The 57,157-nt window shown below is 64.5% G+C and carries 52 protein-coding genes, 1 other RNA gene and 1 pseudogene (1 of these 54 cut by a window edge); 41 read left to right on the top strand and 13 right to left on the bottom strand.

Going from position 1 to position 57,157, the window contains the following annotated elements:
- Nucleotides 1-1,253, bottom strand: the start of a protein-coding gene (locus LB525_RS12440) for a hydantoinase B/oxoprolinase family protein (RefSeq protein ID WP_224544838.1). The gene continues 2,380 nt to the left of window position 1, outside the view; only the first 1,253 of its 3,633 coding nucleotides appear in the window; it begins with the start codon at nucleotides 1,251-1,253; its stop codon lies off the left edge, out of view.
- Between the two features lie 175 nt (nucleotides 1,254-1,428).
- On the opposite strand from LB525_RS12440, the gene LB525_RS12435 reads away from it, so the two are divergent.
- From LB525_RS12435 to LB525_RS12405, 7 genes are all read left to right on the top strand, one after another.
- Nucleotides 1,429-1,641, top strand: coding sequence for a hypothetical protein (locus LB525_RS12435; RefSeq protein WP_095768981.1), 213 nt, complete (start codon nucleotides 1,429-1,431; stop codon nucleotides 1,639-1,641).
- Between the two features lie 135 nt (nucleotides 1,642-1,776).
- On the top strand, nucleotides 1,777-2,496 hold the full coding sequence (locus LB525_RS12430; RefSeq protein WP_140839681.1) for a J domain-containing protein: 720 nt from the start codon (nucleotides 1,777-1,779) through the stop codon (nucleotides 2,494-2,496).
- On the top strand, nucleotides 2,493-3,260 hold the full coding sequence (locus LB525_RS12425; RefSeq protein WP_224544837.1) for an N-acetylmuramoyl-L-alanine amidase: 768 nt from the start codon (nucleotides 2,493-2,495) through the stop codon (nucleotides 3,258-3,260). The genes LB525_RS12430 and LB525_RS12425 overlap by 4 nt, the downstream gene beginning before the upstream one ends.
- A gap of 184 nt (nucleotides 3,261-3,444) precedes the next feature.
- A complete protein-coding gene (locus tag LB525_RS12420; protein ID WP_224544836.1) occupies nucleotides 3,445-4,146 on the top strand; it encodes a lytic transglycosylase domain-containing protein in 702 nt (233 codons plus the stop codon).
- 137 nt (nucleotides 4,147-4,283) lie between these two features.
- Nucleotides 4,284-4,680: RNase P RNA component class A (rnpB, locus tag LB525_RS12415), an RNA gene on the top strand.
- Between the two features lie 156 nt (nucleotides 4,681-4,836).
- Nucleotides 4,837-5,121 (top strand): type II toxin-antitoxin system ParD family antitoxin, encoded by a 285-nt coding sequence (locus LB525_RS12410; protein ID WP_140839687.1) that lies wholly within the window; start codon nucleotides 4,837-4,839, stop codon nucleotides 5,119-5,121.
- Entirely contained in the window at nucleotides 5,118-5,408 is a 291-nt protein-coding gene (locus LB525_RS12405; RefSeq protein WP_140839689.1) for a type II toxin-antitoxin system RelE/ParE family toxin, read from the top strand. The genes LB525_RS12410 and LB525_RS12405 overlap by 4 nt, the downstream gene beginning before the upstream one ends.
- A gap of 5 nt (nucleotides 5,409-5,413) precedes the next feature.
- Here LB525_RS12405 and LB525_RS12400 read toward each other — a convergent pair whose 3' ends face one another.
- On the bottom strand, nucleotides 5,414-6,529 hold the full coding sequence (locus LB525_RS12400) for a cystathionine gamma-lyase (RefSeq protein ID WP_224544835.1): 1,116 nt from the start codon (nucleotides 6,527-6,529) through the stop codon (nucleotides 5,414-5,416).
- A gap of 389 nt (nucleotides 6,530-6,918) precedes the next feature.
- Between LB525_RS12400 and mraZ the strand changes: the two genes are divergently transcribed.
- The 21 genes from mraZ to LB525_RS12295 all read left to right on the top strand — a co-directional run bounded on the left by mraZ (nucleotide 6,919) and on the right by LB525_RS12295 (nucleotide 32,911).
- Complete coding sequence (mraZ, locus tag LB525_RS12395; RefSeq protein ID WP_224544834.1) at nucleotides 6,919-7,377, top strand: division/cell wall cluster transcriptional repressor MraZ; 459 nt, start codon at nucleotides 6,919-6,921, stop codon at nucleotides 7,375-7,377.
- Nucleotides 7,374-8,390 carry a 16S rRNA (cytosine(1402)-N(4))-methyltransferase RsmH gene (gene rsmH, locus LB525_RS12390; RefSeq protein WP_224544833.1) on the top strand — a complete coding sequence of 339 codons (1,017 nt, stop codon included), beginning with the start codon at nucleotides 7,374-7,376 and terminating at the stop codon, nucleotides 8,388-8,390. The genes mraZ and rsmH overlap by 4 nt, the downstream gene beginning before the upstream one ends.
- A gap of 4 nt (nucleotides 8,391-8,394) precedes the next feature.
- Nucleotides 8,395-8,790 (top strand): hypothetical protein, encoded by a 396-nt coding sequence (locus LB525_RS12385; protein ID WP_224544832.1) that lies wholly within the window; start codon nucleotides 8,395-8,397, stop codon nucleotides 8,788-8,790.
- A complete protein-coding gene (locus LB525_RS12380; RefSeq protein ID WP_224544831.1) occupies nucleotides 8,787-10,508 on the top strand; it encodes a peptidoglycan D,D-transpeptidase FtsI family protein in 1,722 nt (573 codons plus the stop codon). The genes LB525_RS12385 and LB525_RS12380 overlap by 4 nt, the downstream gene beginning before the upstream one ends.
- A 54-nt stretch (nucleotides 10,509-10,562) precedes the next feature.
- Entirely contained in the window at nucleotides 10,563-12,017 is a 1,455-nt protein-coding gene (locus LB525_RS12375) for a UDP-N-acetylmuramoyl-L-alanyl-D-glutamate--2,6-diaminopimelate ligase (protein WP_224544830.1), read from the top strand.
- A complete protein-coding gene (locus LB525_RS12370) occupies nucleotides 12,014-13,447 on the top strand; it encodes a UDP-N-acetylmuramoylalanyl-D-glutamyl-2,6-diaminopimelate--D-alanyl-D-alanine ligase (RefSeq protein ID WP_224544829.1) in 1,434 nt (477 codons plus the stop codon). The genes LB525_RS12375 and LB525_RS12370 overlap by 4 nt, the downstream gene beginning before the upstream one ends.
- Nucleotides 13,448-13,473: 26 nt before the next feature.
- Nucleotides 13,474-14,556 carry a phospho-N-acetylmuramoyl-pentapeptide-transferase gene (mraY, locus tag LB525_RS12365; protein ID WP_224544828.1) on the top strand — a complete coding sequence of 361 codons (1,083 nt, stop codon included), beginning with the start codon at nucleotides 13,474-13,476 and terminating at the stop codon, nucleotides 14,554-14,556.
- 10 nt (nucleotides 14,557-14,566) lie between these two features.
- Complete coding sequence (gene murD / locus LB525_RS12360) at nucleotides 14,567-15,967, top strand: UDP-N-acetylmuramoyl-L-alanine--D-glutamate ligase (RefSeq protein WP_224544827.1); 1,401 nt, start codon at nucleotides 14,567-14,569, stop codon at nucleotides 15,965-15,967.
- Nucleotides 15,967-17,118 (top strand): putative lipid II flippase FtsW, encoded by a 1,152-nt coding sequence (gene ftsW, locus LB525_RS12355; RefSeq protein ID WP_224544826.1) that lies wholly within the window; start codon nucleotides 15,967-15,969, stop codon nucleotides 17,116-17,118. Before murD ends, ftsW begins: the two co-directional genes overlap by 1 nt.
- Before the next feature lie 6 nt (nucleotides 17,119-17,124).
- Nucleotides 17,125-18,249, top strand: coding sequence for an undecaprenyldiphospho-muramoylpentapeptide beta-N-acetylglucosaminyltransferase (gene murG / locus LB525_RS12350; protein ID WP_224544825.1), 1,125 nt, complete (start codon nucleotides 17,125-17,127; stop codon nucleotides 18,247-18,249).
- Nucleotides 18,246-19,652 (top strand): UDP-N-acetylmuramate--L-alanine ligase, encoded by a 1,407-nt coding sequence (gene murC / locus LB525_RS12345; RefSeq protein ID WP_140839709.1) that lies wholly within the window; start codon nucleotides 18,246-18,248, stop codon nucleotides 19,650-19,652. Before murG ends, murC begins: the two co-directional genes overlap by 4 nt.
- Nucleotides 19,649-20,614, top strand: coding sequence for a UDP-N-acetylmuramate dehydrogenase (gene murB, locus LB525_RS12340; protein ID WP_224544824.1), 966 nt, complete (start codon nucleotides 19,649-19,651; stop codon nucleotides 20,612-20,614). Before murC ends, murB begins: the two co-directional genes overlap by 4 nt.
- Before the next feature lie 311 nt (nucleotides 20,615-20,925).
- Nucleotides 20,926-21,852, top strand: coding sequence for a D-alanine--D-alanine ligase (locus LB525_RS12335; RefSeq protein ID WP_224544823.1), 927 nt, complete (start codon nucleotides 20,926-20,928; stop codon nucleotides 21,850-21,852).
- Nucleotides 21,840-22,784: a cell division protein FtsQ/DivIB gene (locus LB525_RS12330; RefSeq protein ID WP_224544822.1), complete on the top strand. Its 945-nt coding sequence runs from the start codon at nucleotides 21,840-21,842 to the stop codon at nucleotides 22,782-22,784. Before LB525_RS12335 ends, LB525_RS12330 begins: the two co-directional genes overlap by 13 nt.
- Nucleotides 22,781-24,088 carry a cell division protein FtsA gene (ftsA, locus tag LB525_RS12325; protein ID WP_224544821.1) on the top strand — a complete coding sequence of 436 codons (1,308 nt, stop codon included), beginning with the start codon at nucleotides 22,781-22,783 and terminating at the stop codon, nucleotides 24,086-24,088. Before LB525_RS12330 ends, ftsA begins: the two co-directional genes overlap by 4 nt.
- 67 nt (nucleotides 24,089-24,155) lie before the next feature.
- Nucleotides 24,156-25,817, top strand: coding sequence for a cell division protein FtsZ (ftsZ, locus tag LB525_RS12320; RefSeq protein ID WP_224544820.1), 1,662 nt, complete (start codon nucleotides 24,156-24,158; stop codon nucleotides 25,815-25,817).
- 356 nt (nucleotides 25,818-26,173) lie between these two features.
- Nucleotides 26,174-27,121 (top strand): UDP-3-O-acyl-N-acetylglucosamine deacetylase, encoded by a 948-nt coding sequence (lpxC, locus tag LB525_RS12315; protein ID WP_224544819.1) that lies wholly within the window; start codon nucleotides 26,174-26,176, stop codon nucleotides 27,119-27,121.
- A 201-nt stretch (nucleotides 27,122-27,322) separates the two neighbouring features.
- Nucleotides 27,323-28,192, top strand: coding sequence for an outer membrane protein assembly factor BamD (locus tag LB525_RS12310; RefSeq protein WP_140839719.1), 870 nt, complete (start codon nucleotides 27,323-27,325; stop codon nucleotides 28,190-28,192).
- Nucleotides 28,193-28,200: 8 nt separating this feature from the next.
- Nucleotides 28,201-29,874, top strand: coding sequence for a DNA repair protein RecN (gene recN, locus LB525_RS12305; RefSeq protein WP_140726825.1), 1,674 nt, complete (start codon nucleotides 28,201-28,203; stop codon nucleotides 29,872-29,874).
- A gap of 137 nt (nucleotides 29,875-30,011) precedes the next feature.
- Complete coding sequence (gene ligA / locus LB525_RS12300; protein WP_224522860.1) at nucleotides 30,012-32,219, top strand: NAD-dependent DNA ligase LigA; 2,208 nt, start codon at nucleotides 30,012-30,014, stop codon at nucleotides 32,217-32,219.
- Nucleotides 32,219-32,911, top strand: a complete 693-nt coding sequence (locus tag LB525_RS12295) for a DUF2461 domain-containing protein (RefSeq protein WP_140839724.1) — start codon at nucleotides 32,219-32,221, stop codon at nucleotides 32,909-32,911. Before ligA ends, LB525_RS12295 begins: the two co-directional genes overlap by 1 nt.
- 24 nt (nucleotides 32,912-32,935) lie before the next feature.
- Here the strand turns inward: LB525_RS12295 and LB525_RS12290 are convergent, their stop codons facing one another.
- On the bottom strand, nucleotides 32,936-33,694 hold the full coding sequence (locus LB525_RS12290; protein ID WP_224522859.1) for an SDR family NAD(P)-dependent oxidoreductase: 759 nt from the start codon (nucleotides 33,692-33,694) through the stop codon (nucleotides 32,936-32,938).
- 178 nt (nucleotides 33,695-33,872) lie between these two features.
- Between LB525_RS12290 and LB525_RS12285 the strand changes: the two genes are divergently transcribed.
- From LB525_RS12285 to LB525_RS12235, 11 genes and pseudogenes are all read left to right on the top strand, one after another.
- Entirely contained in the window at nucleotides 33,873-35,282 is a 1,410-nt protein-coding gene (locus tag LB525_RS12285; RefSeq protein WP_224544818.1) for an aldehyde dehydrogenase family protein, read from the top strand.
- The gene (locus tag LB525_RS12280) at nucleotides 35,260-36,099 is read left to right on the top strand and encodes an N-formylglutamate amidohydrolase (RefSeq protein WP_224522857.1); all 840 of its coding nucleotides are present in this window, start codon (nucleotides 35,260-35,262) and stop codon (nucleotides 36,097-36,099) included. The genes LB525_RS12285 and LB525_RS12280 overlap by 23 nt, the downstream gene beginning before the upstream one ends.
- 71 nt (nucleotides 36,100-36,170) lie before the next feature.
- On the top strand, nucleotides 36,171-36,755 hold the full coding sequence (locus LB525_RS12275; RefSeq protein ID WP_095769008.1) for a helix-turn-helix domain-containing protein: 585 nt from the start codon (nucleotides 36,171-36,173) through the stop codon (nucleotides 36,753-36,755).
- A gap of 199 nt (nucleotides 36,756-36,954) precedes the next feature.
- A pseudogene (locus LB525_RS12270) lies at nucleotides 36,955-37,620 on the top strand (ABC transporter ATP-binding protein); the annotation flags it as partial.
- Nucleotides 37,621-37,662: 42 nt separating this feature from the next.
- Complete coding sequence (locus LB525_RS12265) at nucleotides 37,663-38,817, top strand: ABC transporter substrate-binding protein (protein ID WP_224522855.1); 1,155 nt, start codon at nucleotides 37,663-37,665, stop codon at nucleotides 38,815-38,817.
- Between the two features lie 16 nt (nucleotides 38,818-38,833).
- Nucleotides 38,834-39,538 (top strand): ABC transporter ATP-binding protein, encoded by a 705-nt coding sequence (locus LB525_RS12260; RefSeq protein ID WP_224522854.1) that lies wholly within the window; start codon nucleotides 38,834-38,836, stop codon nucleotides 39,536-39,538.
- Nucleotides 39,539-39,544: 6 nt separating this feature from the next.
- On the top strand, nucleotides 39,545-40,444 hold the full coding sequence (locus LB525_RS12255; RefSeq protein WP_224544817.1) for a branched-chain amino acid ABC transporter permease: 900 nt from the start codon (nucleotides 39,545-39,547) through the stop codon (nucleotides 40,442-40,444).
- Nucleotides 40,445-40,459: 15 nt separating this feature from the next.
- Nucleotides 40,460-41,557: a branched-chain amino acid ABC transporter permease gene (locus LB525_RS12250; protein WP_224544816.1), complete on the top strand. Its 1,098-nt coding sequence runs from the start codon at nucleotides 40,460-40,462 to the stop codon at nucleotides 41,555-41,557.
- A 22-nt stretch (nucleotides 41,558-41,579) separates the two neighbouring features.
- Nucleotides 41,580-42,974 (top strand): glutamine synthetase family protein, encoded by a 1,395-nt coding sequence (locus LB525_RS12245; RefSeq protein WP_224544815.1) that lies wholly within the window; start codon nucleotides 41,580-41,582, stop codon nucleotides 42,972-42,974.
- Nucleotides 42,975-43,198: 224 nt separating this feature from the next.
- On the top strand, nucleotides 43,199-43,927 hold the full coding sequence (locus LB525_RS12240; protein ID WP_224544814.1) for an AzlC family ABC transporter permease: 729 nt from the start codon (nucleotides 43,199-43,201) through the stop codon (nucleotides 43,925-43,927).
- Nucleotides 43,924-44,220: an AzlD family protein gene (locus LB525_RS12235; RefSeq protein WP_224544813.1), complete on the top strand. Its 297-nt coding sequence runs from the start codon at nucleotides 43,924-43,926 to the stop codon at nucleotides 44,218-44,220. The genes LB525_RS12240 and LB525_RS12235 overlap by 4 nt, the downstream gene beginning before the upstream one ends.
- A 439-nt stretch (nucleotides 44,221-44,659) precedes the next feature.
- Here the strand turns inward: LB525_RS12235 and LB525_RS12230 are convergent, their stop codons facing one another.
- The 9 genes from LB525_RS12230 to LB525_RS12190 all read right to left on the bottom strand — a co-directional run bounded on the left by LB525_RS12230 (nucleotide 44,660) and on the right by LB525_RS12190 (nucleotide 54,832).
- Entirely contained in the window at nucleotides 44,660-46,246 is a 1,587-nt protein-coding gene (locus LB525_RS12230; RefSeq protein ID WP_224544812.1) for an FGGY-family carbohydrate kinase, read from the bottom strand.
- Entirely contained in the window at nucleotides 46,243-46,926 is a 684-nt protein-coding gene (locus LB525_RS12225) for an HAD family hydrolase (RefSeq protein WP_224544811.1), read from the bottom strand. The genes LB525_RS12230 and LB525_RS12225 overlap by 4 nt, the downstream gene beginning before the upstream one ends.
- Before the next feature lie 20 nt (nucleotides 46,927-46,946).
- Entirely contained in the window at nucleotides 46,947-48,425 is a 1,479-nt protein-coding gene (locus tag LB525_RS12220) for a mannitol dehydrogenase family protein (protein ID WP_224544810.1), read from the bottom strand.
- Nucleotides 48,426-48,573: 148 nt separating this feature from the next.
- Nucleotides 48,574-49,344 (bottom strand): L-iditol 2-dehydrogenase, encoded by a 771-nt coding sequence (locus LB525_RS12215; protein ID WP_140846392.1) that lies wholly within the window; start codon nucleotides 49,342-49,344, stop codon nucleotides 48,574-48,576.
- A complete protein-coding gene (locus LB525_RS12210) occupies nucleotides 49,341-50,345 on the bottom strand; it encodes an ABC transporter ATP-binding protein (RefSeq protein ID WP_224544809.1) in 1,005 nt (334 codons plus the stop codon). Before LB525_RS12210 ends, LB525_RS12215 begins: the two co-directional genes overlap by 4 nt.
- A 46-nt stretch (nucleotides 50,346-50,391) precedes the next feature.
- Entirely contained in the window at nucleotides 50,392-51,216 is an 825-nt protein-coding gene (locus LB525_RS12205) for a carbohydrate ABC transporter permease (RefSeq protein WP_224544808.1), read from the bottom strand.
- A gap of 206 nt (nucleotides 51,217-51,422) precedes the next feature.
- Nucleotides 51,423-52,295 carry a carbohydrate ABC transporter permease gene (locus LB525_RS12200; RefSeq protein WP_095768103.1) on the bottom strand — a complete coding sequence of 291 codons (873 nt, stop codon included), beginning with the start codon at nucleotides 52,293-52,295 and terminating at the stop codon, nucleotides 51,423-51,425.
- A 143-nt stretch (nucleotides 52,296-52,438) separates the two neighbouring features.
- Nucleotides 52,439-53,749: an ABC transporter substrate-binding protein gene (locus tag LB525_RS12195; protein WP_095768216.1), complete on the bottom strand. Its 1,311-nt coding sequence runs from the start codon at nucleotides 53,747-53,749 to the stop codon at nucleotides 52,439-52,441.
- A 174-nt stretch (nucleotides 53,750-53,923) separates the two neighbouring features.
- Complete coding sequence (locus LB525_RS12190) at nucleotides 53,924-54,832, bottom strand: LysR substrate-binding domain-containing protein (protein WP_224544807.1); 909 nt, start codon at nucleotides 54,830-54,832, stop codon at nucleotides 53,924-53,926.
- A 109-nt stretch (nucleotides 54,833-54,941) separates the two neighbouring features.
- Here LB525_RS12190 and LB525_RS12185 point away from each other — a divergent pair, with 109 nt between their 5' ends.
- Entirely contained in the window at nucleotides 54,942-55,127 is a 186-nt protein-coding gene (locus LB525_RS12185) for a hypothetical protein (RefSeq protein ID WP_095768101.1), read from the top strand.
- A 21-nt stretch (nucleotides 55,128-55,148) separates the two neighbouring features.
- Here the strand turns inward: LB525_RS12185 and LB525_RS12180 are convergent, their stop codons facing one another.
- Nucleotides 55,149-56,105 (bottom strand): sugar-binding transcriptional regulator, encoded by a 957-nt coding sequence (locus LB525_RS12180; RefSeq protein ID WP_095768100.1) that lies wholly within the window; start codon nucleotides 56,103-56,105, stop codon nucleotides 55,149-55,151.
- A 207-nt stretch (nucleotides 56,106-56,312) separates the two neighbouring features.
- On the opposite strand from LB525_RS12180, the gene LB525_RS12175 reads away from it, so the two are divergent.
- A complete protein-coding gene (locus LB525_RS12175) occupies nucleotides 56,313-56,945 on the top strand; it encodes an HAD family hydrolase (protein ID WP_224544806.1) in 633 nt (210 codons plus the stop codon).
- Nucleotides 56,946-57,157: the final 212 nt, after the last annotated feature.

Raw genomic sequence — 57,157 nt, 5'->3', positions numbered from 1 at the left:
ACCGCCTCGGGCGTCCGGCCGTCGCCGATTTCGGCGGCAAGCGCGGCGAATTTTTCGCCAACCGTGCCGATGTCGAGCGCTTGGTCTTGGCCCGCGCCGAAAATCGCCGGAAAGAAATCGGGCTGCAATTTGCCGAGCATGACATTGGCATCGGTGACGGCGAGCGGGCCGCCGCGCCGGTAGGCGGCAGGCCCGGGATTGGCACCGGCAGAATCCGGGCCAACGCGGAAGCGGCCCGCCTCATAGTGCAGGATCGAGCCGCCGCCGGCGGCGACGGTGTGGATGCGCATCATCGGCGCGCGGATGCGAACGCCGGCGACCTCGGTGTCGAAAGCGCGCTCATATTCGCCGTCATAGTGGGCGACATCGGTCGACGTGCCGCCCATGTCGAAGCCGATGACCTTGTCGAAGCCGGCGAGCTTCGCCGTCTCGACCATGCCGACGACGCCACCCGCCGGTCCCGAAAGCAGCGCGTCCTTGCCCTGGAACATGTCGGCGGCGGTAAGGCCGCCCGACGACATCATGAACATCAGGCGCGGTCCGGCGCCCAGTTCGCCGGCCACCCGCTGCACATAGCGCGACAGGATCGGCGACAGATAGGCGTCGACCACGGTGGTGTCGCCGCGGCCGACCAGCTTGATGAGCGGAGAGGCCTCGTGAGACACCGAGATCTGGCTGAAGCCGATCTTGCGGCAGACTTTCGCCACGGCCTTTTCGTGGTCCGGGTATTTCCAGGCGTGCATGAAGACGATGGCGACCGCATCGATGCCGTCGGCCTTCGCCTGCTCGATCGCCGGGCGGCAGGCCGCGATGTCGAGCAGGCGCTCGACGCAGCCGTCGGCGCGCACGCGTTCATTGATCTCGATCACCCGCTCGTAGAGCTGCTCCGGCAGGATGATCTCCTTGGCGAAGATATCCGGCCTTGCCTGATAGGCGATGCGCAAAGCGTCGCGGAACCCCTTGGTGATGAGCAGCAGCACACGGTCGCCCTTGCGCTCGAGCAGCGCATTGGTGGCAACGGTCGTGCCCATTTTGACGTCGCCGATCGCGTCGGCGGAAATGGCGACGCCGGCTTTCAAACCCAACAGGTCGCGGATGCCTTGGATAGCGGCGTCCGCATACGCCTCGGGATTTTCGGACAGGAGTTTTCGGGGGTGCAGCCGGCCCCGCGGATCACGGCCGATGATGTCGGTAAAGGTGCCGCCGCGGTCGATCCAGAAGTTCCATTTTCCAGTTCCCACGGCTGCCGGCATTCTGCTTATCCATAATCTCTTTGGGCGTATGTTGTGTTAGTTCGGGATTTCGGCGCCAGCAATCGCAAGTTGATGTTACACGTGGAAATGCAACGTTACGAAACCGGCAGCTGGCTGATGCATTTCCCCTGCGACCGCTCACCGAAATGTGAGCGTCTGTCGAAGGAGAGATAGCATGAAGAAGCTCATTCTGGCGTCGGTCTCGGCGCTCGCCCTGCTGGGGGTCGCGGCTTGTAGCGACAGTGGCACCGGCACTGACAATACCACCACCCAGAGCACCAATCCGCCGGCCAACGAACAGCCGATGAAACCGGCTTCGCCCGACGCTTCGAAGCCTGCTGAACCGGCTCCGGCAACAAAACCGGCTCCTACCGCGCCTGCGCAGTAAGGGCCGTCCCACAATACCGAAGAAGGCCGGCACTGCCGGCCTTCTTTTTTTGCGCTATCGATCCCGCGCATCGCCAGTCAACTGCGGCATCGTCCCGGCTTGATAGAACCGCCCGGTTCGCTCTATGAAGCCGACATGTCGATTTGGGACCGCCTTGGCGACTTCATCGCTCGTGTTTCGTCATCGGCGTCCTCGGGCGTCGCGGATGTCGTTGAAGCTGTGCGCACCGTGTTTTCCGGCGATCCGGACTTGCGCCGGCGCGTTGCGTTCTCGGTGGCGATGATCGCGCTCTCGGCCAAGATGGCCAAGGCCGACGGCATCGTCACCCAGGACGAGGTGCGCGCCTTCCAGGACATCTTCGAGGTGCCGCCGAGCGAGACGCGCAACGTGGCGCGGCTTTACGACATCGCCAAGCAGGACGTCGCCGGGTTCGAGACCTACGCGCGGCGCATGGCGCAACTCTGCGGTTCCGGCCATGCCAACTGCATGATGCTCGAAGACATACTCGACGGCCTATTCCATATCGCCAAGGCTGACGGCCTGATCCATGAGCGGGAAGGGCAGTTCCTGCATCGGATCGCGGAGATTTTCCGGATCGATGAGGCGCATTACGAGACGATCCTGTCCAGGCACGTCAATCTCGGCGCCGCCGATCCTTACGTCGTATTGGGCATCGAGCGCGGCAAGCCGTTCGAGGAAATCAGAAAACGCTACCGCAAGTTGATCTCGGACAATCATCCCGACAGGTTGATCGCACGCGGCTTGCCGCAGGAATTCATCAAGATCGCCACGACCAGGGTCGCGGCGATCAATGCCGCTTATGAAATGATCGAGCGGGGCCTCAGGCACGCATGAGCGGTTTCCTGCCCGACCAGCCAGGTGCCGAGGTCCGGGTGTCGCCGAATTTCGGTCCGCGCCGCGAGACGCTCCGGCCCGACATGATCGTGCTGCATTATACCGGCATGGCAACCGGCGCCGGCGCCGAGGCGTGGCTGTGCGATCCAGCAAGTGAAGTGTCCTCGCATTATCTTGTCCACGAGGATGGCCGCATTATCCAGATGGTGCGCGAGAGCGATCGCGCCTGGCATGCCGGCAAGAGCTCCTGGCTCGGGCGCACCGACATCAATTCCTGTTCGGTCGGTATCGAGATCGTCAATCCCGGGCATTCACTCGGCTACAAAGCCTTCCCGAGGCGGCAGATCGATGCCGTGATCGGTTTGTGCGCGGGCATCGTGGGCCGTTATTCCATCCCAGCGACAAGGGTGCTTGCCCATTCCGACGTGGCGCCGGGCCGCAAGGTCGACCCGGGCGAAAAATTTCCGTGGAAGGCGCTGTTCGCGGCCGGTATCGGCCACCTCGTACCGGCGGCGCCGATAAAACCGGGCGCCGCGTTGAAGGCCGGCGACACCGGTTCCGGTGTCGAGGCGCTGCAGTCGATGCTGGCGCTCTATGGCTATGGTATTGAGATATCGGGTATTTACGACCGGCAGACGGAAGTCGCGGTGGCGGCGTTCCAGCGGCATTTCCGGCGGCGGCTGGTGGATGGCGTGGCCGACAATTCGACGATCCGCACGCTGCAGAGGCTCCTGACTTCCGTCGCGGCAGCCTCTGCCAAATAGTCGCGATAAGGTATTAAATTACAACCTGTTATTTAAAGTGAATTGCGCCGCCTTCATTGCCGCCAATTCCACCGCCAAATGCCTCTCCCGCAAGTTGTTGGACGTCTAGCCTCCCTGATGCTCCGATGTTGAATTGACACCACTGCGCGAAGTTCTTCGCGCGGTTCTAACAGAACAGGATTACATGCAGAAATTGACCGTTGTAGCGGCAGCCGTTGCTGCCGGAGTAATAAGCATTGCCTTCAGCCCGGCAAACAGCGCCCCCTTAAGCCTTAGGGCAGACAATGGCCTTGCCGTCGCCCCGACGACCAAGGCTCCCCCAGCGAGCAAAGCGCCAAAGATCAAGAGAGCTCCGGCTAAGCTGCAGAAGGCCGCCGCGACCAGGGCGGCGAAATCGACGGCCAAGCGCGCCAAGCGCGGCAGAAAGGCGATCGATCTCACCACGACAGCCTCGATCCCCACGGGCAAGATCGCTCTGGCGACACCTGCCGCGCTCGGCGGCGGCCAGTATTCGTCGATCATTGCCCGCTATGCCGCGAGCTACGGCGTGCCGGTGTCCCTGGCCAGCGCCGTCATCAAGATCGAAAGCAACTACCGGCCGAATCTGGTCGGCAGCGCCGGGGAGATCGGCCTGATGCAGATCAAGCCGGCCACGGCGCGCATGATGGGTTACACCGGTTCGGCCAAGGGGCTGTTCGATCCCGACACCAATATCAAATACGGCATGAAGTACCTCGCCATGGCGCAGGGTCTCGGCGGTGGCACCACCTGCGGCACGATCCTGAAATACAATGCCGGTCACGGCGCGACGCGGATGAATCCGATTTCGGCCGCCTATTGCAGCAAGGTGAAGGTGCAGATGGCAGCGCTGGGTTCGCCGGCCTAAGCTCGTCCGCCGAAGTGGATTTGGGCGACGCGTGTCTGTTTTCAAGCGCGTCGTTGTCCCAAACCGCTGCGCATTTGAGCGACGGCAACAGCTTTTTCGTTTGCGTTTTCAGGCGGGAATCCCTTTATACGCCCTTGTCAGCTGGCCGGGCGGCCGCGCCCGCGCGTGCCGAAAGGTTGCGGGTGAGGAAAGTCCGGGCTCCATGGAGACACGGTGCCGGCTAACGGCCGGCGGGGGCGACCCCAGGGAAAGTGCCACAGAAAGCAAACCGCCGCGGCTTTGGCCACGGCAAGGGTGAAAGGGTGGGGTAAGAGCCCACCGCGCGACTGGCAACAGAAGCGGCAGGGCAAACCCCACCGGGAGCAAAACCGAATAGGGGCGGTGCGAAGGGAAACCTTCGAGGGCTGTTTCCGGCCCACCGTCCGGGTAGGTTGCGTGAGGCGCATGGCAACATGCGCCCAAGATGAATGGCCGCCACGTTCTCGCCGCGAGGCGAGGGCCATACAGAACCCGGCTTACAGGCCAGCTGGCATTTTTCTCGTAGCGATAGCCGAACGGGATCAGGAGGTTACGCCGACAGGCGTATCTTCCGATTCAAGCATTCTGCAAGACAGCCTCCGCGGCCTGGTCGAACGTATCCTTGAAGCTGGTGCGATTAAATCGTACCTTGGGGAAGAGCAGGAGTGTATCATGGGCCAGGTCGACAAACGCAGTATCACGCTTTCGCCGGAACTGGCGGCTGCGGTCGACAATGTCGTCGCTGCTGGCGAATACGCCTCGGCCAGTGAAGTCATCCGCGATGCACTCAGGCAATGGAAGGAGCGGCGCGACCTGCTCGGCTATACCGTCGAGGAATTGCGGGAACTGGTGCAGGAAGGCATCGACAGCGGGCCTGCGCTGGACGGCCCCCCCTTAATGGAGCGATTGCGCGCCAAATATGCGAAGATGGCGGAAGCCAAAGGCGCTGACGAGTGAAGTACTGCCTGCTTCCACAGGCATTGGTGGACCTCGAAACTATCGGCGACTACATCGCTGCCCGCAACCCAAACGCCGCAGTCCGTTTTGTGGAAGCTCTTCAGAGGCGATGGGATTTGCTGACCCTTCATCCCCAATCAGGCGCGCCGCGCGATGATATCTTGCCGGGCATCCGCCACCTCGTTGTCGGGGAGTATCTTACGTTTTATCGGATTGGCAACGACGCGATCGAAATTCTTCGCGTCCTGCATGGCCGACGCAAAATCGAGGCTGACGACCTGATATAGCGGGACTAGGCGCCGAGCTTGTCCAGCGACGCCTCGATTGCCTTCCAGAGTTCCTCGACAGGTTCGCAACCGATCGCGAGACGAACGAAGCCCGGCGGAACGGCGTCGCCGCGTTTCGAACGCCGCTCGGCCGATGTGTGCACGCCGCCGAAGGAGGTTGCCGATTCGATCAGCGCGCAACCGTCGATGAATGCCTCTGCCTGTTCTTCGGAAGCCAGCTCGAACGAAATCAGGAAGCCGAAGCGCTCCATCTGAGCGCGCGCCAGATTGTGCGAGGCATCGCCCTCGAGCCCGGGAAAGCGCAGGCCGCTGACGGCGCGATGACCCTTCAGCCGCCGCGCGATGGTTTCAGCCGACGAACACATCCGATCGAAGCGCACTTCCAGCGTTTCGAGGCCGCGATGCACCAGCCATGCTTCGAACGGACCGGGAATGCCGCCGGCCGTCTCGCGCCAATCCTTCACCCTGGCGACAATGTCGGGATCGCGGCTGGCGACATGGCCAAAGAGAACGTCCGAATGGCCATTGATCGCCTTGGTGTCGGCCGAGACCACGATGTCGGCGCCAAGATCGAGCGGGCGCTGGCCGAAGGGCGTCATCGTCGTGTTGTCGACGATCAGGGTTCCGCCTTGCGCATGGACTGCCCTGGCGACGGCGGCGATGTCGCAAATGTCCAGTCGCGGGTTCGACGGACTTTCAACGAAAACCGCCCGGTAGCCGGCGAAGCCGCCATCGAGCATGCTTGCCGTCGGCCTCACGTCATAAGCGACGTCGAGTGGTTTCAGAAAACGTTCGGCCAAGGCCCGCGTCGTGTGATAACCGTCCGACGGCAAGAGGATGCGGTCGCCCGATCTGACGAGCGCGAAGAAAGCCGCGGAAATCGCTGCCATTCCCGACGGAAAAATAATGCATTGCGCCCCTTCCAGATGGCCGAGCGCATGCTCGACCGCATGCCACGTCGGATTACTGAAGCGGCCATATTGATCGAAACCCGTCGCGTCGCCCGGTGCGTGGAAGATCGAGGCCATGGTCAGCGGCAAGGGAATGGGATCACCCTTGGCGAAATCGGCGCTGCGCAAATGGGCAAGTGTTGCGGCGCGTGATTTCGCAGTGTCGGACATCGGCTCGATCCTTTGGGCAGAAAACTTCAACCGACGCTATGCGCGCCGGCTGTGTGCGGCAAGCTGGGTCTTTTTGGGCCAGAGGGCTCTAAACGCTTCGTTAGGCTTAATGGACGATAAAGACGAGACGTGTCTTCAGCCTGCGCTTTCTGGTTGTGGCGCGTTTGTTTGTGATGCCTGTTCCCGTTGACGCCCATAGTGCCCCATGATATCCCATTCAGATCAAGCTTTCGTTCCGCGTCAGGGTGAAGCGTACGCCAATCGGGCAGCCGCGGCGGCTGCGCGTTTGTCGGTTTTCGCCCCGGTGAATGAAGCGATTTGCCGCAAATGCGGCAGGGGCGCGGAGAACAACATGAGGGGTGCAGCGGCAACAGCAGCTGTAGCGTTTATTGGACCGGTTTCTGTCAAACACGGTGAGCAAGATCGATGCGAAGGGGCGGGTGTCCGTTCCGGCGCATTTTCGCGCCGTGGTGCAAAAACGCGGCTATTCGGAACTCTACGCGCTACGCTGCCTGGATCTGCCGGCCATGGATGTCGGCGGGCTCGACCTGCTCGACCGTTACGAGCAGCGGATCGCGCTGGAGGATCCCTTTCTGCAGACGGCGAACGACATGTCGTTCTTTTGCCATGGCGACGGGACATTTCTGAAGCTCGACCAGGACGGCCGCATCACCATGACCGATTTCATCCGCGAGCATACGGGCATCTCGAACGACGTGGCCTTTGTCGGCCGCGGCAATTTCTTTCAAGTCTGGGAGCCCGGACGGCTTGCCGCCTATGGGGCGCAGGCGCGGGCCAGGCTTTTGCAGCTTCGGCAGGGGACGAAGCCCGGGGAGCGATCGGAATGATGGCTGGCCACGGCGATGACCCTCACGCCGTTGGCGGACCGGCCCGTCACATTCCGGTCCTCCTTGCCGAGGTGCTCGACGCGCTTGCGCCGAAGGCCGGCGAGACGATCGTCGACGGGACATTCGGCGCCGGCGGCTACACCAGCGCCATCCTCGATCGCGGCGCCTCCGTCGTCGCCATCGACCGCGACCCGGACGCAATCGGGGCGGGCAGGGCGCTCGAACGACAGTCCGGCGGCAGGCTGAGGCTTGTCCAGGCGCCATTCTCGACGCTGGACGAGCATGTCGAGGGCGCCGACGGCGTGGTGCTTGACATCGGTGTTTCCTCGATGCAGCTCGACCAGGCGGAGCGGGGCTTTTCCTTTCGCGCCGACGGGCCGCTCGACATGCGCATGGCGCAGGCGGGTCTCTCCGCCGCCGACGTCGTCAACACCTTCAAGGCGGGCGACCTTGCCCGCATCTTCGGCTTTCTCGGCGAGGAGCGCCATGCCGGCCGCATCGCGCGCATGATCGAGAGCCGTCGCGAGAAGAAGCCCTTTGAACGCACGCTCGATCTCGCCGACGCCATCGAAACCCATATCGGACGCGGGCCGAAGGACAAGATCCATCCGGCCACGCGTGTCTTCCAGGCGCTGCGCATATTCGTCAATGACGAGCTTGGCGAGCTCGCAAGGGCGCTGCTGGCTGCCGAGCGGGCGCTGAAACCCGGCGGACGGCTAGCCGTGGTGACGTTCCATTCGCTGGAAGACCGCATCGTCAAGCGCTTCATCGCCGACCGCTCCGAGGCGGCCAGCGGCTCGCGGCACATGCCTGACGCGCCCGTGCGCATTGCCACCTTCCGCAAAGCCGGGGGCGGCGTGACGGCGGGAGAGGCCGAGCTGGACGCCAACCCGCGGGCGCGCTCGGCCAGGCTGCGCGCCGCGATCCGCACCGAGGCGCCGGCGCGCGCCGGCGATTTTTCGATTTTCGGCCTTCCAAAGCTTCCCGCCGTCGAGCGGCCGGGGGAGAGGTGAGCACGTGTTTCGTACCAGCGACATAGTCCTGATCGCCGTCATGGTCTCGGCCGCGGCGCTGACCTACAAAACGAAGCGCGAAGCCGAAGAGCAACAGGCGGCGGTGCAGAAGATCCAGGCGCAGATCCACTACGAGGAAGAGACCATCGATCTCCTCAAGGCGGATTGGAGCCTGCTCACTCAGCCGTCGCGACTGCAGAAGCTTGCCGACGTCTATAAGAGCCAGCTCGGGCTCGAACCGGTCAACGCGCACCAGATCGGCGGGCTCGACGACATTCCCGTGAAACCCGTGACCATCGAAGACCTCTCCTCGCAGCAGCTTGGCGGCATGGCCGACAATTCGGGCAAGGGGCCCTCGGACGGCAAGGATCCGGTGGTCACCGGGAGCACCGTTCAATGATCGGCCTTCCAAGGATCGGCGGGCTGCTGACGCGCCGGAAGAAGCAGGCTGAGGACGGCTCGATCGTCGTCGACGCCGCCCGCAAGGCGACTGGCGGCAAGGCCAAGACGCGCATCGTCATGACCATGGCGGTGTTCTTCACCATCTATTCAACCATTGCCGGCCGGCTCGTCTATCTCGGGCTGCAGAATCCCGATCTTTCGGGCGGCCCGGAGAACCGCGTCACTGCATCGCGTCCGGATATCGTCGACCGCAATGGCGAGGTGCTGGCGACCGACATCAAGACGGCGTCGCTGTTTGCCGAGCCGCGCCGCATTGTAGACGCCGACGAAGCGATCGAGAGATTGTCGACCGTGCTGCCGGAGATCGACTACGAGCAGACCTATCGCAAGCTCAAGAGCGGCGCCGGCTTCGTCTGGTTGCAGCGCCAGCTGACGCCGAAGCAGCAGGCCGACATCCTGGCGCTGGGCGTTCCCGGCCTCGGCTTCCGCACCGAAAAGCGCCGCTTCTATCCGAGCGGCGAGACCTCGTCCTATATCGTCGGCCTCACCAACATCGACAACCAGGGCATCTCCGGCATGGAGAAGTATATCGACGAGCAGGGGCTGAGCGACCTGCAGGCGTCGGGGCTCGCCGTGGCCAAGGATCTCAAGCCGGTCAAGCTTTCGATCGATCTGCGCGTCCAGCATGTGGTGCGCGACGAGATCGCCGCCGGCCTGGAGCGCTATCGCGCTATCGGCGCCGGCGCCGTCGTGCTGAACATCAAGACCGGCGAAGTGATCGCCATGGCCTCGGTGCCGGATTTCGACCCGAACAATCCTTACAACGCCCAAGAGAAAGACCGGCTGAACCGCATGTCGGCGGGTCTCTACGAGATGGGCTCGACCTTCAAGAGCTTCACCTCGGCCATGGCGCTGGATTCCGGCAAGGCGACAATGAACAGCCGCTTCGACGCGTCGCATCCGATCCGGGTCGGCCATCAGGCCATCCACGATTTCCACGGCAAGAACCGCGTGCTGTCGCTGCCGGAAGTGTTTCTCTTTTCGTCCAACATCGGGTCGGCCAGGGAGGCCGAGCTGGTCGGCATCGAGGGGCATCGCGAATTCCTGCACCGCCTTGGGATTCTGGACCGGATGCAGACCGAACTGCCGGAAGTCGCCCGCCCGACCGAACCCAAGGTCTGGAAACAGGTCAACTCGTTCACCATCGCCTTCGGCCACGGCGTGTCGACGACGCCTCTGCAGGCCGCCGTCGGCTGCGCGGCGCTGATGCAGGGCTATCTGATCGAGCCGACATTCCTGGTCCGCAGCGAGGAGGAGGCCATGGCGGTGGCCAAGAGAGTGGTCAGCGACAAGACGGTCGAAGGCATGCGCTACCTCTATACGCTCAACGCCGAGAAGGGCTCGGCCAGAAACGCCAGGGCCCCCGGCTACCGGGTCGGTGGAAAGACAGGAACGGCCGAGAAGGTCATCAACGGCCGCTACTCCAAGGAGTTGAACTTCAACACCTTCGTCGCCGCCTTCCCGATGGACGATCCGCAATTTCTGGTGTTCACGATCGCCGACGCTCCTCATCCGGAAAAGCCCGGGATGACCGACGTCGCTGCCAACAATGCGGGAGTTATGGCTGGCAATATCATCAGGCGTTCTGCGGCCATGCTTGGCGTGAAGCCAGATTTCAGCCATGAAAATGGTGCAACGCTGGTTTCCTATCAGTGATTCTTGGGGCGCGCCGGCAACTGCGCGCTATTTTGTTGCGGTGAACGGGACTCAATGCATCTAAAAGATCTAGCCGGTATCCTGCCTGTCGAGGGAACAGCTTTCCCCGATCTGGAGGTGACCGGACTTTCCTCCGATTCCCGCGCGGTCAAGTCCGGCGTCGTCTTCTTCGCGCTTGCCGGCAGTAAGGCCAACGGCTCGGCCTATGCGGCCGACGCCGCGGCCTGCGGCGCAGCGGCGATCGTCACCGGCAAGGGCGCGAGCGTCTCCAGCCTGTCGATCCCGGTCCTTGCCGTCGATGATCCGCGCCTGGCGCTGGCGCTCAGCGCGGCGCGCTTCTTCGGACGCCAGCCGCAGACCATGGTCGCCGTCACCGGCACCGCCGGCAAGACATCCGTCGCCGCCTTCACCCGCCAGATCTGGGAGCAGGCGGGTTTTGCCGCCGCCTCGATCGGCACGACCGGCGTCGTAGCGCCCGGCCGCAACGAATATGGCTCGCTGACGACGCCCGACCCGGTGGCGCTGCACCGATTGCTCAAGGAACTGGCGGATGCGGGCGTCACCCACGCCTCGATGGAAGCCTCAAGCCACGGTCTCGACCAGCGCCGCCTCGACGGCGTGAAGCTCGCGGCCGGCGCTTTCACCAATCTCGGCCGCGACCACATGGATTACCATCCGACAGTGGAGGATTATCACCGCGCCAAGCTGCGCCTGTTCGACACGCTGCTGCCGAAGGGCGCGCCCGCCATCGTCTTTGCCGACGATCCGTGGTCGGAGCCGACCATCGAAGCCGCGAAAGCGGCGGGGCTGGAAGTGCTGACCGTCGGCCGCCATGGCGATTTCCTGACGCTGAAGCGGGTCGAGCATGAGCGGCATCGCCAGCGCGCCGAAATCGTGGCCGACGGCGTGCTGCACGAGGTCGACCTGCCTTTGGCCGGCGATTTCCAGATCGCCAACGCGCTGGTCTCGGCCGGGCTTGTTATCGCGACTGGAACACCCGCGGGCAAGGCCTTGGCGGCATTGGAGAAATTGAAGGGTGCGCCGGGCCGGCTCGACCTCGTCGGTGCCACCGCGGCCGGCGCTCCCGTTTATGTCGACTACGCCCACAAGCCCGATGCGCTGGAGAATGTGCTGACCTCGGTCCGGCCTTTCACCACGGGGCGCGTCGTCGTGGTGTTCGGCTGCGGCGGCGACCGCGACCGGGGAAAAAGGCCGATCATGGGCGAGATCGCGACCCGGCTCGCCGATGTCGTCATCGTCACCGACGACAACCCGCGTACGGAAGTGCCCGAGACCATCCGCGCCGCGATCCTTGCTGCCGCGCCCGGCGCCATCGAGATCGGCGACCGCCGCAAGGCGATCCACGAGGCGGTGGCGATGCTTCGCGCCGGCGACACGCTCATCGTCGCCGGCAAGGGACATGAGGAAGGCCAGACCGTCGGCACCGAAACCTTTCACTTCTCCGACCATGAGGAAGTGCGTGAGGCGCTCAAGGAGCGCGCCGCATGAACCTGCTGTGGACGTCGGAAGCGCTCGTTGAAGCCATGGGCGGCAGGCCGATCGGCTCGCTGCCGGAGGGCATCACCGGCATCTCGATCGACAGCCGCAGCCTGGAGCCCGGAGACGCCTTCTTCGCCATCAAGGGCGAGGCGATGGACGGCCATGATTTCGCGACAGCGGCGGTCAAGGCCGGAGCGGCCGTGCTGGTCGTCGCCGAGGGCAAGCTGCCCTCGCTCGGCCGGCTGACAGCGCCGATGGTCGTCGTGCAGGATGTGCTAGCGGCCCTCGAGAAGCTCGGCGTGGCTGCCCGTGCCCGCTCGAAGGCCAGGATCATCGCGGTCACGGGCTCGGCCGGCAAGACGACCACCAAGGAAGCGCTGCGCCATGTGCTGTCGGCGGTCGGCAAGGTGCACGCCTCGGCGCAGTCGTTCAACAACCATTGGGGTGTGCCGCTGACGCTGGCGCGCATGCCGCAGGACTGCGACTACGCGGTCTTCGAGATCGGCATGAACCATCCGGGCGAGATCAGGCCGCTGGTCAAGATGGTTAGGCCGCATGTCGCCATCGTGACGATCATTGCCGCCGCCCATCTCGGCTTCTTCAAGAACCTCGACGAGATCGCCATGGCCAAGGCCGAGATTTTCGAGGGGGTCGAGCCTGGTGGCGCCGCGCTGCTCAACCGCGACGATCCACGCTGGAAGCTGCTCGGGAAAATGGCGAAAGAGGCAGGCGTCGAGCATGTCTTCGGCTTCGGCGAAAATATCCGCTCGGCCTTCCGCCTTGTCGGATGCGAGCTTCATGCCGACCATTCCGACATCGCCGTCAAGATCGGCAAGAAGGACGTTCCGGCTCGTGTCGGGGCGCCCGGCCGCCACGTCGTGCAGAATGTTCTGGCCGTGCTTGGCGCCGCGCAACTGGTCGGCGCCGATGTCGATAAGGCCGCGGCCGCGCTTGCAGACCTTTCGGCCGAGCGCGGGCGCGGCCGGCGCCACGTCCTGCATCATCCAAACGGGCCGATCACGCTGATCGACGAGAGCTACAACGCCAATCCGGCGTCGATGGCGGCGGCGATGGCGCTGCTCAACGCCACGCCTGTCTCCGGCGAGGGCCGGCGCATCGCGGTGCTCGGCGACATGCTGGAGCTCGGCAGCCATTCGGCCAAGCTCCACGCGGCGCTCGCCGAACTGATCGTCGGCACGGGCACGCGCAACGTCTTTCTCGGCGGGCCGGAAATGCGGGCGCTGGCCGAGGTTTTGCCGGCCGATATCCAGACGGAATATCGGGCGGGAGCCGAAGAGCTGAAGCCGATCGTGATCTCCGCGCTCAGGCCCGGCGACGTGGTGATGGTCAAATCGTCGAAAGGCATCGGGTTTTCAAAGCTGGTCGAGGCATTGCTCGGCAAATTTCCGGCGGAAGCCACAAACATTAAGCCGGCCTAGGTCGGGTTCCGGGGGACGGAAGGACCATGTTCACACTGCTCGTCGATTTCGCGGACAAGATCTCGTTCTTTAACGTCTTCCGCTACATCACTTTTCGCACCGGTGGCGCGCTGATCACCTCGGCGCTGATCGTCTTCATCTTCGGGCCGACGATCATCAATTCGCTGCGTCTGCGGCAAGGCAAGGGCCAGCCGATCCGCGCCGACGGCCCGCAGACGCATTTCAAGAAAGCGGGAACGCCGACCATGGGCGGGCTGATGATCCTGTCCGGCATCATCGGTTCGTCGCTCTTATGGGCAAACCTGTCCAGTATCTATGTCTGGGTCGTGTTGCTGGTCACCGTCGGCTTCGGCTCGATCGGCTTCTACGACGACTATCTCAAGGTCACCAAGCAGTCGCATCTGGGCTTCTCCGGTAAGGCCCGCCTGGCGATCGAGTTCGTCATCGCCGCCATCGCGGCCTGGGTGATTATGCATAACGGCCAGGCGCCGTTCTCGTCGTCGCTGACCTTTCCCTTCGCCAAGGAATTCCTGATCAACCTCGGCTGGTTCTTCGTGCCGTTCTCCTGCTTCGTGATCGTCGGCGCCGGCAATGCGGTGAACCTGACCGACGGCCTCGACGGCCTGGCGATCGTGCCGATCATGATCGCGGCGGCGTCCTTCGGCATCATCGCCTATCTTTCGGGCAACGCGGTGTTCGCCGAATATCTGCAGATCCATTTCGTTCCCGGCACCGGTGAGCTCGCCGTCGTGCTCGGCGCGGTGATCGGCGCGGGCCTCGGCTTCCTTTGGTTCAACGCGCCGCCGGCCGCGATCTTCATGGGCGACACCGGCTCGCTGGCGATGGGCGGGCTGATCGGCACCATCGCGGTCGCTACCAAGCACGAGATCGTGCTGGTGATCGTCGGCGGCCTGTTCGTGGTCGAGATCCTGTCGGTCATCATCCAGGTCGGCTATTTCAAGATGACCGGCAAGCGCGTCTTCCTGATGGCGCCGATCCATCACCATTTTGAAAAGCTCGGCTGGACCGAAAGCCAGGTGGTGATACGCTTCTGGATCATTGCCGTCATCCTGGCGCTGGTCGGCCTGTCCACCCTCAAGCTCAGATAGGACTCGCTGCTTGATCCCCGCCGCTTCCTTTTCAGGCAAACGCATTTCGCTCTTCGGGCTTGGCGGCTCGGGGATCGCCACGGCGCATGCGCTGATCGCCGGCGGCGCCGAGGTGCTGGCCTGGGACGACAATCCGGACAGCGTCGCCAAGGCAGCGGCCGCGGGGATTACGACCGGAGATCTGCGCGCGGCCGACTGGCCGCATTTCGCCGCCTTCGTGCTGTCGCCGGGGGTGCCGCTGACGCATCCGAAGCCGCATTGGACGGTGGAGCTGGCGCGCGGCGCCGGTGTCGAGGTGATCGGCGATATCGAGCTGTTCTGCCGCGAACGCAACAGCCACGCGCCGGCAGCACCCTTCATCGCGATTACCGGCACCAACGGCAAGTCGACGACGACGGCGCTGACGGCGCATATCCTAAAGTCGGCAGGCCGCGACACGCAGATGGGCGGCAATATCGGCCGTGCCGTCATGACGCTCGATCCGCCCGAGCCGACGCGGCACTATGTCGTAGAGTGCTCGTCCTACCAGATCGACCTCGCGCCCTCGATCAACCCGACGGCCGGCATCCTGCTCAACCTGACGCCAGACCATCTCGACCGGCACGGCACGATGGCGCACTACGCCTCGATCAAGGAAAGGCTGGTCGCCGGCAGCGACACCGCGATCGTCGGCGTCGACGATTCCTGGTGCGCCCAGATCGCCGACCGGCTGGAGCGCGCCGGCCGGCAGGTCATCCGCATTTCCAAGCGCCTGCCTTTGACGGACGGCTATTTCGCCGACGGCACCAATCTGATGGAAGCCGTGCACGGCCGCTACAGCCGCGTCGCCTTCCTCGAAGGCATCGGGTCGCTGCGCGGCCAGCACAACGCGCAGAACGCGCTGGCCGCCGTCGCCGCGTGCCTGAGGATCGGGCTCGATCTCGGCGAGATCCAGGCCGGGCTCGAAAGCTTCCCTGGACTGGCGCATCGCATGGAGCAGGTCGGCCGCAAGGACCATGTGCTGTTCGTCAACGATTCCAAGGCGACCAATGCCGATGCGGCCGCACCCGCGCTGTCGAGCTTCAACCGCGTCTACTGGATCGCCGGCGGCCTGCCCAAGGAAGGCGGCATCGAGCCGCTGCGCGGCTTCTTCCCGCGCATCGCCAAGGCCTATCTGATCGGCGAGGCGGCGCCAGCCTTCTCGGCGACGCTCGGCGAGGCGGTACCCTACGAAATATCCGGAACGCTGGCGGCGGCGGTCGAGCATGCCGCCAACGACGCGGCAAAGGACACCGGCGGCGAGGCCGTGGTGCTGCTTTCGCCGGCTTGCGCCAGTTTCGACCAGTTCAAGAATTTCGAAGTTCGCGGCGAAGCCTTCAGGCAAGCTGCGACTGCTATTGATGGGGTGAAATCCATCGGAGGGCCACGTTGATGCAAAGCCGTCTCGACAAAAGTCCTGTCGCCACCTGGTGGTGGACGATCGATCGCTGGTTCCTGGCGGCATTCCTGTCGCTGATGGGACTGGGCATCGTGCTGTCTTTCGCCGCAAGCCCGGCGGTGGCCGAGCGCATCGGCCTCGACAGCTTCCACTTCGCCACACGCCAGATCATCTTCACGATCCCGGCGCTTATCGTGATGCTGGCAGTCTCTTTCCTGGAGGCGCGGCAGATAAGGCGCATGTCGCTGGTGATGATCTGCATCATGCTGGTGCTGATGGTGGCGGTGCTCTACATCGGCGTCGAGGTGAAGGGGGCGCGTCGCTGGGTATCGTTCGCCGGTCTTTCCATCCAGCCGTCCGAGTTCCTGAAACCGGCCTTCGTCGTCATCTGCGCCTGGCTGTTTGCGGAGCACAGGCGCCAGCCCGACATTCCCGGCAATCTGTTCGCCATGCTTTTGCTGGCGCTGGTCATCTCGCTTCTGGTGGCTCAGCCCGATCTCGGCCAGACCATGCTGGTGCTGGGCACGTGGGGCGTGATGTTCTTCATGGCCGGCCTGCCCTGGTTCTGGATCGTCGCGCTGGGGGCTGCCGGGGTCGGCGGCGTGTTCGCGGCCTATACGGTGTTTCCGCACGTCGCCGCGCGCATCGACAAGTTCATGACCGGCGAAGGCGACACCTTCCAGGTCGATATGGGCCGCGAGGCGCTGATCAATGGCGGCTGGTTCGGCGTCGGCCCGGGCGAGGGCACGGTGAAGCGGGTCATCCCCGACAGCCACGCCGACTTCGTCTTCTCGGTCGCCGGCGAGGAGTTCGGCCTCATAATGTGCTTCTTCATCATGTCGATCTTCGCCTTCATCGTGCTGCGCGGCCTGAGCATCGCGCTCAAGGAGCAGGACGATTTCACCCGCTATGCGGTGGGCGGCCTCGTCACCGTCTTCGGCCTGCAATCGGCCATCAACATGTGCGTGAACCTGCAGCTGATGCCGGCCAAGGGCATGACGCTGCCCTTCATCTCCTATGGCGGCTCCTCGCAGATCGCCATCGCCGTCTCGATGGGCATGGTTCTCGCCTTGACCCGCAAGCGTCCGGAAAAGCGCAAGCAGATGGGCTTCGCCCTTTCGCAGCGCGCAATGCCGGCGGAATGAGGCAGGATGGCGAAGGGTGTCATCTTGCTTGCGGCCGGCGGAACGGGCGGACATCTGTTTCCGGCCGAGGCGCTGGCGCATGAGCTGATCGAGCGCGGCTGGAAGGTGCATCTTGCCACCGACAATCGCGCCGAGCGCTATTCCCGCCATTTCCCGGCAGCCGACATTCACACCATCCCCTCGGCCACGCTGGGTTCGAAGAACCCGGTCGCCATGCTCTCGGCCTTCTGGAAGATCTGGCAGGGCGTGCGGGAGGCCGGCCGTGTAATCGCCAGGATCAAGCCGGAGGCTGTCGTCGGCTTCGGCGGCTATCCGACGCTGCCGCCGCTCTATGCCGCGACAAGGCGAAAAGTGCCGACGCTGATCCATGAGCAGAACGCCGTCATGGGCCGCGCCAACAAGGCGCTTGCCGGCCGCGTGGATGCGATTGCCGGCGGTTTCCTGCCGGAGGGCGCCAGCGCTGACGGCGCAAAGACGGTGACCACCGGTAATCCGGTCAGGCCGCAGGTCCTCGATGCGGCGAAAATGCCTTACGTGGTTTCGAACGAGGGCGAGCCGTTCCGCTTCCTGGTGTTCGGCGGCAGTCAGGGCGCGCAGTTCTTTTCCGATGCCGTGCCGGCGGCGATCGCGCTGCTGCCGCAAGACCTGCGCAAGCGGCTGGTCATCACCCAGCAGGCGCGCGCCGAGGATGTGGCGCGGGTGAAGGCCGCCTATGCCGATCTCGGAGTCGACATGCAGGTCTCGCCCTTCTTCACCGACATGGCGGCGCGCATGGCGGCGGCGCATCTGGTGATGTCGCGCTCCGGCGCCTCCACGGTTTCGGAAATCGCCGTCATCGGCCGGCCGGCGCTGCTGGTGCCTTATCCGCATGCGCTCGATCACGACCAGGCGGCGAATGCCGCGGCCCTTGCCGCTGCCGGCGGCGCGGAGCTTCATCCGCAGTCGACGCTGTCGGCGGAGCGGATCGCCGAGCTGGTCGGCGGGCTGATGAAGGACCCGAACCGGCTGGCGACCATGGTCGCCGCCGCCCGCTCGGCCGGGAAACCGAACGCGGCGCGGTTGCTCGCCGATCTGACAGAGGCTATTGCGTCCGGCAAAACGGTTTCGGACTACAGGAGGACGCGCCCATGAAGATGCCGCAGACGATCGGCCTTGTGCATTTCATCGGCATCGGCGGCATCGGCATGAGTGGCATCGCCGAGGTGCTGCACAATCTGGGCTACAAGGTGCAAGGGTCCGACCAGGCCGACGGCGCCAATGTGCAGCGGTTGCGCGACAAGGGCATCGAATGCTTCGTCGGCCACAAGGCCGAGAATGTCGGCGATGCCGAAGTCGTGGTTGTTTCGACCGCGATCAAGAAATCCAACCCTGAGCTCAAGGCCGCGCGCGAGAAGCTTTTGCCGATCGTGCGCCGGGCCGAGATGCTGGCCGAACTGATGCGTTTCCGCCAGGCGGTCGCCATCGGCGGCACGCATGGCAAGACGACGACCACCTCGATGGTGGCGACGCTGCTCGAGGCCGGCGGGCTCGACCCGACCGTCATCAATGGCGGCATCATCAACGCCTACGGCACCAATGCCCGCATGGGCGACGGCGAGTGGATGGTGGTCGAAGCCGACGAGAGCGACGGCACCTTCCTGAAACTGCCGGCCGACATCGCCGTCGTCACCAACATCGATCCCGAGCATCTCGACCACTATGGCAGCTTCGACAAGGTGCGCGAGGCGTTCCGCCAGTTCGTCGAGAACGTGCCGTTCTACGGTTTCGGCGTGATGTGCACCGACCATCCGGAAGTGCAGGCGCTGGTCGGCCGCATCGAGGATCGGCGCGTCATCACCTATGGCGAGAACGCGCAGGCCGACGTGCGCTTCACCAATCATCGCATGCAAGGCGCGATTTCCGAATTCGATATCGTCATCCGCGATCGCAAGGGGCGGGGCACGACGTCGATAAATGACCTGCGCCTGCCGATGCCCGGCCGGCACAACGTCTCCAACGCGACGGCGGCGATCGCGGTGGCGCATGAGCTTGGCCTCTCGGCCGAGGCGATCAAGAAGGGCCTTTCGTCCTTCGCGGGCGTCAAGCGGCGCTTCACCCGTACCGGCTCGTGGAACGGTGTCGAGGTGTTCGACGATTACGGCCACCACCCGGTCGAGATCGCGGCGGTGCTGAAGGCCGCGCGCAGCGCGACCAAGGGGCGTGTCATCGCCATCGCGCAGCCGCATCGCTTCACCCGGCTGCACGATCTCTTCGAGGAATTCTCGGTCTGCTTCAACGACGCCGACACGGTCATGGTGGCGCCGGTCTACGCGGCCGGCGAGGAACCCATCGAAGGCGTGACTTCCGACGCGTTGGTGTCGCGCATCCGCTCCGGCGGCCACCGCGACGCACGCTATATCGATGGTCAGGCAGCAATCGCGCCCGCCATTCGCGAGCTTGCCAAGCCCGGCGATTTCGTCGTCTTCCTCGGCGCCGGCAACATCACGCAATGGGCTTACGCGCTGCCCAAGGAACTTGGTGGGACGCCCTCATGATGCGCGGCCAGGACCTGATCGATAAACTCGGCGACAAGCTTGCCGGCCTGCGTGGCCGTATCACGCCGAACGCCGAGATGGACAAGATCACCTGGTTCCGGGCCGGTGGCCTCGCCGAGGCGTTGTTCCAGCCGGCCGACGAGGAGGACCTCGCGGCCTTCCTGCGCGCGGTGCCGGAAGAGATACCGGTCGTGGTGGTCGGCGTCGGCTCGAACCTTCTGGTGCGCGACGGCGGCATTCCCGGTTTTGTTGTCAGGCTCTCGGCCAAGGGTTTCGGCGACGCCGAGACCACCGGGCCGACCACGATCAAAGCCGGCGCGGCGACGCCGGACAAGCGCCTCGCTGCGGTGGCGTATGAAGCCGGCATTGGCGGCTTCCATTTCTATCACGGCATTCCTGGCGCTGTCGGCGGAGCGCTCAGGATGAATGCCGGCGCCAACGGCGTCGAGACGCGTGAGCGGGTCGTCGAGGTGAAGGCCCTGGACCGCAGGGGCAATCTCCATACGCTGAGCAATGCCGATATGGGCTATGCCTATCGCCATTCATCCGCGCCTGCAGGACTGATCTTCACCTCGGCCATTTTCGAAGGGTTTGCGGAAGACAAGGCGGCGATCAAGGCGGCAATGGATGCCGTGCAGAACCATCGCGAGACGGTGCAGCCGATCAGGGAGAAGACCGGCGGCTCGACCTTCCAGAATCCGGAAGGCACCTCGGCGTGGAAGGAGATCGACAAGGCCGGCTGCCGCGGGCTGATGATCGGCGGCGCGCAGATGTCGCCGATGCATTGCAACTTCATGATCAACACCGGCACGGCCACCGGCTACGACCTCGAATATCTGGGCGAGACGGTGCGGGCGCGGGTGCTCGAGAATTCGGGCATCCGGCTGCACTGGGAGATCAAGCGCCTCGGCAATTTCAGGCCCGGCCATGCGGTGCAGGAGTTTCTCGGGCAGCTTCTTTAGCTTAGGCTTGAGTTCATGTGATGCTTGAACTTCCAGCGATCTGAAACAGCCGTAGAACCGTTGCCTCAAAGACTCACAATTCACTTTTTGCGGCTGTTTTCGCGGAAAGTGAATCTCTCGGAATCATAGGTACTTGCCAGCGAATCAACTCTCTGATTCTCTGCCCTAAAGCGTTTCCTGATTTGAGTCGTTCGACGCGTTAAGCCGCGTTTTCCGTCTGGGGGGCAACCTGCCGGAGGGCTCGGACTCAATGTTTGGAAATGCGGTGCGGGAATATCGGTTGCAGGCCCGGCGTGAGAGGGGATGACGGGATGAAGAAGAAACATGTGGTTGTCCTCCTGGGTGGATTCTCCTCGGAGCGGCCCGTGTCTCTGTCCTCGGGGAAGGCGTGTGCGGATGCGCTCGAGAATGAAGGCTATCAGGTCACCCGGATCGATGTTTCGCGCGATGTCGGGTCTGTGCTTGCCGAGCTCAAGCCTGACGTCGCCTTCAACGCGCTGCACGGCCCGTTCGGCGAGGACGGCACCATCCAGGGAATTCTCGAATATCTCGCAATTCCCTACACCCATTCGGGTGTGCTCGCTTCGGCCCTGGCCATGAACAAGGAGCAGGCCAAGAAAATCGCCAAGGCGTCCGGCATTCCGGTCGCGGAGTCGAAGGTGGTCAACCGTTTCGCCGTCCAGAACAAGCATCCGATGAAGCCGCCTTATGTGGTCAAGCCGGTCAATGAGGGGTCGAGCTTCGGCGTGGTCATCGTGCATGAGGGGCAGTCGCATCCGCCGCAGGTGATCGGCTCCACGGAATGGCAATATGGCGAGATCGTCATGGTCGAGCGCTACATTCATGGCCGCGAATTGACCTGCGCGGTGATGGGCGACGTGGCGCTCGGCGTCTGCGAGATCATCCCGACCGGGCATTCCTTCTACGATTACGATTCAAAATACGTTCCCGGCGGATCAAAACACGAAATCCCTGCTAAAATTTCACCGAATATTTACCAAAAAATACAGACACTGGCCCTCAAGGCTCATCTTGCCATTGGTTGCCGGGGCGTCTCCCGATCGGACTTCCGTTACGACGATCGCCACTCCGAAAACGGCGAGGTTGTCTGGCTCGAGGTCAACACTCAGCCGGGCATGACGCCGACGTCTCTGGTGCCTGAAATCGCCGCGCAAGCGGGACATTCGTTCGGCGATTTGTTGAGTTGGATGGTGGAGGACGCTTCGTGTCTGCGTTGAGGTGGGGACAGGGTAATGGCGTCGGTGCGGCTGGTTTCGCGCTGTTCGGCATGTCGCTGTCATTCGACCGTTTCGTGCTGCCGCGTCAGCTCCGTCGACCGATGCGCGTGCTGGCGCGCCTGTGCGGCGGCGAGTATGAGGCGCCGCGCTTTTCGGCGGCGATCCTTTCTGCCGCGCTGATCGCGTCGAGCAGCGCCTACGGCGCCTATCTCGGCGGCTACGGCGACAGCATCGTGCAAGGCATCACGGCGCGCACCGGCTTTGCCGTCGACCAGATCAAGGTGGTCGGCAACCGCCAGACCTCCGAGATCGATGTGCTGGACCGGCTCGGCCTCGACGGCTGGACCTCGCTGATCGGCTTCGACGCCGAGGCCGCGCGCGCGCGCATCGCGACGCTGCCGTGGGTCGAGGGAGCCGCGGTGCGCAAGATCTACCCGCATACGCTGGAAGTGCGCATCGAGGAGCGTCAGCCCTTCGCGCTTTGGCAGCAGGGCACCTCGGTCTCGGTCATCGAGCGATCGGGCGAGATGATCGCGCCGTTCTCGGGCGGCAAGCAGGCGCTGCTGCCGCTGATCATCGGCACCGGCGCGCCGGCCATGGCGCCGGCCTTCCTCGCTAAGATCGAGCGCTATCCCGAGCTTGCGGCGCGGGTCAAAGGCTACATTCGGGTCGGCGAACGGCGCTGGGACCTGAGGCTTGAGAACGGCATCACGATCAAGCTGCCGGAAGACGGCGAGGACCAGGCGATCGCCGAGCTCGTCAAGATCGACCATGACAACGGATTGCTGACCCGCGACATCGCCGCCGTCGACATGCGGCTTTCCGACCGGCTCGTCGTGGAGCTGTCGCCGGAAGCGGCGACACAGCGCGAAGCAGCGCTCAGCGACAAGCCGAAGTCCCTGGCCAAGCGCAAGGTGGAGAGAAAGATATGAGCTGGCTTGGCGGCGGCAGCGACGCTTCTTCGCGCCGGTCGGGCACGCTCACGGTGCTCGATGTCGGCTCCAGCAAGGTCTGCTGCGTCGTGGCGAAGCTGAAGCCGAACGAGGACGGCAAGCTGCTGCGCGGACGTTCGCATCGCATCCAGGTGATCGGCATCGGCCACCAGAAATCGCAAGGTGTGAAGTCCGGCGTGGTGGTCGATCTCGATCGCGCCGAGCATGCCATCCGGCTTGCCGTCGATGCGGCCGAGCGCATGGCCGGGCTCACCGTCGATTCCCTCATCGTCAACATGACGGCTGGCCGGCTGAAGAGCGAAGCCTTCTCGGCGACCATCAATCTCGGCGGTCATCAGGTCGAGGAAGTCGACATCAAGCGCGTGCTCGCCGCCGGCGCCAAACAGGCGCTCAGGGCGGAGCGCGAGGTGATCCATTCGCTGCCCGTCGGTTTCTCGCTCGACGGCGAGCGCGGCATGCGCGACCCGCGCGGCATGATGGGCGATGCGCTTGGCGTCGACATGCATGTGCTGACGGGCGACGCGGCGCCGATGCGAAATCTGGAGCTTTGCATCAACCGCTCGCATCTGTCGGTCGAGCGCATGGTGGCGACGCCCTATGCCAGCGGGCTTGCCTCGCTGGTCGACGACGAGCTCGAAATGGGCGCAGCCTGCATCGATATGGGCGGCGGCACGACGACCATCTCGGTCTTCTCGGAGGGCAAGTTCGTCCATGGCGACGCGATCGCCATCGGCGGCAACCATGTGACGCTCGACATGGCCAAGGGCCTGTCGACCTCGCTCGATGCCGCGGAACGGCTGAAGGTGATGCATGGCTCGGCGCTGCCCGGCAGCGCCCACGACCGCGACCTCGTCTCGATCCAGCCGATCGGCGAGGAAGGCGATGTGCCGCTGCAGATCCCGCGCTCGGTAATGACGCGCATCATCCGCGCCCGCATCGACGAGACGCTGGAGCTTCTGCGCGACCGGCTGAACAAGTCCGGCTACGGCAATGCCGTCGGCAAGCGGGTGGTGCTCACCGGCGGCGCAAGCCAGCTCGCCGGCCTGCCGGAAGCGGCGCGCCGCATTCTCGGGCGCAATGTGCGCATCGGCCGGCCGCTCGGCGTCGCAGGGCTGCCTGAGGCGGCAAAGGGACCGGCGTTCTCGACCCCGGTCGGACTGATGATCTATCCGCAGATGGCGAGCTTCGAGAGCCATTCGGCGAAAGGACTTTCCGGTTTCAGGATGACCGGAACGGGCGGAAAACTGCATCGCATGAGTCAGTGGTTGAGAGACAGTTTTTAATTTGACGGGGACAGCCCCACAGGCGGCCGCAGCGGCGAGGCGGCGGGAAAGGCAAAGGACGGAGACAATGACCATCAATCTGCAGAAGCCGGACATCACCGAGCTCAAGCCACGCATCACCGTGTTCGGTGTCGGCGGCGGCGGCGGCAATGCCGTGAACAACATGATCACAGCCGGCCTGCGCGGCGTCGAGTTCGTGGTGGCCAACACCGACGCGCAGGCGCTGACGATGTCCAAGGCCGAGCGGCTGATCCAGCTCGGTGCGCATGTCACCGAAGGCCTCGGCGCCGGCTCGCAGCCGGAAGTCGGCCGCGCGGCGGCGGAAGAGTGCATCGACGAGATCATCGATCATCTCTCCAACACCCATATGTGCTTCGTCACCGCCGGCATGGGCGGCGGCACCGGCACGGGCGCCGCTCCGGTCGTTGCCCGCGCGGCGCGCGAGAAGGGCATCCTCACCGTCGGCGTCGTCACCAAGCCGTTCCATTTCGAGGGCCAGCGCCGCATGAAGACGGCCGACATGGGCATCGAGGAACTGCAGAAATGCGTCGACACGCTGATCGTCATCCCCAACCAGAACCTGTTCCGGCTGGCCAATGACAAGACCACCTTCGCCGATGCCTTCGCAATGGCCGACCAGGTGCTCTACTCGGGCGTCGCCTGCATAACCGACCTGATGGTCAAGGAAGGCCTGATCAATCTCGACTTCGCCGACGTCCGCTCGGTGATGCGCGAGATGGGCAAGGCGATGATGGGCACGGGCGAAGCTTCGGGCGAGGGCCGCGCGATGGCCGCCGCTGAAGCCGCCATCGCCAACCCGCTGCTCGACGAGACCTCGATGAAGGGCGCCAAGGGCCTGCTGATCTCGATCACCGGCGGCCGCGATCTCACCCTGTTCGAGGTGGACGAGGCCGCGACCCGCATCCGCGAGGAAGTCGACCAGGACGCCAACATCATCCTGGGCGCCACCTTCGACGAAGAGCTGGAAGGCGTGATCCGCGTGTCGGTCGTCGCCACCGGCATCGACAAGTCGGCGGCCGAAATCGCGGCTGCGCCGATCTCGATCCGCGCGCCGCAGAAACCGGCCGCCCGCCCGGCGGCGGCTCCGGTGGCCGAAATCCGCCCCGCTCCGGTTCAGCCGCAGGCCTATGAGCCGCGCGCGGCCGATCCGGTCGCGGAGGCGATCCAGCTTGCCGAGGCAAATGCCGCCGCCATGGCGCACCCGCGCGCCGTGCCGATGGACGACTTCCGGCCGCAGAGCAAGATCTTCCAAGCCCCGCCTGCGCAGCCGCAGCCGCAGCCGGTGGTGCCGCAGCAGGTCATGCAGCAGCCCGCGCCGCAGCGCGAGATGCCGCAGCCGGTGGCCGCGGCGCCGCAGCGTATGCCGCGCGTGGAAGACTTTCCGCCGGTGGTAAGGGCTGAAGTCGAAGCCAAGAGCCGGCCGGCGGACCATGAGAACAGCGGTCCGATGGGGCTGATCAAGCGGCTGACCAACGGCCTTACCCGCCGCGAGGAAGAGCCGGCCCGGCTCCAGCCGGCGCAGCCGCGCGAGCCGAAGCTGCGTCAGGCCGCGCCCGAGATGCGCCGTCTCGCCAGCCAGGATCCTGCGCTCTATGCGCCGCGCCGCGGCCAGCTCGACGACCAGGGCCGGCTGACGCCGCAGGCCCGCACGGTCCAGGAAGACGACCAGCTGGAAATCCCGGCCTTCCTGCGCCGCCAGGCCAACTGATCGATACGGCGGACCGCCAATCGTTAACGGTATATAACAGTTGTTAACAGGCAGACGAGAAATCGTCTGCCTGTTACTTTTGCAAAAGACATTTAAAACAAGGCTTTACGAGCTGTTTCTGATGCGTTTCCGTGGTTACACGGGGTAAGAAACCGTGATTTGGAGTCTCCAGGGCGGACCATTATCTTCGCCACGGACTAAAGTCGGTTTGCCGGGATTCGGGGAGTAGCCCTGCCTGCCGATTATACAGAGCCGCATGCTCTTGCTTATTTTGCCGCCTTTGCACGAGCGTCAGACCATCAGTCTGGCTGCAAGATACCCAAGGCCGATGGAGCGGACGCAGGCATTCAGGGCGTATGGGGTTGCTCTTGCACGACTATCAGACGACAGTGAAATCGCGCGTGACGCTGGCTGGGATCGGCGTCCATAGCGGCAAAACCGTCACTGTTCATTTCTTGCCGGCCGACGCCGATACGGGCATCGTCTTTCATCTTTCGAATGGCGGCGAAGCCCGGGAGCTCCGCGCCCTGGTCGCGGAAGTCGGCGCCACCGATCTCTGCACCATGCTTGGCGATCCGGCCGGCGATCATATCGGCACCGTCGAGCATCTGATGGCGACGGTGTTCGGCCTCGGCATCGACAATCTCATCATCGAGATCGACGGTCCGGAAGTCCCGATACTCGACGGCAGCGCCACGGCTTTCGTCGAAGCCATCGACCAGGCCGGCATCGAGACGCTGGCGGTGAAGCGCCGCTATATCCGCATCGTCAAGCCGGTGCGCGTGGAAGCCGGCGCGTCCTGGGCGGAGTTCCGCCCCTATGACGGCACGCGGTTCGAGGTCGAGATCGATTTCGAGAGCCCGGCGATCGGCCGCCAGCAATTCGCCTCCGACATCAATCCCGACATCTTCCGCCGCGACATCGCGCGGGCCCGCACTTTCGGCTTCATGAAGGATGTCGAACGGCTTTGGGCCGCCGGCTACGCGCTCGGCTCGTCGCTGGAAAACTCGCTGGTCATCGGCGACGACAACCGCGTCATCAATGTCGGCGGGCTGCGCTACCCCAATGAATTCGCCCGCCACAAGACGCTCGATGCGATGGGCGACCTGGCACTGGCCGGCGCGCGCTTCATCGGCTGCTTCCGCTCCTATCGCGGCGGCCACCGGATGAATGCCTCGGCATTGCGCCGGCTGCTTTCCGACCGGACGGCCTTCGAGATCGTAGAGACGAGACGTCGCGAGCGTGGCCGCGTCGCCGAGATGATCGCCGTCAGCGGGCCGGTCTACGCACCTTGGGTGATCTGATTTTTAACCGTTTTCTGGTTTGGTAGGGCGGCTTGTGTTGCATGATTGCATCACGAATCGCTGAAATTGCAGAACCTCCGGCGTAGCGTCAGCCCGCCACAAAAATGTGCGATTGGCCGGACATAGCGTTGCCGGGCAAGGGGATAATGGTTTATGGCTTCGGCCCGGACCGAAACGACGCCGAAGGGGCGGAATCCAAACATGTTTTTTTCGCGAGTTGGTCAATCGGTAGCGCCGCGTCGGGGTGTTTTGCTGGCGCTGTCGGTGGTTGCTCCCGCGCTCGTGCTGTCGGCCTGCATGTCCTCCGAGAAGGATGTCAACCTGGCGACCTATGTCGACCAGACCGAGCCGGCCGACGTTCTCTACAACCAGGGCCTGGCCAACATGAATGCCGGCCGCCTCGATGAGGCGAGCAAGAAGTTCGACGCGGTCGACCGCCAGCATCCCTATTCGGAATTCGCACGCAAATCGATGGTGATGGGCGCTTTCGCCGATTATCGCGCCGGCAATTACGACGAGGCGATCGGTTCGGCCAAACGCTACCTGACCCTCTATCCCTCGACAGACGACGCGGCTTACGCGCAGTACATCATCGGCCTCTCCTACTATCGGCAGATCAAGGACGTCACCCAAGACCAGAAGGAAGCGCGCCAGACCATCCAGACCATGCAGGATCTGGTGACACGCTGGCCGAACTCCGAATATGTCGGCGACGCCAAGGACAAGATCCGCTTCGCCAGCGACCAACTCGCCGGCAAGGAGATGCAGGTCGGCCGCTACTATCTGGAGCGCCGCGAATACATCGCCGCCGTGAAGCGTTTCCGCACCGTGGTCGAGAACTATTCCAACACCCGCCATGTCGAGGAGGCGCTCGCGCGCCTGACCGAGTCCTACTATGCGATGGGCCTGACCTCGGAAGCGCAGACGGCCGCGGCGGTGCTTGGTCACAACTATCCGGACAGCCCGTGGTACAAGGATTCCTACAAGCTCCTGCAGAGCAACGGGCTTGAACCCCGCGAAAATGCCGGATCGTGGATTTCCAAGGCCGGGAAGCTGATCACCGGCGCCTGAAGCTTGCGATGCTGTCCAGACTGTCGATCCGCGATATCGTCCTGATCGAGAAGCTGGACATCGACTTCCTGCCTGGGCTTTCGGTGCTGACCGGCGAAACCGGCGCCGGTAAATCCATCCTGCTCGATGCGTTGTCGCTGGCGCTTGGGGCGCGCGGCGATGCCTCGCTCGTCCGCCATGGCGCCGCGCAAGGCCAGGTCATCGCGGTGTTCGATGTGCCGCGCAACCATCCGGCGCGCGCGTTGCTCGCCGGAAACGACATCGAGGACGATGGCGACATCATCCTGCGCCGCGTACAGACCGCCGATGGCCGCACCCGCGTCTTCGTCAACGACCAGCCCTCCAGCGTCACCCTGATGCGCGATGTCGGCCGCGCGCTGGTCGAGATCCATGGCCAGCATGACGAGCGGGCGCTGGTCGATCCCGGCGCGCATCGCGAATTGCTGGACAGTTTCGGCGGCCATCTGGGCGCCGTGCGCGGCACGGGCGAAGCCTGGCGGTACTGGCGAAACTGCGAGCAGGAGCTTTCCCGGCATCGCGCCAAGGTCGAGGCGGCGGCGCGCGAAGCCGATTATCTGCGCGCTTCCGTGGCCGAGCTCGCAAGACTCGACCCGCAGCCGGGCGAGGAAACGGAGCTTGCGGAATTGCGCGCGACGATGATGCGCGTCGAAAAGATCGCCGCCGAGATCCATGATGCGCAGGATGTGCTGTCGGGGCCGTCCTCGCCCTTGCCGCAACTCGCCAGCCTGTTGCGGCGGCTGCAGCGTAAGTCCAGCGAAGCCCCCGGCCTGCTCGACGACGTGGTGAAATCGCTCGACGAAGCGATGATCTCGCTCGACGCCGCGCAGTCCGGCGTGGAAGCAGCACTTCGCGCCACCGAATATGATCCGCAGCGTCTGGAGAAGGCGGAAGAGCGTCTGTTTGCGCTGCGCGCCGCCTCGCGCAAGCACAGTGTCGCGGTCGACGATCTGGCGCAGCTGCGCGACACGATGGTGGCCGATCTTGCCGACCTCGATGCCGGCGAGGAGCGGCTGCACGCGCTGGCCAAGCAGGCCGCCGCGGCGCGCGAGGCCTACGATATTTCCGCGGCGCAGCTGTCGTCGCTGCGCCATGCGGCGGCGGCGGGTCTGACCAAGGCTGTTATGGCGGAACTGCCGGCGCTCAAGCTCGAACGGGCCGAGTTCATCGTCGAGATGGGAAGCGATGCCGAAAGCCGCATGGAAGAAGGCATCGACCAGGTCGAATTCTGGGTGCGCACCAATCCGGGCACCCGGCCGGGACCGATGATGAAGGTCGCTTCCGGTGGCGAGCTCTCGCGCTTCCTTTTGGCGCTGAAGGTGGCGCTGGCCGATCGCGGCTCGGCGCCGACCCTGGTGTTCGATGAGATCGACACCGGCGTAGGCGGCGCGGTGGCCGACGCTATCGGCCAGCGGCTGGCGCGGCTGTCGAAACGGGTGCAAGTGCTTTCCGTGACGCATGCGCCGCAGGTTGCGGCACGCGCCGCAACGCATTTCCTGATCTCCAAATCCGGCGGCAAGGACCGCGTCGCCACCGGCATTGCCGAAATGGACCGCGCGGCGCGCCAGGAAGAAATCGCGCGCATGCTGGCCGGCGCCACCATCACCGACGAAGCTCGCGCGGCAGCGGAGCGGTTGCTGCGCGAGAATACGGCTGCCGCATAGAAGGTTGGACCTCTTCGGTTCCAGTCCGAGTCAGCAGATGGCTGCATCGTGCTGTTCAGCAATGATTTGTGCGCAAGCCCACTCCCTGCCGTCAAATCCTGATTTATAGTGGCGCGCCACAATCCAAGGACTGATGCATGTCGGAAAAACCCGTCGATTCGTTGAGTGAAGGCGAAGCCGCGGATGAGCTGAAGCAACTGGCGGCGGAGATTGCCGAGCATGACCGGCGTTATCACACGGAGGACGCGCCGACGATCACCGATGCCGAGTATGATGCGCTGCGCCGGCGCAACCTCGCAATCGAAGAGCGCTTCCCCGATCTCGTGCGCGAGGATTCGCCGACGCGGCGGGTCGGCGCCCCGCCCGCGGAGGGCTTTACCAAGGTGCGGCACGCGGTGCCGATGCTGAGCCTCGCCAAGGCCTATACCGACCAGGACGTCGCCGATTTCATCGAGCGCGGAAGGCGTTTCTTCGACCGCGACAAGGACCTCGACATCGCCTTCACCGCCGAACCGAAGATCGACGGGCTGTCGGCCTCGTTGCGCTACGAGAGCGGCGTGTTCGTGCAGGGCGCGACGCGTGGCGACGGCACGGTCGGCGAGGACATCACCGCCAATTTGAAAACGATTGCCGACATCCCGAAGAAGTTGCAGGGTTCGGGCTGGCCGGAAATCATCGAGATCCGCGGCGAGGTCTACATGACCTATGCCGAATTCGAGGCTTTGAAGCAGCGTTCAGCGGCGGTCGGCGGCCAGGATTACGTCAATCCGCGCAACACGGCTGCAGGGTCGCTGCGCCAGAAGGATCCATCGGTCACCGCCAGCCGCAATCTGAAATTCTTCGCCTATGCCTGGGGCTATACGACAGCGGACCCAGCGCCGACGCAGTTCGATTCCGTACAGAAGTTCAAGGAATGGGGCTTCAAGGTCAGCCCGCTGATGGTGCGGGCGAAGTCCATCGACGACCTGATCGCGCATTACCACCGCATCGAGGAGCAGCGCTCCTCGCTCGGCTACGACATAGACGGCGTCGTCTACAAGGTCGACCAGCTCGAGCTGCAGCGCCGCTGGGGTTTCGTCACCGGCGAGCCGCGCTGGGCGGTCGCCCACAAATTTCCGGCCGAGCAGGCGATGACGACCGTCGAGAGGATCGACATCCAGGTCGGCCGAACCGGCACGCTGGCGCCGGTGGCGCGGCTTGCGCCGGTCACGGTCGGCGGCGTGGTGGTCGAGAATGTCACGCTGCACAATGAAGACTACATCAAAGGTTTCGACAGCAACGGCCAGCCGATCCGCGACGGCATCGACGTGCGTATCGGTGACACGGTGGTCATCCAGCGGGCAGGGGATGTCATCCCGCAGATTGTCAGCGTCGTCATCGATAAGCGGCCCGCTGGCGCGGTGCCCTATGAATTCCCGCATACCTGCCCGGTCTGCGGCTCGCCGGCGACGCGCGAGATCAACGAGAAGACGGGCAAGGAGGATTCGCGCCGGCGCTGCACCGGCGAGATGATCTGCGCCGCGCAGGCGGTCGAAAGGCTGCGTCACTTCGTGTCGCGCGGCGCGCTCGACATCGAAGGCCTCGGTGCCGAAAACATCGACCTGTTCTTCAATTCGGGGCTGGTGAAGACCGCCGCCGATATCTTCACGCTGAAGGACCGAAGGCCCGCCGTCACCAGGGCGCTGGCCGAGCGACGGGAGGAGCAGGCGAGGCTGCGCGAGGAAGCCTCGGGCAAGGCGCGCAAGAATGTTCGCAGCGTCGAGGAGCGTAATTATGAAGGTCTCGACAAGTTGTTTTCGGCCATCGACGCGCGCCGCGAGCCGGAGCTCGACCGTTTCATCTTCGCGCTCGGCATCCGCCATATCGGCGAGACCACGGCGGCCGTGCTTGCCCGCCAATTCTCGACCATCGAGGAGCTGATCCGTATCGGCAAGGAGACGGCGAAGGCCGAGGATCCGCACAGCGTGTTCCCATCGATCAATGGCATCGGCGATACGGTGATCAACGCGTTGCGCGACTTCTTCGGCAATGAGCGCAATGACGACGTGCTGGACGCCTTGCTGACGCAGGTTCATCCGAAACCCTACGTCATGGAAATCTCGGCCGGCAGCGAAGTCTCGGGCAAGACGGTGGTGTTCACCGGCTCGCTGGAAAAGATGACGCGTTCGGAAGCCAAGGCGATGGCGGAGCGGCTCGGCGCCAAGGTCGCGGGCTCGGTTTCGGCCAAGACAGACCTGGTGGTGGCGGGTCCGGGCGCCGGCTCGAAGCTGAAAGTTGCGAGCGATCTCGGCATCGAGGTGATCGACGAGGACACATGGCTGCAGCGGATCGGCAGGGGCGGCTAATGACTGGAGCGTTCAAGGGTTTTGGGCCGAAGGCCATTCCGTTCCTGAAGGCGCTCGACTTCCACCAGAGCCGTGAGTGGTTCCAGGAAAACCGCGACCTTTACGACAGCGAGCTGCATGGGCCGTTCTGCGATCTGGTCGAGACGCTCACAGAGCGTTTCGAGGCGGCCAAGCTCGGCTTGCGCGGCGACCGCAAGAAATCGCTGTTCCGCATCAATCGCGACGTGCGCTTTTCCAAGGACAAGCGGCCCTACAATCGGCATCTCTCGGCGATTCTGTCGCCCGACGGCACCAAGATGGAGCAGGGCGTCTTCTACGTGCATATCGGGCTCGAGCGCTGCTTCGCGGGTGTGGCCTGGTGGCAGCCGGCGCCTGAATTGCTGCAGGCGATGCGCAAGGCGATCGTGACCAAGCCGGCCGCGTTCCGCGGCATGGTCGCATCGCTCAAGAAGGCCGGCCTGGAGCTCGATGCGGAAGACCGCCTGAAGCGGGTGCCGCGCGGTTTCGAGGATGTCGGTGACGAGGATCTCGCCCAGGCGGTGCGCAACCGGCATTTCGTGGTCCGGCACGACATCGATCCGGCGACGATCCATTCGCCGGCGCTGGTCGACGATCTCGTCGGCTTCACGCTTGGCGCCAAGCCGCTGCTCGACTGGGGCCGGGCGATCCAGGGGACGGCTGTCGCGGCCTGACGCCGCCTCCGACTGTCGCCGGGCTTACATCCGCATCAGCAGGCCGCCGTCGACGGCAAGCTCTATGCCGGTGATATAGCTCGCGGCGTCCGAGAGCAGGAAGAGCGCGGCGTTTGCCATGTCCTGCGGCGTGCCGATGCGGCCGAGCGGCGTATAATTCGCCACGGCGGCGCGCTTTTCTTCGGTGTCCCAGCGCGCCTGCAGCGGCGTCAGCGCCATGCCGGGGCAGATCGCGTTGGAGCGGATGCCGTTGCCGGCAAGCTGCATGGCAAGCGACTTCGACAGCGCGCAGACGCCTGCCTTCGAGGCCTGATAGGCATCCTGAGGCTTCGGGTCGCCGCGATACCACTGAATGGTCGAGAAATGCACCATGGCGCCGCCGCGGCCGCCGGCGCGCATCTGCGGAACGACCGCGCGTGCGGTGTGCACGAAGGATTTCAAGTTGATGTTGAAGACCTGATCCCAGACATCGAGATCCATTTCGAGCGCCGATTTGTCGCGGCCGAACCACAATACGCCGGCGACATTGGCGAGATAGTCGATGCCGCCACGCTCGCGGCCCGCCGCACCGATGGTCCGTTCCACGAAGGCCGCGTCGGTCAAATCGCCCTGGGCGAAGGTGAGCCGGTCGTCATACGAGGCGAGGGAGGCCGGACGCGGCTTGATGTCGATGGCGGTGACGGAGGCGCCGGCATCGAGCAGCGCCAGCGCGATCGCTTCGCCCATCCCGCCGCCAGCTCCGGTGACGACCGCATGCCGGCCCGTGAAATCATAGACGACCATTCATCCCCCCTCGGTTCTTGCTGCAAGGCGCGGCGCTATCTCTGCGCCAAGGCGCGATGGCGGGACAATAGGGGCCGACAAAAAATCCATCAAGCCGTATTCGAAAAAATTTGCCAAAATAGAAAATCGCGATATCGTGCCGTGGCTGACAGCTTCCTTTTGGGTGGATTCCAAGACCATGACCCTGCATTCCGGCGCCCGGACCTTCTCGGTGACCTCTCCTGTCGACGGCTCGATCTATGCCCAGCGCAACTATGCGGACGGGGCCGCGATCGAGGCGGCCGTCGCCCGCGCTCGCGCGGCGCTGCCGGGCTGGCGGCGCACGCCGCTGGCCGAGCGCCTGGCGATCCTTCTGCGCTTCGGCGAGGAGATGAAGGCGCGCGCCGCTCCGCTGGCCGAGGCGGTGGCGTGGCAGATCGGCAGGCCCTTGTGGCAAGCCGACGAGACGCCGCGCCTGGCGCTGATTGGCGAGTTGCTTGCAGGCGCTGCACCGGACACGCTGGCCGACATGCCCTATCCGTCGGACGAGAACATCCGCCGCTATGCCAAGCCGGTGGCCGGCGGCCTACATCTTTCGATCTGCGCCTGGAACTACCCGACCGCCATGCTCGGCTATCTGGTCACGTCGCCGCTTGCCGCGGGCAATGTGGTGATCTTCAAGCATTCGCCGCAGACGCCGCTGATCGCGGAGCTCGCCGAGGAGGCTTTTCGCGCGGCCGGCGGGCCGGAAGGGGTCTTCCAGTGTCTGCATCTCGACCATCCGGATGCGGAGCGGCTGATCGCTTCCGGCGTCTTCAACGCCGTCAATTTCATCGGTTCGGTCAATGGCGGCCGGCGCGTGCATGCGGCGGCGGCCGGCAACTTCACCCAGGTCCATCTCGAGCTTGGCGGCAAGGATCCGACCTATGTGCGCTCCGACGCCGACCTCGAGGCGGCGGTTCCGCTGATCGCAGAGGGCACCTATTCCAACGCCGGCCAGTCCTGCTGCTCGGTGGAGCGAATCTATGTCGACCGCCTGATTCACGACCGTTTCGTCGAGGCGCTGGTCGCCGAGACGGCGAAGTGGTCGATCGGCCATCCGATCGCTGAAAAGCCGATGGTCGGCCCGGTGGTGCGCGCGGTCGCGGCCGACACCATCCGCGACCTGACCGAAGGCGCGGTGCGAGCAGGGGCGAAGCGCCTGATGCCGCAGGATGGCGCGCGCAAGGCGGCAAGCCTCGGGACCGCCTATGTCGCGCCGGAGGTGTTGACCGGCGTCGACCACAGCATGCCGATCATGCGCGACGAGCTGTTCGGGCCGGTGGCCTGCGTCCAGGCCGTCGGCGGCGACGACGAGGCGATCCGCCTGATGAACGACAGCGACTACGGCCTCAGCGCCTCGATCTGGACGCGCGATGTCGAACGCGGCGTGGCCTTGCTCGACGAAGTCGAGGCCGGCACCGTCTATCTCAACCGATGCGATCACGCCGACCTTTATCTGCCCTGGGGCGGCATCAAGAATTCCGGTCTTGGCCGCGCCAACGGGCGCGCCGGCCTCATCGAGGCGACGGCGGCGAAGGCTTATCATGTCCGCTCCGTCATCGCCTGACCGCCAGCGGCATCCGGTCGTGCGGGACCTTGAAAAGCTTGGCGACGAGGCCGTCGCGGCGCTTGCCGCGGCCGGGGTGGAACGATTGCTGCCGGATGCGGCCAGCCCCTATCTTCTGATTGCCGAGCATGCCGGCAACGTCGTGCCGGCGCCGTGGCGCGACCTTGGCCTGGCGGAGCCTTATCTCGGCACGCATTTCGCGGTGGACATCGGCGTCGACGCGCTGACGCGCCGGCTCTCGCGAACGCTGCGGGCGCCGGCGGTGATCGCGCGCTATTCACGGCTGTTCCTCGACTATAACCGCCCCGCCGAGGAGTGGGACTTCATGCGGCCCGACCTCGGCGGCATCCCTGTGCCGGGCAATCTCGCTGTGGACGTGGCGGATGCGAGACTGCGCAAGCTCGTCGCCTGGGCGCCGGTCGAACGGGCAATCATCGAAGCCGCTGCCGGCAGGCGCGCGCTGATCTCGGTGCATTCCTTCACGCCGGTGATGGGCGGGGTGAAGCGCAATGTGGATATCGGCGTGCTGTGGCGGGAACAGTCGTCCTTCGTCGCCTCGGTGCTGAAAACGCTCAGGGCCCAAGGCCCGGAAGCAGGCTTCAGAATCGGCGATAATGAACCTTACGACTGGCGCCAGGCTGTCGGCTACACCTTGAACCGGCACGGGCTGCAGCAGGGCCGGCCCTGCCTCTACCTCGAGCTGCGCAACGACTTGCTTGCCGATCCGGAAACTTTCGAACGCGTCAGCCGCGTCCTAGAGGCTGCCTTTGCCACCGTCGCGATATCCCTATGGCCGCAATCAGCCGTAGCCGTCTGAAGGCTGGACGCTCAAATATCGGAACGCTAGAGCTTGTCGAATTGGAAACACGACAGCCAAGGGCGTGGACGATGCAAGGCAATGTGGGCAGCAAGATCCGCGACGCGCGCAAGCAGCAGAACATCACCTTGCGCGATCTCAGCGAGCGCTCCGGCCTTTCCGTGTCCCAGCTCTCGAAGCTGGAGAACGGCAAGGCCAGGTTGACCGTCGATATCGCGCTGATGATTGCCGGCGTGCTGCACGTGCCGGTGGCCTCCTTCCTGTTCAGCCCGAAGCCCGGGCCGCAGGCGCGCCGCTCGATCACGCGCGCCGGCAGCGGCATCCTGCACGAAGGCAACGCCATGGAATTCGAGGTCTTGTGCAGCGATTTCCGCGACAAGACCAACATTTTCTGGCGCGTGACGTTGCGCGCCAGAACCTTCGAGGAAAACGGCGGCTGGCGCAGCCATTCGGGTGAGGAGTTCATCCATGTGTTGAGCGGCAGCCTGCAGCTCCACACGCTCCACTACGACCCGAGCGTCCTGCAGCCCGGCGACAGCATCCTGTTCGACGGCGAAATGCAGCACGCCTATGTGGCGCTCGGCGACGAGCCCGTCATCATGCTGATGTCGAACACGGTGCCGCGCGACGGGCTGCCACCGGGAGCAGGCGTCTGACCGACGGGCCTCAGCCCTTCCGCTCAAGAATTTTTCTAGAATGGAAAAAAATACTTGTTATGGAAAAGTCGGGGGACTAGCATCCTTTTGACCGGCCGACAGGAGAACAGCCAGCGGCCGGGAATGGGAGAGATGACCGATGCTGTCGGTTGAGGCAGTCAGCAAGACATTCGGCGGCGTGCAGGCGTTGCGCAGCGCCTCGCTGACCTGCGAGGCCGGCGAGATCCTCGGTCTCATCGGTCCGAACGGCGCCGGCAAATCCACCCTCGTCAACGCCATTTCGGGCGTGCTCAAGCCGGACAGCGGCAGCGTGCGCCTCGCGGGCGAAGAGATCACCGGCCGCAGCCCAGAGCATTGCGCGCGGGCAGGGGTCGGCCGCACCTTCCAGACCATCAGATTATTCAAGGACCTGACTGTACGGCAGAATGTCGAGGTCGCGCATATCACTTGTCGGGCCGTGCGCCCCGATGCCGCCATGCGCATCGGCGTCGATCAGCTTCTGCAGCAATATGAGCTCGCAGGCTTCGCCGACAGCCCGGCCGGAACGCTGCCCTATGGCAGCCAGCGCCGGCTCGAGATCGCACGCGCGCTGGCGCTTGGGCCGTCGCTGTTGTTGCTCGACGAACCGGCCGCCGGTCTCAACGAGGCCGAGTCGGAGACGCTGGCCATCGCCATCGAAGGCATTCGCCGCGACGTCGGCTGCGCGACCATCGTCATCGATCACGACCTGCGCTTCATCAACCGGCTCTGCGACCGGCTTTGCGTGATGGACCAGGGCCAGGTGATCGCCTCGGGCGAGACGGAAGACGTGTGGCGCGATCCGCGCGTCATCGAGGTCTATGTCGGGCAGTCGGAGACGGCCTGAAGGCCCGGAAGAACAACCGCAATGAGAGGAAGGAGGGGTAGAATGGAAAAGATTTTGCTAGGAGCCGCGGTGCTGACCGCGGGACTGCTGCAGGCCGGGCATGCAGGCGCCGCCGATCTGAAGATCGGGCTTGCGGTCGCCATGACCGGCGCCTACGCGCCCTATAGCGAGGCCGAGGGCGCGCGCTGCATGGCCGACAGGCTGAACAAGGCTGCCGGCGCCAACGACCCCAAGGTCGAACTGATGATTGAGGACAACCGCTCCGATCCGCAGCTTTCGGTCTCGCTCGGCCAGAAATTCCTCGATGCCGGCGCGCAGGTGATCACCGGCGTGCCGTTTCCCGATGCGCTGATCCCGATGGCGCAGACCGCGCAGCCTTATGGCGCCACCGTGTTCTCGGCTCCGAACACGCAGCTCGAGATGCAGCAGGCTGGGCTCGACAACTTCATCGCCGGCGCGGTGCCCGATCCGATCAATGCCTCGGCCACCGCCAACGCGCTTTACGGCAAAGGCGCGCGGACCGTCGCGCTGATGGTGTCACCCGATGCCGGGTCCTACTCGGAGAAGCTGCCGGAGTGGTTCGGCGAGGTGTTCGAACATCTCGGTGGCAAGGTGGTCGGCAAATTCAACTATTCCTACGGCACCACCGACTGGTCCCCGCAGATCGCCTCGATCAAGGCGTTGCCACAGAAGCCGGACGCGATCCATATCTGCGCAGTGCTGCCCGATGTCGGCATCCTGATCCGGCAATTGCGCGCCAACGGCTACGAGGGGTGGGTGGCGGGCTGCGATGCCTTCGACGACAAGTCGCTGGAAGGCACGGTCGGCGATCCGAAGTCGCTGGAAAAGGTGATGTTCGCGACCCATGGCGCGACCGGCGTCGACGGCCCGATCGACAAGTTCCTCGCCCAGTGCAAGGCCGACGGCTACAAGATCAACGGCATCTTCGACGCGCTCGGCGCCGACATGGTGCAGATCAGCTACGAAGCGGCGAAAAAGGCCGGCACCGTCGACCCCGCCGCCTTACGCGAGGCGATCCGCGCGCCTGGCGGCTATCCGGGCACCACCGCGCCGACGATCTCCTTCGCCGAGAAGAAGGGCTATCCGGTCAAAGCCGTGCCGGTGATGGGCTTTGCCGACGGCAAGCGGGTGCTGATCACCGACACGCCGCCGACCTTCGTTCCGGCGCTGAACTAAGCGGGGCCGGGAACACGTGCTGAAGGTCGAGAAGCTTGTCGTGCGCTATGGCGCCGTCACGGCGGTGCGCGAGTTGTCGCTCGAGGTCGGGCAGGGCGAGCTTGTCGCCCTGCTCGGGCCCAACGGCGCCGGCAAGAGCTCGACCATCAACGCGCTGACCGGTCTGGTGACGCCAGCTTCAGGGCACATCGTGCTCGACGGCAAGGACATCTCGCATGTCCGCACCGAGGACCGCATCCGTGCCGGACTGACCGCGACGCCGGAAGGCCGGCACATCTTCTCCAACCTGAGCGTCGGCGAGAACCTGCGGCTAGGAGCCGCGACAAGGCGCGACCCCGCCGGCGTGCGCCAGGATATCGAGCGGTTCCTGTCGCTGTTCCCGGTGCTGTCCGAACGCTTCGGCCAGGCGGCCGGCACGCTTTCGGGCGGCGAGCAGCAGATGCTGGCGATCGCCCGTTCGCTGATGTCGCGGCCGAAGCTGCTGCTGCTCGACGAGCCGTCGCTCGGGCTCGCGCCCAAGATCGTAGCGCGCATCTTCGATTTCATCGGCGAACTCAAGGCGCAAGGGCTGACGCTGCTGGTGGTCGAGCAGAACGCCAAGCAGGCGCTGCGCTTCGCCGACCGCGTCTATGTCGTGAGCTCGGGCACGCTGCGCTATGACGGACCGCCGGCCAGACTCGCCGACGAGCACGGCCTGTTCAACCTTTATATCGGCGGGTAGGCGGCGATGGATTACGCCTTGCAGCAACTCCTCAACGCGCTCGCCTTCGGTGCGGAATATTCCCTGGTGGCGCTCGGGCTCGCCGTCGTCTTCTCGATCATGGGCCTGGTGAATTTCGCCCATGGCGAGATCATTGGTGTCTCGGCCTACAGCGTGTTCCTGGCCGCCGCGCTCGGGCTGACCTCGCCCTTCGTCGCGGTGCTGCTTGCCGTCGGCATGGCGGCGCTGGCGGCGGTGGTGTTCGAACGCGTCGCCTTCCGGCCGGTGCGCTATGCGCCGACCACCACCGGGCTGCTCACCGCCTTTGGCGTGTCGATCGTGGTGCAGAACCTTTTCATGCTTTTGATCTCGCCAAAGCCGCAGTCGGTCTCGATCCTCAACGGCTTGAACCAGATGTGGTTCTTCGGCCCCTTCGCCGTCTCCTCGCTGCAAGTGATGGAACTGGTCGTATCGGGCCTGACCATCCTTGCGCTCGTGTTCTTCCTCAACCGCTCGACGCTCGGGCTCGCCATTCGCGCTGCCTCGCGCGACTTCGCCACCGTGCGGCTGATGGGGATCAAGGCAAACCGGGTGATTGCCACGGCGTTTGCGATTTCGGGCGCGCTGGCGGGCATCGCCGCCGTCTTCATCCTGGCGCGGCGCGGCAGCGTCTCACCCGATCTCGGCTTCGGCCTGGTGCTGAAGGCCTTTGTCGCCTGCGTCATCGGGGGCTTCGGCTCGTTGCCGGGTGCTGCGGTCGGCGGCATGCTGCTCGGCTTCATCGAAGTCGGCCTGCTCGTCGCGCTGCCGCAGGAATATGCGGGCTTCCGGGACGCGCTCACCTACGCCATCATCGTCGCGCTGCTCGTCTACCGGCCGGAAGGCCTGCTCGGCCAGCGCATCGAACTCGGCGACAAAGAGATTTAGGGCGGGAGATCTGACGTGGCAGGCTCCGAACTCTCGCAAGCGGTCGAACAGATGGCGGCGCCGGCCGCCACCGCGCAGCCCGGCAACGCGATCCTCCGCTCGCTGATCGGCGGGCTGGTGACAGCGCTGCCGGTGCTGGCGATCGGGCTCCTGGTGCTGAACTTCGCGCCGACCTACTACACCTTCCTCGCACTCGGCGCCTTCGTAAACCTGATCGTCGTGGTCGGCCTGCAAGTGTTCATGGGCAATTCCAACATCGCCAATCTCGGCCACAGCGCCTTTGTCGGGCTCGGCGCCTATAGCGTCGCCATCCTGTCGACGCCGCTTGCCATGAAGAAGCTGTCGATCCCCAACGCGCCGTTCGGCTTTGCGACGCTGGAGCTCGATCCGGTTTCGTCGGCGCTCATTGCGCTCTTGGTGGTCGGCATCGTGGCGCTGGTCAGCGGCAAGGTGATCAGCCGGCTGTCGGGGGTCGCTGCGACCATCGTCAGCCTGGCGCTGCTCATCATCGTCCATTCGGTTTTCCTCAACTGGACCAATCTGTTCAAGGGCAACCAGGCTTTCTTCGGCATTCCGAAAGTGGTCGGCCTGCCGTGGATGCTGGTCTTCGCGGTGATGGCGATCGTGGCGGCGCGACTGTTCAAGGACAGCCGCTGGGGCTTGCAGCTGCGGGCCAGCGCGCAGAGCCCTCAGGCTGCGGCTGCGCTCGGCATCGATGCGAAGAAACTGCGGCTCATGTCATGGGTGCTGTCGGCGCTGATCTGCGGGCTCGCCGGCGTGCTCTACGCCTATTTCGCCGGCACGATCAGCCCAAAACTGTTCTATTTCCAGATGATCTTCAACACGCTGGCGATGCTGATCCTCGGCGGCATGGCAACGGTGACTGGCGCGGTCACCGGCGTCATCGTGCTTTCGATCGGGCTGGAATTCATCCGCAGCATCGAGTCCGGCGTGACGGTCGCGGGTATCCAGATGCCGCAGCTGCTCGGCCTGTCGGGCGTGGCGCTCGGCGTTGTCATCGTGCTTTGCATGGCGTTCCGGCCGAGCGGCATCAGCGGCCGGCATGAGCTCGACGAGCTGCTGTCGCTCCTGTTGCGGCGCAACGCCAAATAGCTTTTCGTGGTGGAGGTTGAACGTGGAATTTGAGGACAGGGTGGCGGCGTATGCGCCGAAGCTCGAGGCGCTGCAGGCCGAGCTTGCATCGCGCGGCGTCGAGTTCGTCGAGGTGCATACCGTCGACACGTCGGGCGTCGTACGCTCCAAGATCGCGCCGCTGAAGCTCTCCACAGCCGGTGAGTCGATCAATGCCATCCTCTATTGCGTCACGCATGGCGACGGCCAGCCGATGGGCGACGTCGCCTTCGCCTCGCCGAGCGCCAATGAGGAGAACGGCTTTCCCAACATCAAGGGTATCATCGATCCGGATACGGTGGTGCAGCATGGCTGGAAGCCGAAATTCGCTTCCGCCATCACGCGCTCCTACATGCTGGACGGCGCCGTCTGTCCGTATGACCCGCGCGGCGTGCTGGCGCGCGTCGAGGAGCGCGCGAGGGCGCTTGGCTATGAGCCGAAATTCGCGCTCGAATACGAGTTCGGCATTTTCCACGCCGACCATGATCTGATGCGCGCCGGCCGTTGTCGCGAGCTGAAGCCATGGGGCCATTCGCTGATCAACTACGACCTCGTGCGCAGTGGCGAATACCAGGATTTCGCCGCCGAATTCATTACGCGCATGAAGAGCATCGACATCGGCGTCGCCTCGCTGGTGACCGAATATGGCTACGGCATGTATGAATACGCGCTAACGCCGAAGAGCGCGTTGGCGGCGGCGGATGCCGCGATGCGCGCCAAGCTGCATCTGCGCGAGCTGTGCGCCGAGCGTGGCTTGGTGGCGACCTTCATGACGCGCTTCCAGCCGCCGGGCAAGGAAAGCGCCTGCGGCGCGCACCATCATGTCAGCCTGTGGCGGGACGGCAAGCCGGCCTTCGCGGCTGGACCGAACCGGCTGACGCCGGTCGCCGAGAAATTCCTCGCCGGCGTGCTCAACCGCATGCAGGAGACCCATATTTTCTTCCGGCCGACGGTCAACTCCTACCGCCGCTTCGATCGCGGCGCGTGGTCGCCGGAAGACGTCGCCTGGGGCTTCGAGAACCGCACCGCGCCGATCCGCGCCATCACCACGCCGAACGATGCCGCGTGCCGGTTCGAGCACCGGGCGCCTGGCGCCGACGTCAATCCCTATCTCTCGATCGCCGCGATCCTGGCGGCCGGCTGCGAAGGCATCGAGAAGGATTTGCCGCTCGAGGCGCCGGTGACGAGCAACCTCGCCAATCTCGACAAGCCGAAGCTGCCGCGCACGCTGAATGCTTCTATTGAAGCCTTCGCCGCATCCGATTTCTGCGCCGAGGCGTTCGGCGAAGCGTTCCGCGACAACTACGCCGAAAGCCGCCGCGCCGAGCAGGCGGCCTTCGATGTCTGGCAGGCCTCGCATATCACGGACTTCGAGTGGCAGCGCTATTTCGTCAGCTGAGCTGCCTGAAGATTTCCAACGTTTCGCAACCCGGCGATCAGTTCCGCTGATCGCTGGGTCAAGCGAATTGGTGTGACATTGGAGGCGACGCTCTCTAAATCAAGCCGCTCTTAAAGCGCGTGCGCTGAACGAATCCAGGCGACGCGCTTTAAGTCTTTTGTTGATGCATGTCGTTGTCCCAGAACCGCTGCGCACTTCTGGGCGACATGCACGAGGAGCGGCGCATGGCAGCGGAAGCAATCTCTGAAGGCAGAACGGGCGGCGATTTCTGGGACGGCGTGCGGCTTTCAATGCCGGTGGTCGTCGCCTCCGCGCCGTTCGCGATCCTGTTCGGCACGATCGCCGTCGACAATGGGTTTTCCGTCCTCGAAGCCTTCCTGATGAGCGCCATGATCTATGGCGGCGCCAGCCAGATGGTCGGCATCGAACTGTTCGGCCAGCATGTCGCGCCATGGCTGATCGTGCTGTCGATCTTCGCGGTGAACTTTCGCCACGTGCTCTATTCGGCCGGCATCGGCAGGCGCATCGCGCATTGGCCGGTGCTCCAGCAGGCGCTCGGCTATTTCATCCTGACGGATCCGCAATTCGCCATCGCTGAGGCAAGGGCCGAGTCCGGCCGGCCCGTCGGCTTCGTCTGGTATCTCGGGCTCGGCCTGCCGGTCTATGCGTTTTGGGTGATCGAAAGCGGATTGGGCGCGGTGTTCGGCAAGATGATCCCGGACACGCATGCGCTGGGCATCGATTTCCTTTTGCCGATCTATTTCCTCGGCCTGGTGCTCGGCTTCCGCAAACGGCCGCTCTGGGGCCCTGTCGTCGCCGCCAGCGCCGTCGCCTCGATCATCGCCTATCGGACCGTCGGCTCGCCCTGGCATGTCTCGATCGGCGCGGTCGCCGGCGTTCTCCTGGCGGTGATCCTACCGCCGCATCACAGCGGCGTGGGCAAGCGGCCATGAGCGCGACCTTCTGGATCATCCTGGCCGGCGCCGTCGCCACCTATCTGACCCGAATCGGCGGCCACCTCGTCATCTCGCGCTTCGAGACGATCCATCCCCGCGTCGAGGCCGGCCTCAACGCCGTGCCGGCCGCGGTGCTGACGACCCTCGTCGCGCCGGAGCTGCTGCATGCTGGACCCGCCGAATGGGCGGCGTTGATCGTCACCGTGCTGGTGTCGCTGCGCGGTGGCCTGATGGCGATGTTTCTGGCTGGAGCCGCTGTCCTGATTCTGGCGAGGCAGTTCGTCGGATAGCTTTCCATCCTGAATGGCTGGCGCTGCCCCTCATTGTCCTGCCCGTCCTCCGCAGCAGCTTCGGAGGATGAACTGGGCATTTCTCCCTGTGGAGCGCTAGGGGATGCACACATTTCCCAAGCGGCTGGTCTTTGGGCGATAGCGTGCATGGCAGCTTGGCGCATGCATTGTCTTACGCTGCGCTGGTCGACCCCCACTCCGTCTCGGCTTCGCCGAGCCACCTCTCCCCGATCGACCGGGGAGAGGAAAGGCGCCGAGCTTTTTGCCGCCAACGCTCGTCCAGCAAGGCTCCCTTCCTTTCCCTCCGGAGGGGGGAAAGGTGGCGCTGCGAAGCAGCGACGGATTGGGGGAACCACGCGGCAATCAAGCCTCGGCCTGATCCGTCACGCCAGTCACAGAAGATGTGTGCATGGCGTAGCCGGAATTGCATTGATGGAAGCTACCCGATCGCGTCGAGCGCCTGCCGCTGGCGGTGCATTTCGAGGAAGATGCGGTAGTCGCGGTCGAAGCGGGCGCCGGCTTGCTTGTTGGGGGCGCGCGTCCTGCCGCCCTGCTGCATGGCGACACAGGCCGCGTTGAGGTCAGGGTAGAGACCTGCGGCGGTCGCCGCCACCATGCCGGTGCCGAGCAGCACCGCCTCGTCGGCCAGCGGCTCGACCACCGTGCAGCCGGTGGCGTCGGCATAAAGTTCCATCAGAAGCGGGTTCTTGGTGTGGCCGCCGGTGACATGCAGCGTATCGATCAGATAACCGTTCTCGTTCAGCGCCTCGAGCACATGGCGCACGCCGAGCGCGATGCCGACGGCGGTGCGCCAGTAGAGCTTGCACAGGCTGTCGAAGGAGGAATCGAGCGTCAGGCCGCTGATGACGCCGACGGCGTGCGGGTCGGCGAGCGGCGAACGGTTGCCGTGGAAATCCGGCAGCACATGCAGCCTTGCCGCCAGCGCGTCGCCATCCTCGGCGCGCAGCTCGGCGACGCGCCTGGCGATCTTCATATGCATGGCCGCGTCCGGCTCGCCGCCGGCGCCATGCCAGCGGATGATGTGGTCGAGCAGCGCGCCGGTGGCCGACTGGCCGCCTTCCGACAGCCACAGCCTCGGCAAAGCCGCGCCGTAATAAGGGCCCCAGACGCCAGCAAAGGGCTGCGGGTCTTGCGACATCGCCATGACGCAGGACGATGTGCCGGCGATCAGCGCCAAATGCCGGCTGATGTTCCTCTCGTCTCCCGCAAAACCGCCCAAAACGCCAAGCGCGCCGGCATAGGCATCGATGACGCCGGCGCCGACCCGGCATTTTTCGGTGAGGCCGAGCTCGGCCGCGGCCTTCGCCGTCAGCGGACCGATATCGGCGCCGACCGGGCTTGCCTTTTCCGGCAGATTGCCGTGCTCGAACAGGTCGCCGAGGCCGACCAACTCGAAAAAATCGCGCCGCCAGCTTTTTTCCTCATGCGCGAGATAGGTCCATTTCGCCGTCAGCGTGCATTGCGAGCGGGCGAGCGAGCCCGATGCCTTCCAGGTCAGGAAATCGGCGAGATCGAATAGATAGCCGGCTTCATTCCATGTGCTCGGCAGATGACGCTTCAGCCACATCAGCTTCGGCGTTTCCATCTCCGGCGACATCACACCGCCGATATAATCGAGCACGGCGTGGCCGCTTGCGGTGCATTCATCGGCCTCGGCGATGGCGCGGTGATCGAGCCAGACCATCGTGTCCCAGCGCTTCTCGCCCGTGACCGAGACGCTGAGCTGGCCGCCCTGCCTGTCGCGCGCGACCAGCGAGCAGGTCGCGTCGAAAGAGATGCCGGCGATATCGCCGGCGGCGACGCCGGATTTTTGGAGCGCGGACCGCACGGATTTGCACACCGCCGACCAGATATCTTCCGAATCGTGCTCGGCATGATCGGGCTTGGGCTGATGCATGGCGATCGGATGATCGGCGCGGCCGAGCAGGTTGCCGCGCGCGTCGAGAATGCCCGCGCGCGCGCTCCCGGTGCCGACATCGACCGCGCAAACGAAACTCTTGATCAAGATGCTTTTTCTCTCGCTCCCAGGCCTGCAATCAAATCGGGCAATTGCAGCATGTCAGCGAATATAAAGTCCGGTTCCGTCGACGCAAGCCGCGCCTTCAGGGCGGGATTGGAAGCATGCGAGCCGCCGGTGAAGGCAAAGACGTACATGCCCGCCGCGCGGGCGGCGGCAACACCGGCCGGGCTGTCCTCGATGACCAGACAATTGCGAGGACGCGCCTGCATGCTTGCCGCGGCATGAAGGAAAAGGTCGGGCGCGGGCTTGCCGCGTTCGACCATGCTGGCGCTGAACAGATGCGGCTCCAGCAGCGGAAGCAGGCCGGTGACGTCGAGCGCATAGCGGATGCGCTCCAGCGTGCCGGACGACGCGACGCAGAAGGGCCGGCCGAGCTTCGGCAGCACCTCCTTGACGCTTGGGATCGGCTTCAATTCCTCACGGAATTTGCGCATCAGGTCGACGCGCATGGCGGTCAGATGCCGGTCGCTGATCTCGAGCCCGAAATCGCGGCCGAGAATCTCGCGCACGCTCTTCATGCTCTTGCCCAGGAAATGCTCGTAGGCGGCATCCTCGCTCACCGTGCCGCCGGCGAGCTCGATCATGCCGAGCAGCGCCGAGACCGAAAGCGCCTCGCTGTCGACCAGCACGCCGTCACAGTCGAAGATGACCAGTTCCGGCGTCATGGCTGCTGCGTCCGGCGCTTTCAGAGCTTGCCGGCGAGGTAACGCGTCAGGGTTTCGCGCGCGCCGTGCGCCCACAGGACCTTCAAGGCGTGGGCGAAGGCCTCGGCGAAGACGGACGAGCGGCCGACATCGCCATAGATGTCCTCCATCGCCAGCCAAGCCTGCGGATCGTCCTTGGCCGCCTTCGCGGTCGCTTGCATGCGGTCCCAGCTCGGATCGTTCGGCTCGATGACGGCGCCGCTGTCGGTGGTGCCGAAGCAATAGCGGCACCACAGGGCCGATTCCAGCGCGAGGCCGGCGACGCCCTCGCCCATCTTCAGCCGGTCGGCGATCGTCGGGATGATGAATTTCGGCTGACGGTTGGAGCCGTCAAGGCAAAGCCGGCGAATGGTGTCGCCGATCTTGGGATTGGAGAAGCGCCGCTCGATCAGCTGATAGTAGTCCTCCAGATCCGTATCCGGGACCGGCGGCACGGTCGGGATGATCTCGTCATGCTCGAGCTTCGACAGGAAGGCGCGCACCAGCGGCTCCTGCATGGCTTCATGCACGAAATGGATGTCCATCAGCCCGGCCGGATAAGCGATCGTGGCGTGACCGCCATTGAGGATGCGTATCTTCATCAGCTCGTAAGGCGAGACATCCTTGACGAATTGCACGCCTACCTTTTCCAACGCCGGGCGGCCGGCGGTGAAATGGTCCTCCAGCACCCATTGCTTGAACGGCTCGCAGAACACCGGCCAATTGTCCTCCAGCCCGAAATCGTCGGCGAGGATCTTGCGCTCGCGGTCGGTGGTGGCAGGGGTGATGCGATCGACCATGCCATTCGGGAAGGCGACCTTGTCCTCCACCCATTTGGCGAGGTCCTGGTCGATCAGCCGCGCAAGGCCGATGACGCCGTCGGAGGTGACGTGGCCGTTATGGGGGATGTTGTCGCAGGACATGACGGTGAACGGCACGATGCCGTCGGCCCGCCGGCGCAACAGCCCGGCAAGGATGATGCCGAAGACGGTCTTCGGCACAGCGCCCGGCTGTGCGTCGGCGACAATATCGGGATGGGCCGGGTTGAATTTGCCGGAGGCCGGGTCGATGAAATAGCCGCCCTCGGTGATGGTGAGCGACACGATCTTGATCGCCGGATCGGCAAGCCGCTCGATGATCGCAGCCGCATCGCCGGGCGTGAGGAAATCGATCATGGCGCCGGTGACGCGGGCGCCCATATGACCCTGATCCTGCTCGACGACGGTGGTCAGCCAGTCCTGTTCCTGCAGCTTGGCGCGACCGATCTTCTCGCCTTCGAACACGCCGGCGCCGATCAGCGCCCAGTCATGGCCCTCGCCGGTGCCGAACAGGTCGTCGAGATAGACCGCCTGATGCGAGCGATGGAAGTTGCCGACGCCGAAATGGACGATGCCCGCCTTCAGGGTGGAGCGGTCATATTTCGGGCCGGCGACCTTTGCCGGCAGCATGGCGAGGTTGGAGGAAGAGAGTCTTACGGTCATCTCATTTACCCTTTGGCCGATCTGCAGCCCGACTGTTCCGCCTCCTTCGGATGGCGAGGATGAGGGGCAACACCCGGTATTCCAGTATGCTGCCCCTCACCTGCCCCATGGCGTCTTCTCCGGAGGAAAGAAGAGAAGCGCCTCCCCCTCAACTCATCCATTGGCCGCCGTCGACATTGTAGGTCTGGGCGACGATGTATTCGGCCTCGTCACTGGCGAGGAACACGGCCATGCCGGCGAGATCTTCCGGCTTGCCCATGCGACCGTAAGGCACGCCTTCGCCGACCAGCCGCTTCTTCTCGCCCTTGGGCCGGTTCTCATATTTTGCGAAGAGCGCATCGACCTGGTCCCACATGTCGCTGTCGACGACACCCGGCGCGATGCCGTTGACGTTGATGCGATGCTTGATCAGGTCGAGCCCGGCCGATTGGGTGAGCGAGATGACGGCGGCCTTGGTGGCGCAGTAGACCGCGACCAGCGGCTCGCCGCGGCGACCGGCCTGGCTCGCCATGTTGATGATCCTGCCGCCTTTGCCACGCGCGATCATCGAACGGGCAGCCGCCTGCAGCATGAAGAGCGTGCCGGCGACATTGACCGCGAACAGTTTTTCGTAGCTCGCCCTCGTTATCTCGACGATCGGCGCGAGGTCGAAGATCGCCGCGTTGTTGATCAGCACGTCGAGGCCGCCGGCGTTCACTTCGACTGCCTTCACCGCCGCCTCGATCGAAGCCTGGTCCGTGACGTCGAGCCTGATCGCGTAGGCGGCAGAACCGATCGCTTTCGCCGTCGCTTCCGCCGCTTCAATGTCGATATCGGCAATTGCGACTGTCGCGCCTTCGCGCGCATAGGCTTCGGCGAAGGCCCTGCCGATGCCGCGCGCCGATCCGGTGATCAGCGCCGATTTGCCTTTCAACCTCACTGCACCAGCGCCTTGCCGTCGGCGCCGAAGCGATGGAGCTTGGCCTTGTCGGGGGTCAGATAGACGGTGTCGCCATGCTTCACCGCGACCTCGCCGTCGGCGCGGACATTGATGGTGCCGATGCCGTCCGCCTGGACGTGCAGGAAAGTGTCGGAGCCGAGGTGCTCGGCAACGCCCACTGTCGCCTTCCAGTCGCCCGCCGAGGTCGAGATGTTGAGATGCTCGGGCCGGATGCCGATGGTCTTGGCACCGTATTTCTCCGCCGGCGCGCCTTCGATCATGTTCATCTTGGGCGAGCCGATGAAGCCCGCGACGAAGAGGTTCTTCGGCGTCTTGTAAAGCTCCATCGGCGAGCCGACCTGCTCGATGTTGCCGGCATTGAGCACGACGATCTTGTCGGCCATGGTCATGGCTTCGACCTGGTCGTGGGTGACGTAGATCATCGTCGTCTTCAACTGATGATGCAGCTCGCTGATCTCGAGCCGCATGGTGCCGCGAAGCGCAGCGTCGAGGTTGGACAGCGGCTCGTCGAATAGGAAGGCCGAAGGCTGGCGTACGATGGCGCGGCCGATGGCGACGCGCTGGCGCTGGCCGCCGGACAGCTGGCCTGGGCGGCGCTCGAGATAGTTGGTGAGGTTCAAGATACGCGCGGCGTCCTTCACCTTCTTGTCGATGGTCGCCTGGTCTTCGCCGGCCATCTTCAGCGGGAAGGCGATGTTCTTGGCAACCGTCATATGCGGATAGAGCGCGTAGGACTGGAACACCATGGCAAGCTTGCGCTTGGCCGGCGCCTCGCGGGTTACATCGCGGCCATCGATGCTGATGGCGCCGCCGCTGGTGTCCTCGAGCCCGGCGATCAGCCTGAGCAGCGTGGACTTGCCGCAACCCGACGGGCCGACGAACACCACGAACTCGCCGTCCTCGATGTTGAGGTCGATGTTCGGAATGATCGTCGTCGACCCGAAGGACTTGGAGACGTTCTTGAGCGCGATGTTTCCCATGGTTTCCTCCCGGGGATGGTCTTCGTCGTCCGCCGCTTGGGCGTTGCTACTTCACGGCGCCAAAGGTGAGGCCGCGCACCAGCTGCTTCTGGCTGAACCAGCCCATGATCAGGATCGGCGCGATCGCCAGCGTCGAGGCCGCTGACAGTTTTGCCCAGAACAGGCCTTGCGGACTGGAGAAGGAGCTGATGAAGGCCGTCAGCGGCGCGGCATTGGTGGTGGTGAGCCGGATGGTCCAGAACGCCTCGTTCCAGGCCAGGATGATGTTCAAGAGCATGGTCGAGGCGATGCCGGGAACCGCCATCGGCGTCAGCACATAGATGATCTCGTTCCACAGCGAGGCGCCGTCCATCCGCGCCGCTTCCAGGATCTCGCCCGGGATTTCGCGGAAATAGGTGTAGAGCATCCAGACCACGATCGGCAGGTTGATCAGCATCAGCATGACGGTGAGGCCGACGCGGCTGTCGAGCAGGCCGGTGTCGCGGAAGATCAGGTAGATCGGGAACAGCACCGCGACGGCCGGCATCATCTTGGTGGACAGCATCCACATCAGGATGTCCTTGGTGCGCTTGGTCGGTGAGAACGCCATCGACCAGGCTGCCGGAACCGCAATCAGGATCGCAAGCAGCGTCGAGCCGACCGACAGGATCACCGAGTTCAGGAAGAACTTGAAATAGCCGCTCTGCGCCTGCACCTCGCCATAGCTCTCCATGGTGCCGGACGGGATCAGTGCAAAGCCCTGGATCGCCTCCTGCTCGGACTTGAACGAGGTGATGATCGTATAAAGGATCGGAAAGAAGATCAGCAAGGCGACGATCCAGGCCGCGGCCGTGGCGATGGTCTTGTGCTGGGTGGTGACTGCGCGTGCCATGATCAGGTCCTCCCGTATCGGCGATGTTGGCAGCAGGGTCGACCCCCACTCCGGTTTGCTGCGCAAACCACCTCTCCCCCGATCGACGGGGTAGAGGAAGGGCGCGGCTTCGATGCAGGCGTTTCCTCTCCCCCGGGCAGGGGGAGAGGTGTCCCGCGCAGCGGGACGGAGTGGGGGTGGTTCAGCGCAAGCGGCATCGTCTCCCCCTACTTGTCCAGGTTCTTGCCGACGGCGCGCATGGCGAAGAAGGCAACGATGTTGGCGAGAATGACGGCGATCACGCCGCCAGCGGACGCCTGACCGATTTTGAACTCCAGGAGCGCCTTCTGGTAGACGAGGAAGGGCAGGTTGGTAGAGGCATAGCCCGGGCCGCCATTGGTGGTGACCAGGATCTCGGCATAGACTGACAGCAGGAAGATCGTCTGGATCAGGATGACGACGGTGATGGCGCGCGACATATGCGGCAGCGTCAGATAGATGAACCGGCTAATAAAGCCGGCGCCGTCCATCTCGGCCGCTTCCTTCTGCTCGCCGTCGAGCGATTGCAGCGAAGTCAGCAGGATCAGCGTGGCGAAGGGCAGCCACTGCCAGGCGACGATGAGGATGATAGCGGTCAGCGGATGCTGGCCGAACCAGTCGATCGGCTCGGCGCCGAAAAAGCGCGCTATATCGGCAAAGACGCCGTATTGCGGATGCATGATCATGTTCTTCCAGACCAGCGCCGCGACCGGCGGCATGACGAAGAACGGCGAGATGACCAGGATGCGCACGATGCCCTGGCCCCAGATCGGCTGGTCGAGCAACAACGCCAAAAGGATGCCCCCGACCACGGTGATGACCAGCACGCTGACAACGATGATGAGCGTGTTGAGGATCGAGGAGAGGAAGGCCGGGTTGGAATAGAACAGCGCGTAGTTCGAGAAGCCGACAAAGCCGTTACGGATCGGGTTCAGCGGATTGTATTGCTGGAACGAGAACCACAGCGTGAACAGCAGCGGCACGATCATCCAGACGAACAGCAGGATCACCGATGGCGCCATCATGAAACGGGCAAGCGAACGGGTTTGCTGAGTAGCCATGACGGTCACCCTCCCAAGGTCAGCCGGATTTTCAGAGTCGTGCCAGAATTTTCCCGATTTTGAAGGGTGGCCGCCCGAACTGGGTTTCGGGCGGCCCCTTGCCGGTCATGATGCGCTACCGGCGTTCGGCACCGGGAGGAGCCTTACTTGATGTAGCCGCCTTCGGTCATCGCCGCGGTGGCGGCGTCCTGAGCCTGCTTCAGCGCGTCGTCGACGCTCGACTGGCCGGCAAGGGCTGCCGAGAAGAGCTGGCCGACGGTGGTGCCGAGGCCCTGGAATTCAGGGATGGCGACGAACTGCACGCCGACATAGGGCACCGGCTTGACGGTCGGATGCGTCGGATCGGCGGCGTTGATGGAGTCCAGCGTCATCTTCGCGAAGGGCGCCGCCTTCTGGTACTCAGGATTGGCGTAGAGCGAGGAGCGCGTTCCAGGAGGAACATTGGCCCAGCCCTCCTTCGAGGCGACGAGCTCGAGATAGTGCTTCGAGGTCGCCCATGAAACGAATTTCTCGGCGGCATCGGCCTTCTGGGTGCCGGCGGGAATGGCGAGCGACCATGCCCACAGCCAGTTGCCGCGCTTGCCGAGGCCGTTGTCGGGCGCCAGCGCATAGCCGACCTTGTCCGCAACCTTCGAGGCCTTCGGATCGGAGACGAAGGACGCCGCGACGGTGGCGTCGATCCACATGCCGCACTTTCCCTGCTGGAACAGCGCCAGGTTCTCGTTGAAGCCGTTGGAGGAAGCGCCTTCCGGACCGTCGGCTTTCATCAGGTCGACATAGAACTGCAACGTGTTCTTCCATTCCGGCTGATCGAACTGCGGCTTCCAGTTCTCGTCGAACCAGCGGGCGCCGAAGGAGTTCGACATGGCGGTGAGGAAGGCCATGTTCTCGCCCCAGCCGGCCTTGCCGCGCAGGCACACGCCATTCACGCCATTGGCGCGGTCGGTCATCTTGTCGGCGGCCTGCTTGATGAAGTCCCAGGTCGGCGCGTCGGGCATCTTCAAGCCCGCTTTCTCCATCAGGTCCTTGCGGTACATGACGAAGGAGCTCTCGCCGTAGAAGGGCGCGGCATAGAGCTTGCCGTCGACCGAAAGGCCGCCGGCGATGGCCGGGATGATGTCCTTGACGTCATAGTCGTCGCCGAGCTTGTCGAGCGGCAGGAGCCAGCTCTGCTTTGCCCAGATCGGAACCTCGTAGGTGCCGATGGTCATGACGTCGTACTGGCCGCCCTTGGTGGCGATATCGGTCGTGACGCGCTCGCGCAGCACGTTCTCTTCAAGCGTCACCCAGTTGAGCTGGATGTCGGGGTTGGCCTTGGTGAAGTCGTCCGTCAGCTTCTGCATGCGGACCATGTCGCCATTGTTGACGGTGGCGATGGTGATGGATTCGGCATGCGCGGCGAAAGCGAGGGCGCTGGCCGACAACAGGCCCAGGGTGAGCGTGCGAAGTTTCATCAAATTCCTCCCATAAACCAAGATGAGCATTTGCCTTGGCTCTGAGCAATTACTCACTTGGCGTGAATTATGTCAACCCTGAATCTGTGCTGCAGCGCAGCAGAAATGATGCCGCGCGACCCGGTCGGGCGACGCGCCGGTATCCTAGGGAGGAGGAACGTCAGGGCGATTGGCTTACGGGCAGGCGATCTCGGCCAGGAGCCAGTCGCGGAAGGCGCGGATCTTCGGCACGTTGCGGCGCGCCGTCGGATAGACCAGCCAATAGGCATGGCCGTCGTCGCCGACGAGGTCGAAGGGCTGGATCAGGCGACCGTCGGCGATCTCGTTCTTGAACAACGACCTGGTCAGGATCGCAACGCCATGGCCGGCCATGGCCGCGTTCGCTTCATAGGCCTGCGCGCCCATGCTGGAGCCCGGCCGTTTGGCGAGGTCGTGCCCGGTCACCCCGGCGGCCTCGAACCATTGCGTCCACCAGATGTCGCCGGGGTCGAGGATCGGCAGGCGCAACAGGTCCGCCGGCTCCCTGACGCCGCCGATGCTCGCCGCGAGCTTCGGGCTCAGCATCGGCGTGAAATCGGCATCGAGCAGCTTATGCGCCTCCAGGCCCGGCCATTTGCCGGCGCCGGAGCGGATGGCGAGATCGACATCCTCGCGCGCGAAATCGGTCAGGCGGCTCGACGTGCCCCCCCCCACGGCAAGTGCCGGATGCGCGAGTTGGAACGCGCCCAGATGCTGCGCCAGCCAGTTCGAGGCAAAGGTCAGCACGGTGGTGATGCAGAGCAGGCCGTCGGCGCCACCGCGCGCCGCGGCATAGGCCTGACCCAGGATAGCGAAGGCTTCGCTGACGGCGGGCGCCAGGCGCTGGCCGGGCTCGGTCAACTCGATCTGCCGTGGACGGCGCAGGAACAGCGGCGCGCCGATGCGCTCCTCGAGCAGCTTGATCTGGTAGCTCGCAGCCGCCTGGGTCATGCCCAGCTCCTGCGCGGCCTTGGTGAAGGACAGGTGCCTGGCCACCGCCTCGAACACTCGGATCGCCTGCAGCGGCGGCAGGGGCGCAAGCTGCGGAGAGCTGAGATCGGGCATAAGGCCTCCTTATGGGTCATGATCGAGGTTTGATTGGAAGCACGAAGCGGCCAGACCATATTTGGGGTCGACGATCAATCCAGTTCAAGCATTGCGAAGGCTGACGATCATGGTCACGGTTCAGGAAAAGCTCGTTTCCACCCCGGCACAAGGCTGGTTTTTCACGCTCCTGCGGGAATTTGCAAGGTTTTCGGGCCGCAGGCGCGGCTATCTCGATGTCCGGGAATTTTCCGAGCATCTGCAGCGCGACATGGGTTTTCTCGACGGCAACGATCCGCGCGGCCGCTCGCAATAGCCCGGCACTTTTTATGGGCAATCAGCCGGCAAGCAGTGCTTCGGCCGTGCGTTCGTCGGTGATGAGGCCGTTGACCAGCCGGCGGTTGACGGCGGCCAGGATGCCCGCCAGCTTGCGTTCGCCCATGGCCAGAGCGATGACCAGCGACCTTTCCCGCGACGGCAGCGCGGCGGAAGACACGCGATCGTTGGTGATGCCTTCGATCATGCGGCCTTCGCGGTCGTACACCCAGCCGACGATCTCGGCGATCCCGCCTGCCTTCTGCAGCGCCTTCAACTCGTTTTCGGAAATGAAGCCGTCCTCGTAGAGCGGGGCCTTGGGCCCGAGATCGCCGATGCCGACGAAGGTGACATCGGCCTCGGCCGCCAGCGCCAATGTAGGCTGGATCATCGGCTGGTTGAGCAGCATCTCGCGCTCTTCCGGCGAGGACGCAATGACCGGCAGCGGCATCGGGAATGACCGCGCCTTGACGCGGTCGGCCATGGTGAAGATGACGTTGTAGAAGGCGGCCGAGCCATCGGGCGAGATGTTGCCGGTCAAGGACACGACCTTGTGCTGCGGGCAGTCCATCGGCGGCAGTTGCTCGATCGCCGCCTTCAGCGTGCGCCCGGTGCCGATCGCCATGACGATGGGAGCCTCGGAGCGCAGCCGGCGTTCGATCTCGGCCGCGGCCGCCTCCGCGATGCCGATCGTCGTCGAGCTCGACGTCGGGTCGCTCGGCACCACTTCGACAAGGTCGAGCGCGAAGCGCGACTTAAGCCGCGCGGCGAGGTCCAGGCAGTTGGCGATCGGATGATCGACCCGCACCTTGATCAGGCCCTCCGACATGGCGAGCGATACCAGCCGCTGCGCCGTCTGCCTGGAGATGCCGAGCTTGGCGGCGATCTGGTCCTGCGTGTTGCCGGCAACATAATAAAGCCAGCCGGCGCGCGCGGCGTCGTCCAACCTGGTGCTGCCGATTTCCTGTCGCGAATTCACGTCTCGCCTCCCAGCCCGCAGAATGCTGAAACGGGCGCCATAGCTTACAGCGATTGCGCCGACGCGCAATTGTCTATCGAAAGAGCAATTGCTTGGCAGTTTTCCTGATCCCGAAGGATCAATCCGCCGCTTGCCCAACCATTTGCCGGCGGGACGGTTTATCTCCACCGGGAAACCGATTAAGGGGATCGGCGAAGGGAGCCGCGCATGACGCCGAAAGCCGTTTTCTGGGATATGGACGGGACGCTGGTCGACAGCGAGCCGCTGCACGAGGCGGCACTTGTGGCGGCGCTGCGCAGCGTCGGCATCGCCCCGCCGCCCGACCTGCATCAGCGCGTGCTGGGCATCGCGGCATGGCCGGTCTACGAAATGCTGCGCGACGAGTTCGGCCTCGCACTGCGCTTCGACGATTGGATCGTGCGCAAATATGACCACTATTTGCCGCTGGCCGAAACGCTGAAGCCACGCCCCGGCGCGATCGAGGTGTTCAACGAATTGCGCGCGCTCGGCGTCGAGCAGGCGGTGGTGTCCAACTCCGACCGGCTGATCGTTGACGCCAATCTGCGCGCCGTCGGCCTCACCTATCCGGGCATGATGACGGTCAGCCGCAATGACGTGATTGACGGCAAGCCGCTTCCCGAACCATTCCTGCGCGCCGCCTATCTCGCCGGCGTCGATCCGGCGGATGCTTTTGCCGTCGACGACAGCCTGACAGGCGCCATGGCCGGACTGGCTGCGGGCATGAAGACGATCTTCTGGCCGGAGGCGCCGATGGAAGGCCCGGCCGGCGCGATCGTCATCAACAGCGCCGAGGAGCTGCGGGCGCAACTGGGGCTCTGAGCAGCTTCAGACGTCGGCGCCGCCCCGCCCTTCGGGCACCTTCTCCCCGTAAAACGGGCTACGGCATGCACACATTTCCAAGCGGGCTGGTCTTTGGCGATAGCGTGCATGGCAGCTTGGCGCATGCATTGTCTTATGCAGCGCTGGTCGACCCCCACTCCGTCTCGGCTTCGCCGAGCCACCTCTCCCCCGATCGACGGGGTAGAGGAAAG

The sequence above is a fragment of the Mesorhizobium sp. CA16 genome, from assembly GCF_020165175.1.
In the GTDB taxonomy this organism is placed as follows: Bacteria; Pseudomonadota; Alphaproteobacteria; order Rhizobiales; family Rhizobiaceae; genus Mesorhizobium.
This window is presented reverse-complemented; position numbering and strand designations above follow the sequence as displayed.

Bases quoted from the DNA above. Each gene is read 5' to 3' on its own strand.
- LB525_RS12435 (WP_095768981.1), top strand. From the start codon at position 1,429: ATGAAGAAGCTCATTCTGGCGTCGGTCTCGGCGCTCGCCCTGCTGGGG.
- LB525_RS12430 (WP_140839681.1), top strand. From the start codon at position 1,777: ATGTCGATTTGGGACCGCCTTGGCGACTTCATCGCTCGTGTTTCGTCA.
- LB525_RS12425 (WP_224544837.1), top strand. From the start codon at position 2,493: ATGAGCGGTTTCCTGCCCGACCAGCCAGGTGCCGAGGTCCGGGTGTCG.
- LB525_RS12420 (WP_224544836.1), top strand. From the start codon at position 3,445: ATGCAGAAATTGACCGTTGTAGCGGCAGCCGTTGCTGCCGGAGTAATA.
- LB525_RS12410 (WP_140839687.1), top strand. From the start codon at position 4,837: ATGGGCCAGGTCGACAAACGCAGTATCACGCTTTCGCCGGAACTGGCG.
- LB525_RS12400 (WP_224544835.1), bottom strand. From the start codon at position 6,529: ATGTCCGACACTGCGAAATCACGCGCCGCAACACTTGCCCATTTGCGC.
- rsmH (WP_224544833.1), top strand. From the start codon at position 7,374: ATGATGGCTGGCCACGGCGATGACCCTCACGCCGTTGGCGGACCGGCC.
- LB525_RS12380 (WP_224544831.1), top strand. From the start codon at position 8,787: ATGATCGGCCTTCCAAGGATCGGCGGGCTGCTGACGCGCCGGAAGAAG.
- LB525_RS12375 (WP_224544830.1), top strand. From the start codon at position 10,563: ATGCATCTAAAAGATCTAGCCGGTATCCTGCCTGTCGAGGGAACAGCT.
- LB525_RS12370 (WP_224544829.1), top strand. From the start codon at position 12,014: ATGAACCTGCTGTGGACGTCGGAAGCGCTCGTTGAAGCCATGGGCGGC.
- mraY (WP_224544828.1), top strand. From the start codon at position 13,474: ATGTTCACACTGCTCGTCGATTTCGCGGACAAGATCTCGTTCTTTAAC.
- ftsW (WP_224544826.1), top strand. From the start codon at position 15,967: ATGCAAAGCCGTCTCGACAAAAGTCCTGTCGCCACCTGGTGGTGGACG.
- murG (WP_224544825.1), top strand. From the start codon at position 17,125: ATGGCGAAGGGTGTCATCTTGCTTGCGGCCGGCGGAACGGGCGGACAT.
- murC (WP_140839709.1), top strand. From the start codon at position 18,246: ATGAAGATGCCGCAGACGATCGGCCTTGTGCATTTCATCGGCATCGGC.
- murB (WP_224544824.1), top strand. From the start codon at position 19,649: ATGATGCGCGGCCAGGACCTGATCGATAAACTCGGCGACAAGCTTGCC.
- LB525_RS12335 (WP_224544823.1), top strand. From the start codon at position 20,926: ATGAAGAAGAAACATGTGGTTGTCCTCCTGGGTGGATTCTCCTCGGAG.
- ftsA (WP_224544821.1), top strand. From the start codon at position 22,781: ATGAGCTGGCTTGGCGGCGGCAGCGACGCTTCTTCGCGCCGGTCGGGC.
- ftsZ (WP_224544820.1), top strand. From the start codon at position 24,156: ATGACCATCAATCTGCAGAAGCCGGACATCACCGAGCTCAAGCCACGC.
- lpxC (WP_224544819.1), top strand. From the start codon at position 26,174: ATGGGGTTGCTCTTGCACGACTATCAGACGACAGTGAAATCGCGCGTG.
- LB525_RS12310 (WP_140839719.1), top strand. From the start codon at position 27,323: ATGTTTTTTTCGCGAGTTGGTCAATCGGTAGCGCCGCGTCGGGGTGTT.
- recN (WP_140726825.1), top strand. From the start codon at position 28,201: ATGCTGTCCAGACTGTCGATCCGCGATATCGTCCTGATCGAGAAGCTG.
- ligA (WP_224522860.1), top strand. From the start codon at position 30,012: ATGTCGGAAAAACCCGTCGATTCGTTGAGTGAAGGCGAAGCCGCGGAT.
- LB525_RS12295 (WP_140839724.1), top strand. From the start codon at position 32,219: ATGACTGGAGCGTTCAAGGGTTTTGGGCCGAAGGCCATTCCGTTCCTG.
- LB525_RS12290 (WP_224522859.1), bottom strand. From the start codon at position 33,694: ATGGTCGTCTATGATTTCACGGGCCGGCATGCGGTCGTCACCGGAGCT.
- LB525_RS12285 (WP_224544818.1), top strand. From the start codon at position 33,873: ATGACCCTGCATTCCGGCGCCCGGACCTTCTCGGTGACCTCTCCTGTC.
- LB525_RS12280 (WP_224522857.1), top strand. From the start codon at position 35,260: ATGTCCGCTCCGTCATCGCCTGACCGCCAGCGGCATCCGGTCGTGCGG.
- LB525_RS12275 (WP_095769008.1), top strand. From the start codon at position 36,171: ATGCAAGGCAATGTGGGCAGCAAGATCCGCGACGCGCGCAAGCAGCAG.
- LB525_RS12265 (WP_224522855.1), top strand. From the start codon at position 37,663: ATGGAAAAGATTTTGCTAGGAGCCGCGGTGCTGACCGCGGGACTGCTG.
- LB525_RS12255 (WP_224544817.1), top strand. From the start codon at position 39,545: ATGGATTACGCCTTGCAGCAACTCCTCAACGCGCTCGCCTTCGGTGCG.
- LB525_RS12240 (WP_224544814.1), top strand. From the start codon at position 43,199: ATGGCAGCGGAAGCAATCTCTGAAGGCAGAACGGGCGGCGATTTCTGG.
- LB525_RS12235 (WP_224544813.1), top strand. From the start codon at position 43,924: ATGAGCGCGACCTTCTGGATCATCCTGGCCGGCGCCGTCGCCACCTAT.
- LB525_RS12225 (WP_224544811.1), bottom strand. From the start codon at position 46,926: ATGACGCCGGAACTGGTCATCTTCGACTGTGACGGCGTGCTGGTCGAC.
- LB525_RS12220 (WP_224544810.1), bottom strand. From the start codon at position 48,425: ATGACCGTAAGACTCTCTTCCTCCAACCTCGCCATGCTGCCGGCAAAG.
- LB525_RS12210 (WP_224544809.1), bottom strand. From the start codon at position 50,345: ATGGGAAACATCGCGCTCAAGAACGTCTCCAAGTCCTTCGGGTCGACG.
- LB525_RS12205 (WP_224544808.1), bottom strand. From the start codon at position 51,216: ATGGCACGCGCAGTCACCACCCAGCACAAGACCATCGCCACGGCCGCG.
- LB525_RS12200 (WP_095768103.1), bottom strand. From the start codon at position 52,295: ATGGCTACTCAGCAAACCCGTTCGCTTGCCCGTTTCATGATGGCGCCA.
- LB525_RS12195 (WP_095768216.1), bottom strand. From the start codon at position 53,749: ATGAAACTTCGCACGCTCACCCTGGGCCTGTTGTCGGCCAGCGCCCTC.
- LB525_RS12190 (WP_224544807.1), bottom strand. From the start codon at position 54,832: ATGCCCGATCTCAGCTCTCCGCAGCTTGCGCCCCTGCCGCCGCTGCAG.
- LB525_RS12185 (WP_095768101.1), top strand. From the start codon at position 54,942: ATGGTCACGGTTCAGGAAAAGCTCGTTTCCACCCCGGCACAAGGCTGG.
- LB525_RS12175 (WP_224544806.1), top strand. From the start codon at position 56,313: ATGACGCCGAAAGCCGTTTTCTGGGATATGGACGGGACGCTGGTCGAC.